General features: G+C 37.5%; 53 protein-coding genes and 1 pseudogene (1 of these 54 only partly in view). 41 read left to right on the top strand and 13 right to left on the bottom strand.

The genetic code is table 11. The features are described from left to right. Positions 1 to 203: 203 nt before the first annotated feature. Positions 204 to 707: a hypothetical protein gene (locus tag BUB71_RS11250; RefSeq protein ID WP_073154944.1), complete on the bottom strand. Its 504-nt coding sequence runs from the start codon at positions 705 to 707 to the stop codon at positions 204 to 206. A 1,351-nt stretch (positions 708 to 2,058) separates the two neighbouring features. Here BUB71_RS11250 and BUB71_RS11245 point away from each other — a divergent pair. The 16 genes from BUB71_RS11245 (at position 2,059) to BUB71_RS11175 (ending at position 19,048) form a co-directional block, all read left to right on the top strand. Beyond that, positions 2,059 to 2,622 (top strand): restriction endonuclease subunit S, encoded by a 564-nt coding sequence (locus tag BUB71_RS11245; protein ID WP_073154943.1) that lies wholly within the window; start codon positions 2,059 to 2,061, stop codon positions 2,620 to 2,622. Positions 2,623 to 2,640: 18 nt separating this feature from the next. Further along, positions 2,641 to 4,233: a type I restriction-modification system subunit M gene (locus BUB71_RS11240; protein WP_073154942.1), complete on the top strand. Its 1,593-nt coding sequence runs from the start codon at positions 2,641 to 2,643 to the stop codon at positions 4,231 to 4,233. Position 4,234: 1 nt separating this feature from the next. Beyond that, positions 4,235 to 5,425: a restriction endonuclease subunit S gene (locus BUB71_RS19850; protein WP_217653550.1), complete on the top strand. Its 1,191-nt coding sequence runs from the start codon at positions 4,235 to 4,237 to the stop codon at positions 5,423 to 5,425. 22 nt (positions 5,426 to 5,447) lie between these two features. Then, positions 5,448 to 8,612 carry a type I restriction endonuclease subunit R gene (locus BUB71_RS11230; protein WP_073154940.1) on the top strand — a complete coding sequence of 1,055 codons (3,165 nt, stop codon included), beginning with the start codon at positions 5,448 to 5,450 and terminating at the stop codon, positions 8,610 to 8,612. Positions 8,613 to 8,811: 199 nt separating this feature from the next. Further along, positions 8,812 to 8,949, top strand: a complete 138-nt coding sequence (locus BUB71_RS19590) for a hypothetical protein (RefSeq protein ID WP_175552353.1) — start codon at positions 8,812 to 8,814, stop codon at positions 8,947 to 8,949. A gap of 12 nt (positions 8,950 to 8,961) precedes the next feature. Further along, positions 8,962 to 9,336: a hypothetical protein gene (locus BUB71_RS11225; RefSeq protein WP_073154939.1), complete on the top strand. Its 375-nt coding sequence runs from the start codon at positions 8,962 to 8,964 to the stop codon at positions 9,334 to 9,336. 317 nt (positions 9,337 to 9,653) lie between these two features. Next, positions 9,654 to 10,778 carry a hypothetical protein gene (locus tag BUB71_RS11220; protein ID WP_139279070.1) on the top strand — a complete coding sequence of 375 codons (1,125 nt, stop codon included), beginning with the start codon at positions 9,654 to 9,656 and terminating at the stop codon, positions 10,776 to 10,778. A gap of 1,845 nt (positions 10,779 to 12,623) precedes the next feature. Further along, positions 12,624 to 13,016 (top strand): hypothetical protein, encoded by a 393-nt coding sequence (locus BUB71_RS11215; RefSeq protein WP_073154937.1) that lies wholly within the window; start codon positions 12,624 to 12,626, stop codon positions 13,014 to 13,016. 113 nt (positions 13,017 to 13,129) lie between these two features. Next, positions 13,130 to 14,107 (top strand): aldo/keto reductase, encoded by a 978-nt coding sequence (locus BUB71_RS11210; RefSeq protein ID WP_073154936.1) that lies wholly within the window; start codon positions 13,130 to 13,132, stop codon positions 14,105 to 14,107. Between the two features lie 34 nt (positions 14,108 to 14,141). Continuing rightward, on the top strand, positions 14,142 to 14,900 hold the full coding sequence (locus BUB71_RS11205) for an SDR family oxidoreductase (protein ID WP_073155019.1): 759 nt from the start codon (positions 14,142 to 14,144) through the stop codon (positions 14,898 to 14,900). Positions 14,901 to 15,265: 365 nt separating this feature from the next. Next, positions 15,266 to 15,892: a hypothetical protein gene (locus tag BUB71_RS11200; protein WP_073154935.1), complete on the top strand. Its 627-nt coding sequence runs from the start codon at positions 15,266 to 15,268 to the stop codon at positions 15,890 to 15,892. A 469-nt stretch (positions 15,893 to 16,361) separates the two neighbouring features. Beyond that, complete coding sequence (locus BUB71_RS11195; protein ID WP_073154934.1) at positions 16,362 to 16,682, top strand: PadR family transcriptional regulator; 321 nt, start codon at positions 16,362 to 16,364, stop codon at positions 16,680 to 16,682. Further along, positions 16,679 to 17,236: an HAAS signaling domain-containing protein gene (locus tag BUB71_RS11190; protein WP_073154933.1), complete on the top strand. Its 558-nt coding sequence runs from the start codon at positions 16,679 to 16,681 to the stop codon at positions 17,234 to 17,236. Before BUB71_RS11195 ends, BUB71_RS11190 begins: the two co-directional genes overlap by 4 nt. Beyond that, complete coding sequence (locus BUB71_RS11185) at positions 17,233 to 17,892, top strand: DUF4097 family beta strand repeat-containing protein (protein WP_073154932.1); 660 nt, start codon at positions 17,233 to 17,235, stop codon at positions 17,890 to 17,892. The genes BUB71_RS11190 and BUB71_RS11185 overlap by 4 nt, the downstream gene beginning before the upstream one ends. Before the next feature lie 23 nt (positions 17,893 to 17,915). Continuing rightward, complete coding sequence (locus BUB71_RS11180) at positions 17,916 to 18,428, top strand: hypothetical protein (protein ID WP_073154931.1); 513 nt, start codon at positions 17,916 to 17,918, stop codon at positions 18,426 to 18,428. A gap of 107 nt (positions 18,429 to 18,535) precedes the next feature. After that, positions 18,536 to 19,048: a hypothetical protein gene (locus BUB71_RS11175; RefSeq protein WP_073154930.1), complete on the top strand. Its 513-nt coding sequence runs from the start codon at positions 18,536 to 18,538 to the stop codon at positions 19,046 to 19,048. A 304-nt stretch (positions 19,049 to 19,352) separates the two neighbouring features. On the opposite strand, the gene BUB71_RS11170 is transcribed toward BUB71_RS11175, so the two are convergent. Both BUB71_RS11170 and BUB71_RS11165 read right to left on the bottom strand, forming a co-directional pair. After that, positions 19,353 to 19,787, bottom strand: coding sequence for an SMI1/KNR4 family protein (locus BUB71_RS11170; RefSeq protein WP_073154929.1), 435 nt, complete (start codon positions 19,785 to 19,787; stop codon positions 19,353 to 19,355). Positions 19,788 to 19,814: 27 nt separating this feature from the next. Beyond that, a complete protein-coding gene (locus BUB71_RS11165; protein WP_073154928.1) occupies positions 19,815 to 21,188 on the bottom strand; it encodes an HNH endonuclease in 1,374 nt (457 codons plus the stop codon). A gap of 290 nt (positions 21,189 to 21,478) precedes the next feature. Here BUB71_RS11165 and BUB71_RS11160 point away from each other — a divergent pair, with 290 nt between their 5' ends. Beyond that, positions 21,479 to 22,768 (top strand): MFS transporter, encoded by a 1,290-nt coding sequence (locus tag BUB71_RS11160; protein ID WP_175552352.1) that lies wholly within the window; start codon positions 21,479 to 21,481, stop codon positions 22,766 to 22,768. Positions 22,769 to 23,015: 247 nt separating this feature from the next. Here the strand turns inward: BUB71_RS11160 and BUB71_RS19110 are convergent. Continuing rightward, positions 23,016 to 23,090 (bottom strand): annotated as a pseudogene (locus BUB71_RS19110) (IS200/IS605 family transposase); the annotation flags it as partial. A 176-nt stretch (positions 23,091 to 23,266) separates the two neighbouring features. After that, positions 23,267 to 23,992 carry a FadR/GntR family transcriptional regulator gene (locus tag BUB71_RS11155; protein WP_073154926.1) on the bottom strand — a complete coding sequence of 242 codons (726 nt, stop codon included), beginning with the start codon at positions 23,990 to 23,992 and terminating at the stop codon, positions 23,267 to 23,269. Positions 23,993 to 24,364: 372 nt separating this feature from the next. On the opposite strand from BUB71_RS11155, the gene BUB71_RS11150 reads away from it, so the two are divergent. The 10 genes from BUB71_RS11150 to BUB71_RS11105 all read left to right on the top strand — a co-directional run bounded on the left by BUB71_RS11150 (position 24,365) and on the right by BUB71_RS11105 (position 34,392). Beyond that, on the top strand, positions 24,365 to 25,882 hold the full coding sequence (locus BUB71_RS11150; protein ID WP_073154925.1) for a sugar ABC transporter ATP-binding protein: 1,518 nt from the start codon (positions 24,365 to 24,367) through the stop codon (positions 25,880 to 25,882). Further along, the gene (locus tag BUB71_RS11145; protein WP_084731461.1) at positions 25,812 to 26,894 is read left to right on the top strand and encodes an ABC transporter permease; all 1,083 of its coding nucleotides are present in this window, start codon (positions 25,812 to 25,814) and stop codon (positions 26,892 to 26,894) included. The genes BUB71_RS11150 and BUB71_RS11145 overlap by 71 nt, the downstream gene beginning before the upstream one ends. After that, on the top strand, positions 26,894 to 27,865 hold the full coding sequence (locus BUB71_RS11140) for an ABC transporter permease (protein WP_073154923.1): 972 nt from the start codon (positions 26,894 to 26,896) through the stop codon (positions 27,863 to 27,865). Before BUB71_RS11145 ends, BUB71_RS11140 begins: the two co-directional genes overlap by 1 nt. A 31-nt stretch (positions 27,866 to 27,896) precedes the next feature. Next, a complete protein-coding gene (locus BUB71_RS11135; RefSeq protein ID WP_084731459.1) occupies positions 27,897 to 28,916 on the top strand; it encodes an autoinducer 2 ABC transporter substrate-binding protein in 1,020 nt (339 codons plus the stop codon). Positions 28,917 to 29,015: 99 nt separating this feature from the next. Beyond that, the gene (locus tag BUB71_RS11130; protein ID WP_073154922.1) at positions 29,016 to 30,167 is read left to right on the top strand and encodes a M24 family metallopeptidase; all 1,152 of its coding nucleotides are present in this window, start codon (positions 29,016 to 29,018) and stop codon (positions 30,165 to 30,167) included. Between the two features lie 24 nt (positions 30,168 to 30,191). Next, a complete protein-coding gene (locus BUB71_RS11125; protein WP_084731457.1) occupies positions 30,192 to 30,956 on the top strand; it encodes an HpcH/HpaI aldolase family protein in 765 nt (254 codons plus the stop codon). 35 nt (positions 30,957 to 30,991) lie between these two features. Then, positions 30,992 to 32,314: a four-carbon acid sugar kinase family protein gene (locus BUB71_RS11120; protein WP_073154920.1), complete on the top strand. Its 1,323-nt coding sequence runs from the start codon at positions 30,992 to 30,994 to the stop codon at positions 32,312 to 32,314. Between the two features lie 38 nt (positions 32,315 to 32,352). Then, the gene (locus tag BUB71_RS11115) at positions 32,353 to 33,162 is read left to right on the top strand and encodes an SDR family NAD(P)-dependent oxidoreductase (RefSeq protein ID WP_073154919.1); all 810 of its coding nucleotides are present in this window, start codon (positions 32,353 to 32,355) and stop codon (positions 33,160 to 33,162) included. Between the two features lie 34 nt (positions 33,163 to 33,196). After that, positions 33,197 to 33,667, top strand: coding sequence for a hypothetical protein (locus tag BUB71_RS11110; RefSeq protein ID WP_073154918.1), 471 nt, complete (start codon positions 33,197 to 33,199; stop codon positions 33,665 to 33,667). Continuing rightward, complete coding sequence (locus BUB71_RS11105) at positions 33,667 to 34,392, top strand: SDR family NAD(P)-dependent oxidoreductase (RefSeq protein WP_073154917.1); 726 nt, start codon at positions 33,667 to 33,669, stop codon at positions 34,390 to 34,392. Before BUB71_RS11110 ends, BUB71_RS11105 begins: the two co-directional genes overlap by 1 nt. A 106-nt stretch (positions 34,393 to 34,498) precedes the next feature. On the opposite strand, the gene BUB71_RS11100 is transcribed toward BUB71_RS11105, so the two are convergent. Beyond that, positions 34,499 to 35,167: a DUF981 family protein gene (locus tag BUB71_RS11100; protein ID WP_073154916.1), complete on the bottom strand. Its 669-nt coding sequence runs from the start codon at positions 35,165 to 35,167 to the stop codon at positions 34,499 to 34,501. A gap of 443 nt (positions 35,168 to 35,610) precedes the next feature. On the opposite strand from BUB71_RS11100, the gene BUB71_RS11095 reads away from it, so the two are divergent. Further along, entirely contained in the window at positions 35,611 to 36,003 is a 393-nt protein-coding gene (locus tag BUB71_RS11095; protein WP_073154915.1) for a hypothetical protein, read from the top strand. Positions 36,004 to 36,303: 300 nt separating this feature from the next. On the opposite strand, the gene BUB71_RS11090 is transcribed toward BUB71_RS11095, so the two are convergent. The 3 genes from BUB71_RS11090 to BUB71_RS11080 all read right to left on the bottom strand — a co-directional run bounded on the left by BUB71_RS11090 (position 36,304) and on the right by BUB71_RS11080 (position 38,892). Further along, positions 36,304 to 36,918, bottom strand: a complete 615-nt coding sequence (locus BUB71_RS11090; protein WP_073154914.1) for a hypothetical protein — start codon at positions 36,916 to 36,918, stop codon at positions 36,304 to 36,306. Positions 36,919 to 37,124: 206 nt separating this feature from the next. Then, on the bottom strand, positions 37,125 to 37,793 hold the full coding sequence (locus BUB71_RS11085; protein WP_073154913.1) for a DUF2306 domain-containing protein: 669 nt from the start codon (positions 37,791 to 37,793) through the stop codon (positions 37,125 to 37,127). 73 nt (positions 37,794 to 37,866) lie between these two features. Beyond that, positions 37,867 to 38,892 carry a DJ-1/PfpI family protein gene (locus BUB71_RS11080; RefSeq protein WP_073154912.1) on the bottom strand — a complete coding sequence of 342 codons (1,026 nt, stop codon included), beginning with the start codon at positions 38,890 to 38,892 and terminating at the stop codon, positions 37,867 to 37,869. A 245-nt stretch (positions 38,893 to 39,137) separates the two neighbouring features. Here BUB71_RS11080 and BUB71_RS11075 point away from each other — a divergent pair, with 245 nt between their 5' ends. The 4 genes from BUB71_RS11075 to BUB71_RS11060 all read left to right on the top strand — a co-directional run bounded on the left by BUB71_RS11075 (position 39,138) and on the right by BUB71_RS11060 (position 43,893). Next, positions 39,138 to 39,848, top strand: a complete 711-nt coding sequence (locus tag BUB71_RS11075) for a response regulator transcription factor (protein ID WP_073154911.1) — start codon at positions 39,138 to 39,140, stop codon at positions 39,846 to 39,848. Beyond that, a complete protein-coding gene (locus tag BUB71_RS11070; protein ID WP_073154910.1) occupies positions 39,826 to 41,148 on the top strand; it encodes a sensor histidine kinase in 1,323 nt (440 codons plus the stop codon). Before BUB71_RS11075 ends, BUB71_RS11070 begins: the two co-directional genes overlap by 23 nt. Positions 41,149 to 41,332: 184 nt before the next feature. Continuing rightward, the gene (locus tag BUB71_RS11065) at positions 41,333 to 42,316 is read left to right on the top strand and encodes a VOC family protein (protein WP_175552350.1); all 984 of its coding nucleotides are present in this window, start codon (positions 41,333 to 41,335) and stop codon (positions 42,314 to 42,316) included. 272 nt (positions 42,317 to 42,588) lie between these two features. Next, positions 42,589 to 43,893, top strand: a complete 1,305-nt coding sequence (locus BUB71_RS11060; protein WP_073154909.1) for a hypothetical protein — start codon at positions 42,589 to 42,591, stop codon at positions 43,891 to 43,893. Positions 43,894 to 44,418: 525 nt separating this feature from the next. Here BUB71_RS11060 and BUB71_RS19105 read toward each other — a convergent pair. Further along, complete coding sequence (locus BUB71_RS19105; RefSeq protein ID WP_139279069.1) at positions 44,419 to 45,087, bottom strand: hypothetical protein; 669 nt, start codon at positions 45,085 to 45,087, stop codon at positions 44,419 to 44,421. Between the two features lie 459 nt (positions 45,088 to 45,546). On the opposite strand from BUB71_RS19105, the gene BUB71_RS11050 reads away from it, so the two are divergent. Next, complete coding sequence (locus BUB71_RS11050; RefSeq protein WP_073154907.1) at positions 45,547 to 46,083, top strand: nitroreductase family protein; 537 nt, start codon at positions 45,547 to 45,549, stop codon at positions 46,081 to 46,083. Between the two features lie 144 nt (positions 46,084 to 46,227). Here BUB71_RS11050 and BUB71_RS11045 read toward each other — a convergent pair whose 3' ends face one another. Further along, positions 46,228 to 46,665 carry a GNAT family N-acetyltransferase gene (locus BUB71_RS11045; protein WP_073154906.1) on the bottom strand — a complete coding sequence of 146 codons (438 nt, stop codon included), beginning with the start codon at positions 46,663 to 46,665 and terminating at the stop codon, positions 46,228 to 46,230. A gap of 231 nt (positions 46,666 to 46,896) precedes the next feature. Here BUB71_RS11045 and BUB71_RS11040 point away from each other — a divergent pair, with 231 nt between their 5' ends. The 5 genes from BUB71_RS11040 to BUB71_RS11020 all read left to right on the top strand — a co-directional run bounded on the left by BUB71_RS11040 (position 46,897) and on the right by BUB71_RS11020 (position 52,406). Continuing rightward, positions 46,897 to 47,445, top strand: coding sequence for a dihydrofolate reductase family protein (locus tag BUB71_RS11040; RefSeq protein WP_073154905.1), 549 nt, complete (start codon positions 46,897 to 46,899; stop codon positions 47,443 to 47,445). Positions 47,446 to 47,790: 345 nt separating this feature from the next. Continuing rightward, the gene (locus BUB71_RS11035; protein ID WP_073154904.1) at positions 47,791 to 48,369 is read left to right on the top strand and encodes a dihydrofolate reductase family protein; all 579 of its coding nucleotides are present in this window, start codon (positions 47,791 to 47,793) and stop codon (positions 48,367 to 48,369) included. A gap of 439 nt (positions 48,370 to 48,808) precedes the next feature. After that, a complete protein-coding gene (locus BUB71_RS11030; protein ID WP_139279068.1) occupies positions 48,809 to 50,035 on the top strand; it encodes a macrolide family glycosyltransferase in 1,227 nt (408 codons plus the stop codon). A gap of 265 nt (positions 50,036 to 50,300) precedes the next feature. Continuing rightward, a complete protein-coding gene (locus BUB71_RS11025; protein ID WP_073154903.1) occupies positions 50,301 to 51,650 on the top strand; it encodes a hypothetical protein in 1,350 nt (449 codons plus the stop codon). 78 nt (positions 51,651 to 51,728) lie between these two features. Then, positions 51,729 to 52,406, top strand: a complete 678-nt coding sequence (locus BUB71_RS11020; RefSeq protein WP_073154902.1) for a lipase family protein — start codon at positions 51,729 to 51,731, stop codon at positions 52,404 to 52,406. A gap of 283 nt (positions 52,407 to 52,689) precedes the next feature. Here BUB71_RS11020 and BUB71_RS11015 read toward each other — a convergent pair whose 3' ends face one another. After that, on the bottom strand, positions 52,690 to 53,421 hold the full coding sequence (locus tag BUB71_RS11015; protein WP_073154901.1) for a thermonuclease family protein: 732 nt from the start codon (positions 53,419 to 53,421) through the stop codon (positions 52,690 to 52,692). A gap of 277 nt (positions 53,422 to 53,698) precedes the next feature. On the opposite strand from BUB71_RS11015, the gene BUB71_RS11010 reads away from it, so the two are divergent. Next, positions 53,699 to 54,433, top strand: coding sequence for a class I SAM-dependent methyltransferase (locus tag BUB71_RS11010; protein ID WP_073154900.1), 735 nt, complete (start codon positions 53,699 to 53,701; stop codon positions 54,431 to 54,433). A 188-nt stretch (positions 54,434 to 54,621) separates the two neighbouring features. On the opposite strand, the gene BUB71_RS11005 is transcribed toward BUB71_RS11010, so the two are convergent. After that, positions 54,622 to 55,041 carry a hypothetical protein gene (locus BUB71_RS11005; RefSeq protein WP_073154899.1) on the bottom strand — a complete coding sequence of 140 codons (420 nt, stop codon included), beginning with the start codon at positions 55,039 to 55,041 and terminating at the stop codon, positions 54,622 to 54,624. A gap of 339 nt (positions 55,042 to 55,380) precedes the next feature. Here BUB71_RS11005 and BUB71_RS11000 point away from each other — a divergent pair, with 339 nt between their 5' ends. After that, a complete protein-coding gene (locus tag BUB71_RS11000; protein WP_073154898.1) occupies positions 55,381 to 56,640 on the top strand; it encodes a hypothetical protein in 1,260 nt (419 codons plus the stop codon). Between the two features lie 97 nt (positions 56,641 to 56,737). After that, positions 56,738 to 57,671, top strand: the 5' portion of a protein-coding gene (locus tag BUB71_RS10995; RefSeq protein ID WP_073154897.1) for an LLM class flavin-dependent oxidoreductase. It continues 122 nt past the right edge of the window; 934 of the gene's 1,056 nt are visible here — the first part of the coding sequence; its start codon is at positions 56,738 to 56,740; the stop codon falls past the right edge of the window.

Raw genomic sequence — 57,671 nt, 5'->3', positions numbered from 1 at the left:
AGTCGGAAAGAAAGAACTTTGGAGAAAAAAGACAATGGAAGAATTGAATTCCCCATTGCTGTTTCTAAATAGAGACAATAAGCCTACATGGATAGTATCTGAGCGGACATCCATGTAGTCGAGAGGGTGGTTGCTGGTTTAGCAGCCGCTTTTTTGTGTTTATCAGAAAGCATCTGTTCAAAGAAGTATTATGAAAGACAAAACTACTTACTATTGTAGTTCTTCAGATAAATCAGAAGCGCACCAAGTGCAAAAAGAACAATTACACCAACAAAAGCACCAATAGATTGGATTGTCGGATCGATAAAAAATTTATACAAGGTAGGGGCGATTTGTAGATAAGCCACTGTGTATAATAAAATTTCAATCGTAGGTGTCCAGATTCTCTGTTTGATTTGTTGCTTGTTTGTTAGAATTTCTTTCCAATAATCTAGCTTGTTTTTGTATCTTTTTAGTTCATTCAAGATTTGGCTTGTTTCCAATAACCCCTTTAGAACCAATCGAAAACGATCAGGAAGGCTAGAGTCGTTAATGAACTGAATATCTTCCTCGATAATGTTTGCCTCAAATTTTAGTTTAATGATGTCTTCCATTGTTAAAGCTGTGTTCTTTAGATCGGTGATATGTTTGGGAAGTGTTTTTTCAATACAATTTATGTAGTGCCAATAGTGTTGAATTTCTATTTCTAGTGATACATACTCTTCCATATCATCATCATGTATTTGGTATAATTTGAGCTCATTTTTATTTTTAACCTCTTTCTAGAGTTGTGCGAGCAATCTTTACGAAGGAAGAGAAGAAGAGTTTACATTCATGACAAATGATCAATTGTATTTTAATTATTTTACGACTTATAAAATAGAATAAATTTATGCATTGACAGTCAAGGAGATAAAAATGAAAAACTTCCAATTAGAATAAACTTAAACATGGAGAGAAACGTGGATGGGATACGATTTGGTATCTTTTTTATTTAAGCATACAAACCTACTCTATTTTCCATTTACTAATCGTCATTGCAAGTAATTCTCGAGAATTACATAAAATTGTTGACTGAATATTCCCAGGATGATATGATGTAGTGGTAATTCAGATTGAGTAATTTCAAAGAATTACTTTTTTGAAGAGGTCGGGATATGAAACTGGAAGAGATAGTAACAGTGAAAATAGGTAGAAATCCTTCGAGAAAAACAAGAAAATCGATTTAACCGTTGTTACTTGTTTGTACCAGGATTACTTAGATAACTCATATCTAGTCTCAAATGACTTCTATTAGTCAAAATTGAAATTATGAAGCTGTGCTGGGAAGTTGTTTTCAGCTTAGTGTACATCAAATTCAGATTTTATTTCTAATATCCGAATTATTTGCCAAGGTCCTCTGCAATCGAAACGTCTAGAAAAATTAATAATAACTTAACGTTTAGATTTTTTAATCCAAATAAATTTAAATTGGGTATTTATTTGTAGATTAATTATAAATAGTTATTAATTTCCCTAAATACTTATAAAGAGTTGTAGAAAGGATGTGAGATGAAATCGCAAGAGAAACATTAAAAGTATGATTTTGAAATAATAGGCAATTTGTATTTACCATGAACCCATGATAAATACGAGAGCAATACAGAATTAACAAGGACTATATGTGAGGAGGTGATTTCATCATGGCTCGCCGAAAACAAAATAAAAAAAGAACCGCAACTGCAATTGCGATTCTTCCTCTTCTGATTTTGTCCTTGGACTTGATAAACCAGATAGTTTCTTTGATTAAGTAGTTTTCCTGAGTATATGACGGCTGCAACCGTTGTATACTTTTTTTGGTGATTCTTGTTACAGTTCTAAATGCATGTTTTAATTATTGTAGCTTTTGAAGCTGATAATAACAAGATATTTAGATGTGTTGAATGTTAAGTTGCAACTTATGAACAGGTGATCGTGGCATATTATGTGCATCTTCGTAGCTTAAATGAAAGGTTGATTGATTATTTTCTGAATGATATGATATAGTAGTAATCCGAATATAGTAATTTTAAAGAATTACTTTTTCGAAGAGGGCGGGATATGAAACTAGAAGAGATTGTAACAGTGAAAATAGGCAGGAATCTTTCTAGGAGAACTAAGAAAAATGATCTAACTTTCGTTTCTTATTCATACGAGGATTTAATGAATGACTTAAATGGCTTATATCTAGACTCACAAGTGAGTTCAATTAGTCGAAATCATAGAGATGAATATTTGAGCTGTGCTGGTGATGTTGTTTTCAGCTTTGTTAGTTCCAAGGCTGGGATAGTAAGTGATATAAACCAAGGGAAGATCATCAACCAAAATTTTGCGAAACTCATGATTGAACATGATCATTTGGATCATCGCTATTTATGTTATCTGTTAAATGAATCATCTTCAATGAAAAAGCAAATGGCAATTTCCATGCAAGGAAGTATTGTGCCTAAATTAACTCCAGCGATCTTAAAAGAATTGGAAATCAAGTTACCCAGCACCGAGAAGCAAAAGGCGATTGGAAAAGCCTATTTTCTTTTTAGAAAGCGTCAAGCATTGGCAAGGAAGCAGGCAGAGCTTGAAGAGTTGCTCTGGTTAGAAGTATTGAAGAATTTGGATCGATCATAGAGAAGTGAGGAACACAATATGGCTGACTTAAACAAAAGATTATTTAGTGCTGCCGATAACTTACGAAGCAAAATGGATGCATCAGAATACAAAAACTATTTATTAGGATTGATCTTTTACAAGTACTTATCCGATAAGCTATTAGAAAAAGTGGTTGAAGTAGCAGATGAATCGATAGACAAATACGACTCCCAAGCAATACAAACGCAATTGTATAGAAATATATTAGCAGATAAAGAGCACAGAGATGACCTAATGGATACGTTAAAAGATACATTGGGCTATCATATTGAACCTGATTATTTATTCAACGTGTTAACCGATCAAGCAAAACAAAACATCTTTCAGTTGAATGATCTGCACAAAGCTTTTATTGATTTGTCAACGGAATATGAACAATTTAATGGATTGTTTGATGATGTCGATTTGCAGTCAAAAAAATTGGGTTCCGATGATCAACAACGAAACATTACCATTACAGAAGTACTCAAGAAATTAAATGATGTCGATGTAATGGGACATAATGGCGATGTGATTGGCGATGCCTATGAATTTTTGATTGGTCAATTTGCCTCAGAAGCAGGGAAGAAGGCTGGAGAATTTTATACACCTCATGAAGTATCTGATATGATGGCTCAGATTGTTGCGTTGGGTCAAAAGAACAAAAAAATGTTTAGTGTTTATGATCCGACGATGGGCTCAGGCTCCTTGATGTTGAATGTTCGGAACTATCTTAACCATCCAGAGAGCGTCAAATATCATGGTCAGGAGCTTAATACAACTACCTATAATCTAGCAAAGATGAACTTAATCTTGCATGGAGTGGATAAAGAAGATATGCGTCTACGCAATGCGGATACATTGAACAAAGATTGGCCAACTGATGAACCGTATACCTTTGATTCGGTCTTAATGAATCCACCCTACTCGGCAAAATGGTCTTCAGATAAATCATTCGAAGATGATTCTCGTTTCAATCGTTATGGCAAGTTAGCACCTAAATCAAAAGCAGACTTTGCTTTTCTATTACATGGATTCTATCATTTGAAAGAGACGGGCGCGATGGCAATAGTTTTACCGCATGGAGTATTATTTCGTGGAGCGGCAGAAGGCGTGATTCGCAAGAAACTACTAGAAGATGGTAGTATTTACGCCGTAATAGGTATGCCTGCAAACTTGTTCTATGGAACCTCCATCCCTACTACTGTGATTATCTTAAAGAAAAATCGTACCACGCGTGACGTTTTATTTATTGATGCAAGTAAAGAGTTTATTAAAGGAAAAAACCAAAATAAACTTTCCAAAGAAAACATTGATAAAATTGTTGAGACGTATAAACAACGTGAAGATGTAGAGAAATATGCCCACCTCGCTACCTTTGATGAAATCAAAGAGAACGAGTTTAACTTAAATATTCCTCGATACGTAGATACCTTTGAAGAAGAACCACCTGTTGATATGGCTGCGATTGGTGCATCGATTAAAAAGATTCGCAAAGAAAAAGCAGAATTAGAATCGAGTCTTTATGAGATGATTTCTTCGCTTCAATATGATGAAGAAAATGCTGATTGGATCAAAGGCGCATTAGAGGTGTTTAGACATGGGAAATAAATTGGTACCAGAAGTTCGATTTGCTGGATTTAGTGGGGAATGGGAGGAGCTTAATGCCGATAAGATATTTTACTCTGTTTCAGATAAAAATCATTCGAATCTTCCAGTTCTTTCTGCTTCTCAAGAAAAAGGAATGGTTTATAGGGATGAAATAGGAATTGATATTAAATATGATGAAAAGTCTACAAAAAATTACAAGAGGGTACTTCCTGGGCAATTTGTAATCCATCTGCGCTCTTTTCAAGGTGGTTTTGCATTTTCTAATATCGAAGGTATAACTTCTCCTGCATATACAGTGTTGGATTTTAAAAATAAAGAAAAGTATTATTCATTATTTTGGAGATATGTTTTAGCTAGTTATACATTTATTAAAAGATTAGAAACAGTTACCTATGGTATCCGTGATGGAAGAAGTATTAGCTTTAGTGATTTTTCAACCCTTAAATTTCGAGTTCCTTCTTATGATGAACAAGCACAAATAGGTAACCTTTTCAAGAAACTCGACGACATGATCGCTTTTCATCAGCAAGAACTCACCACCCTCAAACAAACCAAACAAGGATTCTTACAAAAAATGTTTCCAAAAGAAGGGAAGTCCATCCCAGAAGTTCGTTTCTCAGGATATAGTGAGGAGTGGGAGGAACACAGTTGGATAAATGTTGTTGAAATGTCAACAAATATGGTTGATCCTAAAACTAGGGAATATGACGAAATCTACCATGTTGGTCCAGGGAATATCGAATCATTTTCGGGACGTATTTTAGATAATGTTCAAAAAGTAAAGGATGATAATCTGATTAGTGGAAAATTCTATTTTGATAAAGGGGATATTATCTATGGAAAGATCAATCCTCAGCTCGCTAAATATGCCGTTGCACCATTCGAAGGTCTTGCAAGTGCAGATACTTATGTGCTTAACAGTAAGAATGGGATAGAGCAAGGTTTCTTATACACGAGTTTACAAACAAGGGATTTTTATAAATATTCCGTATCGGTTTCAAGGCGCACTGGTATGCCTAAAATCAATCGTGATGAATTAAATAAGTATAAATTCTTAGCACCAAGAGAAGAAGAACAAATCAAAATCGGCAACTTCTTTAAACAACTCGATGACTTAATCAATCTTCATCAACGCGAGTTAGATGCCTTAAAAGAAACGAAAAAAGCGTTTCTACAAAAAATGTTTGTCTAATTGAATTAAAGTGAGGGAGAATATGACAACAAAGATACGACATCATGATGAAGCGGAAGTAGAACGTCGCTTAATTAAAGTGTTAGGGGAAGGGCGTAATCAGTGGAATTATCGCCCTGATTTAAAATCAGAAGCGGATCTTTGGAGGAACCTTCGGCAAAAGATTACGCAAAATAACTTAGCAGAGATCGGAGAGTGTCCGATTACGGATAAAGAGTTTGACAAGATAAAAACGGAATTACTATCTAACACAAAGACTCCATTTGAAGCAGCAAAATGGCTAAAAGGGGAGAATGGTGTCTGTCGGATTACGATTGAGCGTGAGGATGCGTCTCTGGGTTCGATGTCGTTGGTAGTGTACTCTAATCAAGATATTGGTGGAGGGATTTCTACATATGAAGTGGTTCATCAGATTGCAAAGCAAAAAGTAGATGTTGACGGTCGCGATCGTCGATTTGATGTGACACTTCTGATCAACGGGTTGCCGATTGTGCAAATTGAGTTAAAACAGGTAACTGCTAAAGACGGCGTATTCCAAGCTTTCCATCAAATTAAAAAATACACAGAAGAAAGGATGTTTCGCAATAACATCTTTTCGACGCTTCAGTTGTTTGTCATTTCCAATGAACAAACGACGCGTTATTTTGCCAATTCGTCAGCAAAAGAGATGCATAAAAAGGGTGTCTTTAGCTGGCGAACCAAAGAGAATCGGAAAGTAGAAAATCTCTACGAATTTGCCGAACATGTCTTAAATATTCCTGATGCGCATCGTTTGATTGCCAATTACACGATTGTAAGTGAAGACCAAGATTACAAGGTGTTAATGGTGTTAAAACCATATCAGATTCATGCAATCGAAGCTTTGTTTAGGTCCGCTATGAAACATGAATCTGGGTATGTTTGGCATGCAACGGGTTCAGGAAAGACTTTGACAAGTTTTGTTGCTACGAAGTTGTTAGCTCGCAAATCGGGAGTTGATCGTACGATTATGCTGGTTGACCGTATCGACTTGGATAATCAGACAACGACTGAATTTACCAAATTTGCCTCTGAGTTTAATACAGGTATTTCTTCTGGTAAGGCCAAGTGGAATAGCCTGATTGTCGGAACCGGAAATGCAAAGGAGTTGAGTGATACGCTACTCTCTGATGCAAGTTCCAATACAGTGATTATTACCACTCGTCAAAAGTTAGAAAAGGCCTTGCGCCGTGCTCAGAAACAGGAGGAAGAAAAGGGCTCACAACGCTTCCAAAAACTAATGGGGCAACATATCGTTTTTATTGTAGACGAATGCCATCGTGCGTTAAGTGCAGAAGGGATGCAAGCGATCAAGAAATTCTTTCCGAATTCTACTTGGTTTGGTTTTACGGGGACACCAATATTTGAGGAAAATAAGAAACAAGCAAAAGGAAAACTCGCTCGCACGACTCATGATCAATATGGTGAAGTTTTGCACACCTATACAATTAAGAATGCGTTAGATGATGGTGCGGTTTTAGGATTTCAAGTAGAGCATGAAGATACGATTGAACCCACCTCATTAGACAATATTATTTTTAATCAACTGTGTAAAAAGGAAAAATATGCTCATTTGAGTGATGAGGAAATAAATCATCTAATTGATCAAATGGATGGAGTAAAAAAGGAAAAGTATCTTCAATCATCTTTTTTTGAAAGTGATGAGCATATCCAAAAAGTGATTCATAAAATGTTTCGCCCTGATAACGCCTATACCAAATTTGACTTCCAACAGGGTCGACCGCAAAAGTCTGCGATTTTCACAACAAGTTCGATTGAGATGGCAAAACGCTACTATTATGCCATCAAGGAAATGACCAAAGACCCAGATTGGTTAACAAAAAAGTTTGCTGGACATCCGATTCGAACAGGACGTACCATTGAAGATCCAGATTTCCCACGAATTGCGATTACCTTTTCGATTGAAGAGAACAAAGAGAATTCCAAACAGATTCAAGATGAAATGAAGGAAATAATCAAGGATTATAATGATTACTATGGTACTGCTTGGTCGTTCGAAGATATAAAACGATATAATGGCGATATTAACAATCGTTTAGCGCGTAAGAAAGCAGAATTTAAGGAATTTGGGAAACAGATTGACTTAGTTATTGTTGTTGAACGGTTATTGACTGGTTTTGATGCACCAACGATCCAGACATTGTTTGTGGATCGCGAGTTAAGTTATGCCAATTTGATTCAAGCCTTTTCTCGAACCAATCGTACCGATCCAGGAAAGAAGAAGGGCTTGATCGTGACATTTAGAAAACCTGCAACAATGGAGCAAAAAGTAGAGAATGCTATAAAATTATATTCGAACAAATCAGAGGAATCAAATCTGGTTTATCCAACTTATGATGCATCAAAGAATCGCTTTGAAAAGGCGCACAAAGCCCTGACTACATTACTCTCAAATGGAACCGATCTGAACGAGCATTCGCCGCTTGGAGTCCGGATTGAATTTGTGAAAGCATTTCAAGAGCTAAATAATGCCTACGAAGCTTTGGTTACGTATGATGATTACAACGATGAAATGGAGCAGTCCAAAGTACTTCCAGAACAGGTAAAAAAATTAGAAGATTATATTGGCGTATACAACACAGTGAAGGGTTCACTAGTCGATGAAGATGGACGTCAGGATGGATCAGGATCAGATTTCTCAGAGATTGAGTTCTATGGAGAGAATACGATAAAGGTCTACGATATCGACTCCACCTATATTGACCGATTATTGAAAACGTATTCAGCCGATAATCAGAATATCCGTGACGAGATCGAACAAGCTCTCCAAAAATTGAATAAGTCAGATATTGTGAAAGAAGTTTATCGGGAAATTTTAAATGATATTGATACCAAAAAACTAGATGCTGAGGAAGATATTTTGAAAGTGAAACAGAACTTCTTTGAAAAAGCACGAAACAAGGCAATTAATCAATTTGCGAATGCTTGGTTTGTGGCAGAAGATGAGTTACATTCATCTGCAACTCAATATGTGATTGGTACGGAGACCATCCCAAATATTGGGAAAATCATGGACAGCATGCAATCTGAAAAATATAAAGCAGTACATCCAGATGTCAAGCCATTTAAATACAGACAAGAAATGAAACGCCAGTGGAAAAAGACATTAGATGATGTGGTTGTATCTTTAGATGATGAGTTGAGATGAATCAATTGGAATAAATAAACAAAAAAGTTATAGTGAGGAGGTATCTCGTTGTTCATTTCTCTCGAAATAGTAAAAGATCCTGCAATCAAACATTGTGGGATCTTCATTTTGAGAAGAATGAAGGCTTTGCCCAAAGGAATTTTTGTTGGACTATTTTGGATTGTCCTATTTTTAGGTAGCCTATTTAAGAAAGAGGTTAATGGACAAAGAAGAAAGTTTAAGTGAAACTTTGATCAAACAACAGAATGCATTACATCAACAAAATAAAATCGTTGGATATGAAGTATTAAATGGAAATTCCGAGATTAATGATATAATTATGAGAAGTTTAGATTAGGAGGTTGATAGTATGGAGGACAAGCAAAATCAGTATTTTCATGGAGATAATATACAAATTAACACAGCGAATGATCAAGGAACTGTAAATGCAAATATGAATGTCACTCAAAACTCTATGGAAATGAAAAAGTTACTGTCCTTGTTTGAAAAATTTATCAAAGATTTGGAACAGAGTGATCAAATCGATAATGAATCTAAAGAAGATATATTACGGGAGACTCAGCATGTAATAAGTGATGTGAAAGATCAAAAAATAAATAAAAAAGGTCTAACACGGTTTCACAACTTTTTGAAAGAATCAATGCCTGAAATGCAGCTGGCAGCAACAACGCTTGCATCAGCGAGCGCGCTTAATGATGGCCTCCAATTGATCACGAGATTGTAAATGGTGAGATCATGAATAATAATTGGATCAATATAAATGAATTCTCAGATTACCTTTTTTGCCCTGAGTATTGGTGGAAGAGACGCGAACATCATGCCGTGTATCCAGATATTACAGGGATCAAGGCAAGATTAAATAAACGTAGAGAAATGAATCAACAAGGCAAACAACAGAAGCCCAAAGTAGTTAAAAAGAAGGGGAGAAAAAAGAGGAAAAATAAACAATCATCCATTGGCCAAGGATTCTTGTTTATATCCTTGTTGTTAGTCGTGATGTATTTTATATCACCAACCTACTTTTATATGTTGTTAGGTCTCATGTTGTTATTAGGAGGATTAGTAGTATGGTTTAAAATAAAAGAGAGAGGGATATCTGTATTCAATTCTAGCAAAAACATACATGTATCCTCGTTTTTAAGACAAGAACAAAAAGTTAATCCAACGTTGAATTTAGTTGATCCAGAGTTCAATATTTTTGGGGAAGTTCCTGGTGTAAAGTTGAGAAATGGCAGTTTAGTAATTACATTAGATCGCTCAGATGAACAGTTGCCTAGTTATCTTCCACTTATTAAAAAGAAAGATCTGTTTATTCTTGCTTTGTATATGCGCTTGTTAAACATTAATTTTTTCACCAATCAAATTATAGGCGAGGTATACTACAAAAACTATACGAAACCCAAGGTGTTGAGATGGGAACATCAAAAAACCCGTCAAATTGTAAACAATGTAGTGACAGAAGTAAAAGTGCTCATAAAGAAAATTCGACCAGCCTCACAAAAGTACTTCCCTGCTTTATTTTTTCGCTGTGCTGAATGTGAATTTTTTCGAAATGGCTGTCAAAAAAGAACGCAACTAAAATTTCAGCGTGTAAAGCAAAATAGAGAAGAGGATATTGTAGAGTTGCATAGAAATTTTCTGCAGATTAAAAGCAAAATCGAGAAAACCTCATGGGAACATTGGAAGAATGACATTCAAGATTTTGCGCGGTTTATTTCTTCATCGCCCACAATGCAAAAAGTGATAAATAAGATCTATCGACATAAGCGAAATTATGATATCGAAGAAGCTATTGAGACATCTGCAATTCATGGTACAGGTTTATATAACGAATATATGATCACAAGAAGATCTAGGAAAGAAGAAATTACGTTTAGTTATCAGCTGCTTATGTATCTATCTATAAAGGCGAATAAAAAAACAATGGCAAAGTTTTTTGGTTCTGACGATGTTAGAGATCAAAAAGTGAGAGAGTTTTTTGACAAAGTTTTTCGGAATCTTTATTTTGAAATAAACAACTATCTGGTTAGTTTGATACCTGAAAATGTGGCTCAAAATAATTATATTACTTTTAATAACAGTATGATCAATTTAGCAAATGATGAGGGGCTCATTAACGCTTCAATGAACATTGGTGTAGAACAAGATGAAGAAGATGATGATTAGGATTTTTATCTTTTATTAAATCAATGTTGGTTCATATAAAAGAAAATGAACGTACTTATCCAGGGGGGTACCAGGTAGGATGACAGTTATCTATTTATTACTATAGGTATCTTCTACAGTTTGCTTTTAATTGAATATGTGAGAGCTAATTTGTATAGTTTTTTTATCATTCGCGTATAGAAAAATAATAACGTGTAAAAGAGATTACAGCTTATGGTATTTTTATCCGTTTGGAGAGTTCTTACTAAATAACAAGCAAAGGAGCGAAGATCAGAAGACATCATACTAATTTTTTAAAAGAGAAGAGAGTTGGATCACAAAACCAACTCTCTTTTTTTATGTGCAAACAAAAATGCAAATGTAAAGTATCGTTTAAGGTTTGCCCTCGTTAATTTCAAGTACATTAACGCCCGATTTATTGTGGATTATTCTTTGAACTTTCCCCATATTTCTCTTGTTCCCCTAACTCGAGTAGTAGGTAAATGTGATACATTCGTTTGGAACCTAAATGTGATCAAGTTTGTTTGATTTGTTTAGTTTTTTCGTTTTATAGTTGATGGAGTATCTATTATTAACATTCAATAGATTTAGAGTTAACTTCCAGTATACGAAACCTAATTTACAATTTGAGAACTAAGAGCTAGACTCACGATCCAGCTCTATTTTTGTACAATCAAATAAAAATGCAAACATAATGTGTTTTCTCATGTTGCTATCAGATTCCTATAATTTTGTGAACTTCAGAAATATTGTGGTTTAGTTATTTTTATTTGCCCCAACTTCCTTACTCCGCAGGACTTAAAATCCTTTGGGAGGTGTTTACTGAGTTACAGAGAACGAATCTAGATTTAATTGCAAATAAAATGGTGTTTTGTTGTGTTTCATCATCAATAAGTAGAGGATGTATATTATTGGGGAGATATTTAAAATTATTTATCAAATATGGATCTCTAAATCAATTATCTACACTTTGGTGATCTACCATTAGCTAAAACAGATTTGAAAGATAAACTTACACTATATGGACAGAGCATTTTCCAAGTGAGAGGATGATTGAATAAACTAAGAGGCAGGATTACTATAGAATCATGTTATCTATTAGATAATATAGTTCAGAAGCCAATGTATTTTCAAACCCTAATCCCAGCACCCTTATTCCACCAACACAAAGTTGCCTAAGATGGCAGCTTTTTTGTTGTCGTTTCCAATTATTGACATGAGTTTTCAAATACAGATGATGATTAGATTGTTTGTGAGATTATCTTTCAAAGTTAAGAGTTGTTTTTGGTTGTATGAAGGTAGACTGTTGTGCAAGGTCTCTTCTTTTAGATGATACAAAATTTCTTCTTACTGATGGCGGGTAGCGCTTGAGGCAATTCTTTTCTCCACCATGTTTGATTAAATCCATGTCTGTAATACGGGGTCGTAATGTGAGGTTTGCTGGTGTTTTTTTATGGGGGTCTAGACGATATTTTGTTAAATCTTCTTCCTGATATTACTATGATTATACTAAAAGATATATTCAAGTATTCAAAATATGGGCAGTAATTATGTGGTATATCCAAAGATTACATTTGCTTACCCGTTTTCAAAGGGCTAGCAGAAGTTAATATATGACCAATGCTTTTTGAGGTGGTACTTGATAGATGTATAAGCGAAATGACCCAATTCCACAGTTCGGAATAATCGGTAGTTCTGATTATGGGATTTATCACTGATTTATTATCATGACCTGAATATGAAAAGGAATGATATTCATATAAAATAATTTTCAGAGTAAACATGTGTTTCAATCATTGCGAGTGAGCATAGTCAATTTACTAAATGAGCAAAGGATGAACGCATATGGCGAAATTTCAGGATCAAACGATAACTTTCAAAATCAGTTGGATGTTTCTTCTTATTACCGGAGTGGGGATTTTAGGCTTTGGGATCCTTGTTTCCTTGTTTCCACAAATTGCAGGGGACTATGATAGAGGATTTTTACGAGCGCTTGGTGTTGCAACGACAGGAATGGGTTTTTTCGGAATCATGATCACTTTCAAATCGTACATCAAAAAAGAAAAATGGGCGTGGTTTACCCTCTGGTATTACCCCATCTTCTGGATATTGCATTTGATAGGTGGGTTGCCACCAGGAAATGATCATATACACCAAGTTGTTTTCATTGTGATATCGCTATTGGGATTAGTGTTTCCTTATAAACAATTCTTTTCACGGAAAATCATCAAATTGTAACGGAAAAGAGTATCATCACATGAATGGGAATATCCGTTGGCTATTCAACACAATGTATGTTTTAAATAATCGGTAAGTTCACCATCTCAATCAAGATAGAAAAGAGGATCATGATGAACTATGTGAAGCTGGGTCGAACGGGTTTAGATATTTCTCCTATTGCACTGGGATGCATGAGTTATGGAATTCCTGGACGTGGTAAACATCAATGGGTAATAGGAGAAACAGAGAGTCGCACTTTTATAAAAAAAGCGCTTGATTTAGGCATTAATTTCTTTGACACAGCCAACGTCTATTCGGATGGGACAAGCGAGGAAATTGTAGGAAGAGCACTTAAAGACTTCGCGAAGAGAGATGAAGTCGTCATCGCAACCAAAGTTTGTAATCCTGTACATTCTGGCCCCAATGGGCGCGGGTTATCCCGTAAGGCGATAATGAGTGAAATCGATAAGAGTTTAAAAAGGCTAGGTACAGACTACATTGATCTTTATCAGATACATCGATGGGATGATTCCACTCCGATAGAGGAAACCATGGAAGCTTTGCATGATGTGGTCAAAACTGGAAAAGCTAGATATATAGGAGCTTCCTCTATGTATGCTTGGCAGTTTCAAAAAGCGAACCATGTTGCTGAAATGAATGGCTGGACACGATTTGTATCCATGCAAAATTATATAAACTTGCTATATCGGGAAGAAGAACGTGAAATGCTGCCTCTGTGTGAAGAAGATGGAGTAGCTGTTATACCTTGGAGTCCACTTGCTAGAGGACGGCTGACTCGTAATTGGGACGAAGAAAGCAAACGCTCAAGGAACGATTTTCTGTTTCATCCACTAACAACCGCTGTGGAGCAGTCTGATCGAAAAGTGGTGGAAACAGTTTGTGAAATTGCTACCGAACGGAATGTTCCTCCGGCTCAGATCGCTCTCGCCTGGGTGATGCAAAAATCAACCGTTACTGCTCCAATCATTGGGGCAACCAAACTCGATCATCTTGACGATGCAGTTGCAGCATTGACATTCCATTTAACCCAAGAAGAAATCATACAGTTGGAAGCACCCTACCTACCTCATCCGGTACTTGTCATTTGAGCATTTCAAAAATCAAGGAAGGGTTGGATTTACCATGAAACTTCAAAATAAAGTAGCGATCGTCACAGGAGCAGGCTCAGGAATGGGTAAAGAAATCGCAACTCTTTATGCAAAAGAAGGAGCTAAAGTGATTGTCTCCGATATCAATGAAGCATCAGCGAATAAAACAGTTGAAGAAATCTCTGCAAACGGGGGAGATGCAACAACAGTAGTAGCTAACGTAGCAGTTGAAAACGATGTCCAGCGTTTGATTAGTGCAGCAACCAGTACATATGGTGGGTTAGATATATTAGTGAATAATGCTGGAATTATGGACAATTTTATGCCTGCTGCTGAGGTTACCGATGAGCTTTGGGATCGAGTGATTGCGATTAATGCCACAGGGCCCATGCGCACGATTAGACAAGCATTACCCCTATTTATTGAAAAAGGAGCAGGCGTTATTATCAATATCGCTTCTGTTGGTGGACTGCATGGGTCAAGAGCGGGCGCTGCGTATACCGCATCCAAACACGCAGTTGTGGGATTGACCAAAAATGTTGGCTTCCAATATGCGAATCAAGGTATTCGCTGTAATGCGATTGCTCCTGGCGGAGTGGAAACAAATATCGGCACAACCATGAACCAGCCTGACAAATTTGGAATGGAGCGTGCGATGATTGGTGCAAATTCTAATCCACGCTCAGGTCAACCAGAAGAAATCGCCAAAGTGGCGCTCTTCTTAGCCTCTGATGATGCTAGTTTTGTAAATGGGACTGTCATTACTGCCGATGCAGGTTGGACAGCTTATTAAGATATAGTGACATTATGAAAGAAGAAAAAATCATGTTATAGAGAAAGATTTCGAGTATCAGTGGAGGAATTGAGAAATAAGACTATCGGGATCTCCAAAAAACTCTTTCGTAGTTCGGATTGGAATGAAACCTTCATTTATGACGATATGACGATGGATTTCCATCAGTTTAAAAAGACTTTGTTTACACGCTGTGTCACTCTTTTTAGAGGAGTGACTTTTTATATGGGCTGTGATCATAATCGATCTATTAGAAGGGGAGGTATCTAAAAGTCCATTCTTCGATTATGGTTTTTCTTCATAATAAAATTTTATGATATAGTATAATAAAAACATGACAAACTAATGGAAAAGTGGTGAAGATTATGTCAGATGGGAAAGTAGATGTAACAAATGCTAGTAAAAATAAGGGTTTAGATCAATTAAAACTAGCACTCGATACTTTAGGTATTATTAGAGCAGGAGAATATGATCAGGTTACCAAAGAAGGTTTGGCAGCGGCTTCCCAATATGTTATAGATAAGTCTTTTTTAGAACGGAGTGCTTCTAGATCATCTGAGTTTGAAATAGCACGATTAAATGCCAATCGAATGTATGAAACGAATCATATTAATGCTGTAGCTGGAAAATATCGTGAGTGGAGAGCAAATGAAGGAGAGCCAGAAGAACCAACTGAAACAATGATCCCAGAAGAGCTCTTTCCAGATTATCAAAATCTATATGATTCATTACTAAGGTCCCAGGTTAGTATTAGAGATGTAGGTGACATATTGGGTCGAAAATATCATTTACGACATCCTGTTCTTTGGGATATAACAGGTAATGTAGAGACCGCTATTAAAGATTTTCATCGTAATAAAATAAATGAACAAACAACAACTCCCTCACATGGTTTGGCAAAATCAGTATTAGAAAAAGGGTTAGATTTTTCTCCCACTAAAGAACCGCCAATTGGACGAGAGAGCGCTGATAAAGGAAGAGAACAGGAATAATAGATTGGGGGAAAGTCGATATATTCGACTTTTTTGTTTATATAAATCAGAAGAGGTAATGCTAAAGCTATTTCATGCAGGTGATCAATTCCCTGATGACAAAGTCCATACCACGAATAGCCTGTTATATTTGCAGAAAATGCTAATTTGAAAGTAAACAGGAATATTTACAGAAAAAGTAATATGGTTGATTTTCATATAAAGGGTTCCCTTCTGAATAATCCTTATTCTGCTACTAATATATTAAAAAGTTTTTGTAAAGTAATTGACCTCCGATACGTCATGAAACGGTCGTTTTTTTTTATCCAATCCATTGATGACATGAAATCAGTTGGAGAGATGCTTTTTTATTGACAATAATAAATAATGGTTTGCATATAACGAAAATTTCTTATATAATCGATTCAAATAACTAGTGAATAATATTCAATAGTGAACATTGTTTAGTTTATAGGGGGACTGATAATTCTTGAATGTTCAGTTCAAAAAGGGCGTACTCGAGTTGTGTGTATTAATTGTAATTGCTGAGAAAGATTACTATGGGTATGAATTGGCTGAAATCATTTCTGAGCAAATTCAAATTGCAGATGGATCTCTCTATCCGCTATTAAGACGGCTAACCTTGCAGAATTACTTAACCACATATCATGCGGTTTCATCGAAAGGCCCATCAAGAAAATATTACAAAATGACAGAAGAAGGAAAGGATTACTTAGATAAATTATTAAATGAATGGAATCAATTTGCAGATACCATTGCTGGATTTGTAAAGAGGAGGAATGATAAGTGAACAAACAAGATTATCTAAATCAGTTGGAATCAGGCTTGCTTAAAATTCCCAAAAAAGCAAGGCAATCCATACTAGATGACTTTGAAGAACATTTTGAGGTCGGAAGAGAAAAAGGAATGAAAGAAGAAGAAGTTGCAAAAAAGCTGGGAGATCCAGCAGTCATATCTAAAGAAATGATCATGGAATATCAGGTTGCTGTAGCTTCACAAAAAAGATCTTTTTTTAGTGTGTTACATGCAGTTATTTTGTCAATCAGATCAGATTTGAATCCCACAGTAAAATTTCTACCCATTTTGGTCATGCTCATTGCCTATTTGTTGCTATGGATATTACCCATTATCTTTATATTTTCCCCAATCACTCTCTTGTCAACAATGCCATTAATCGATCGAACAGATGTTTTGTTTTATATTTTTGTTGCGCTCACCACGTTTAGTTTAGGTTCTTTAGCTGGAAGTGGTCTCTATTTACTAGGCAAAAGACTTATTCATAAGAGTATTCACTTTCTAAATCTCCATTTGAAAGTGAATAAGAAAGGGGTACAACTCCCTTGAAAAAAATAATTTGGGGATCACTCATACTCTTTTTTATTGGTGTGATGGGTATTTTCTTTACTTTACAAGAAACAGGGATCAATGAGTTGCATTTGTTGATGAACAAGCAGGTTCGTTTGAACCCGTCATTTCACACCTTAAACCTTGTTTCCTCTGAAACTGATGTAGTGGTAAAACCAACAAACCAAAAGTTCATTCAGGTTGATTTAAAAGCCAGTAAAGAGAGTCGGAAAAAGTTATTTAAAATAGACGTTGTGCAAAATGGCGGACAGTTAAATCTAATTATAAAGAGAAAAGAACCCTATAAATTTAATGTTGGTGTCTTTTTTTATCGTGAAGTTGTTGAAGTTTATGTTCCTTATGATCAATTTCAATCAATTAAAGTTGCCACTACAACTGCTGATATTCACTTAACTCATGTTATCGCTGGTAATCTGTCGATTAACACAAACTCGGGAGATGTAGCTGTCAAATACAATCAATTTCCTAAAGATTTAAATTTGAGTTTCCAAAGTAGCTCAGGTGAGGCTGATTTAGATTTTAAACGATTTCATCCTTATAAACAGGAAAGAAATCATATTCTTGCCCAATCGGGAACAGGTAAAAATCAACTAATGGTAAGAACTGTAACAGGAGGCTTTCATTTACTTCCATGACAATCAGTCTGTAGGGAAAGGAGATGATTCAAGTAGAGAAGGTAAAGTCTTTTTTAATAGCACCATTTGTCTTAATGAAATGGTCAGTTGTGTTTTACTTCACTCATTGGTTTATTCTCTGTTTGGGATTGATCCCATCATTTGTGCGAGGTTATCAAAAGTACACAGGTAGTCATGATTTTGAATGGATCGTATGGATTGGTAGATTATTATTTCTAATTTGGGTAATCAAAACGGGTATCAAGGAAAAAGAAAAAATAAATTGGGGAGAAATACACTGGCAAGATTTTGCTATAGGACTCCTACATGCTATTTGGTCATATATTTTTATCCAATACATCATTTTTAACTATGTAAATAGATTATTTAGCTTCATAATAACAGAGTCTTCTATGACAATGATTCTTAATACCATTGGTTTGGTAACGATCATTGATGCTTCAGGATTAACGGCAAGTATTTTGTTCTTTTTAAAAAATACAATTGTGATTCCACTCTATCTTATCGCTCTATTGCGGATCATCAAGGTAATATGAAAATCATTGGTGTAGATTGTGAGCAAAGGCTCACTTTTTTTATTTGTAAACTATTTTCGGACAATAAACGCTAGTTGAAATATAATAGAGAAGAGGGGGTTAGAAACATGAGATACTTATTGTTGATCCTGATTGGATTATTGCTGCTATGTGGCTGTGAAGATGAAGAAGAGCGCCTAAAAGCAGAGAGATTGAAAGCTATGCAACTGAAGACAGAGCAATCGATGTTGAAGAAGATGCAGCTAGAAAAAGAGAACAGTTTGCAGGCGCTCCCATGTATTCAATCTGTGAATGAGGAAGTCATTACTTTCTACAGAACAGCATCAAGTCAGATGAAATTACAGAGTGCATTTCCATACCAACAACTTGAGGTTCGGTTAAAACAATGTAAGAGTCCAACAAAGTTTGCTGTAGAAAACTATAAGCGAAAGACGTTGGCCATGTTGCGGTTGGAACCAAATCATGTTGCAATCATCAATGCGAAACAAAAATTCAACGGTCATTCTCCCAACGGTGAGACTGGACAGACATTGGCAAAAGAATTAAACGAACGATTCATTTATTGGGAAAAACATAGTGCTGATGGGAAACATTTACTGGCACAGTTAAAACAGAAATAGAGGATTTGGTGATTGAATGGGGAATCTAGTCCTGAAATGGTTGATCGTTATTAGAATCATCATGTCAATTAACACCACAATCATGCTCCATTCTATGCAGTGTGTAATCTCTTGATGCGTATTAACAATGCCCTTTCTAGATCATAAGAGTCGCACCTAATGATCTAATATTGCTCTTCATCATTCCTATGATACAAAGGAGGGGTTGAATGAGCGAAGTATATTGACATACTCCCCATATATTTTTGTTTGCATTTCAAATTTGTATAATAGCTATTGCTTTAAAAGAGTAAAATTTTGCACTTTAGGGTTGAAGTTTTTCTACCAATTGGGTGAATGAATCACTAACATGTTGGATCGCTTTGGGATCTATCAGTTCAAAATTTTGATCATAAAAGACTATCGATGGGTTATCTTGTTGAAAGTCAAAACAGAAATAGTTGCCAAATGAATCGATTGCAATCGGTACATAGTGACGAGGAAGCTCGTGGTGCTGTTGCAACATTTCCCAATGTATCAGCAAATAGTCATCATCAGACGGATGGAGACTCATTAATTTATCAAATCCCTCATTTTGAGTTCCCACTTGAATCGTTTGATTGATTGGACGTGCCCCATTGTTCTCCTTGATTATGGTCCGATAATCAGCAGGAAAGCGAATTTGCATTCGATGTTCCACTGTTTGGATCAACTCTTCTGTAATCTGAGGATGGTTACTCGATGTTTTATCCCAATTCATGGGTCCATTCCTTTCTAAATCAATTTATTATTTAAATTGTCCAGCACCCCAAATTGCAAAACCACCCGTATGTTTGTTAGAGCCATGGATGTTAGAGCCAACTAGTTGTAACACACCAGGTTCATAATGATGATCCCAGGTGAAATAAGATGGTTTTTGCCCTTTTAAGATTTCGGCTTCTACTTGTTTAAACCTTCTTTGATAATCATCTTTATATTCGGATTTGAGGTAATCCAGAATTTGCTTTCGCAGTCGTGGATCTTTGAGATATTGTGCTCTTAGTTGTTTGTTCATTTCTCCATTATGCGCAGGTCGGTCTTTCAAGTAATCGGCTGGTTGAATGCGACCTTTAAAAATCGGTTTGAATCGAGGGTATCCTCGTTCATCATAAGGAAAGTTTGTTTTTTCATTGGTACCATTTGCATATTTGCCATTAATCATTGTAATCGCTCTTCCACCCCAACTAGGAATGACATAAACCTGACCATCTTTTTTAATAAAGAGAGGCTTTTGCGGCTTCATCCCTTCTTGTAGTAATTGTTTTGCTTGTCTCACATTCTTAGGTGGTTGAAAGGTGGGAGGAAATGGCTGACTGATAATTTGTTCCCTGAAATTCCCCCAATCTTGTTGGAAGATTTGTGCTGCTTGCTGTTGTTCTTGCAAGATTTGTTGATACACTTGGTATATGGTACATTGACAGGTAGTTCGGATCTCGATCAACTGAGGACTAATTCTTGTTTGCGTTACGTTACAGTTACATTGCGGTGGGGGTGGGGTAATGGGAGTTGCAGTTGCCTGCTGTACACCTATCAACTGACAGAAGAAAGTGGACAGTTTAGGGAAATAGGCAGTCGGTTGTGTTGTAATTTTTAGATTTTTTGGGTCAACTGCTTTAATCAGATCATACCATTGGAAGTTCAGGCTGATCTCTTTCCCTATATAATTGGTAAATGAATTTAGGAACTGAGACACTTTGATTCGGTCTTCGATGGGAAGTTTTCTTGCTTCGGTCAGCAACTGTAGAGCTTCTCTCTGAATCTGCATCAATTGTCGCTGTTTCTCTGTAGTTAGAGTTTGCCAAAAGGTAGTTGGACGCTTTTGTAAGTCTTTAGAGAGCTCCATTGGCGTATAAGTAGTCGGAGACAGAATTCCCTTTTCAATTTTCTGCAACAAAGCTTGATCTGCTGGAGTTAACTTTGCCTGAAAATCAGCATCCAGTTGCTTCTTTTTGTATAGGATAGGGACAAATTTTACAAAAAAACTATGCAGATCTTTTCCTGAACGCGGTTCTAACCACTTTTCATTAGGATCATCAAAACAGCCAGTTAATGAACATGTGGCTAGGATGAGGCATAGAAAGAGAGAGAGTAATTTATATTTTCCAAAATATGGGCCTCCCATTCATCATCACCCTTTCGATACCAGATGCTTTTATTGTATCAAATTTTGAATATAAATAATAATTGATAAACATGTAAATAAAATAGAAAGTCATGCTACAATACACATAAATGTTCATTACCCGATACCTGATTGGGATTCGTAGCACTGCTATGAAGCCACCTAGAAGGTCAGACACAAAAGGCCAGAAGTGACCTCGAAGGGAGATAAACACAGAATCGTCGTAACATAATCAACGAAGGAAAGAGATGCAAATAAACAAATTCGTGCTTGGGGCAAAAAATGTTCCCTTGCGTATTCTCTCGGCATTAATGTTGAGAGGATATCCAAATCTCGTTAGGATCGTAGTCATCACCTCAGGGATGGTCATGACAAATATGTATGTCATGACTACTCCGATGACAACAATGTTCCATCTGAAAGGAATAGATGGAACCGGATGGATCGTAGCTGTGTTCTACATCGGCACCATTCCTGGGGCTTTTATGGCACCTGCTCACATCCATCGTCATGGCGGAAAAAGTGTGATGTTAGCATCATTGGCAACGATGGCGATCTGTTCGTTCATCTTGCCTTTCGCGAATATCTGGATCGCTCTAGCGTTTAGATGTCTTCACGGATACGCCTTTGGACTGGCAGTAACCGGTGGAGTCATTATCATCCGAGAAGCGCTCCGTGAAAGTGAGGCGAAACAGAACCTTGCGCTCGCCACACAAGGAACGATCAACTCGATCCTCGGAGGTGTAACAGGTCCCATCGCTTTCATGATTCTGAATGGGATCGCTTCTTCAGCAGGAGAGAATAACACCCACGTATATTTCATATGGGCACTGATGGGGCTCTTCCCAGTCGTTATCGGTATGCTTTTAGTTTGGAAAAAACAAAAGCATATCACGATCGAGAAGCCTGCTGTGACAACATCGCGATTCAGAGCCTGGCTTACACGGACAATGGATCTTCCGTCGTACACAATTGCACTTCTAGGAATTGGAGTGCAAATCACGTACTCCTCCATCACAATGTTTTTACCGACCTACACGTTTGAGCGTGGAGACGGTAACGTGGGTGCTCAAGCAATGATGCTGACAGCAATAATTGCTGCTATCACCGGACCCCTAATGGCGCAAGTCACGAATAACTGGGGGAAAATAGAGTTAGAAATTGTCATTGCTAGGTCGATGTTCGTGCTCGTGATACCTCTGATTGTTATCGGAGGATGGGGGTTATTAATCGCGGCATTCCTCATCCCGATCGGAATCAAGGCGAACCAACTCCCTACAGCACAGTTGGCAAGACAGTCTACGAAGAACAAAGTAGCAGCCACAGCAGCCACAGGAGTATCCATCAATCTAGGTAATTTCATAGGAAATTCCTTGGGCGGCACAATTGGTGAGGCAACAGACTATTCCACTGCTATGTGGTGGACGATGATGCCTTGTGCAGTCTTCTCGACTGTGGTAGCCGTCGTGTACTGGAAAACTTTAGCGATCAAGATCGCTCTTACAAAAGTGATTCTGATACTCTCCCTTTGGTTGGGGAGCCCAAGGCTGTTCTCACATCAAATAAACGAATATTGGTAGAAGGCCCTCTCGTTTTGCCTGTAACCAGGCGCGAGAGGTAGTGTTTATTATCAAAATATTATAAATACAACATCTATTATTATCTGCGTTTTACCAGCGATGGGAAGTAGCAAGTTTCCTTGAATACTCCCTCCACCTACGCTTACGCTAAGAGGTGGGGGATTCTTGGGTAAAGAAACCTCCTGGATTCTAATTTACCAAGAACTTAAACCGCCATTCCAGCGGCAATAAGCCTTATACCTTCTTTTCGTCGATATTTTATAACCAAAACTAAATGGTAACTCAAGCTGAATACTGAATGGTTATTACTATCTAATTTCATATGTATAACAACCTTCCAATTAATTAAGATTGAATATATTATATAAAAATGCAGATAAGTAGACATGTATGAATGAAAATAGTTGTAAATAAAATAAGGGAGGTATGCCTCCCTAGATCTTTCAAAATGATTCCTGGATGATCTGTCTGTTATATACAGGCGATGATCATGTGGCGTTATGCTTGATCTTTTTGGTTTTCTTTTAAAATAGTTTTTAGACGTTCTAATGCAGACTCCATATGTTTTTCCATCGCTTTTGTTGCCTTTTGGGCATCCCCTTCCTTAATTGCTTCAAAAATGGCTAAGTGTCGATCATATGAATATTGGGAATCGCCCGCCGCTGCAATCACTCTTTTAATCCAGAAGTCGAGCAATGATCGCATGCTTGATAAAATATCATGCAAAGCCGTGTTCTGTGAAGCTTTTGCAATTTTCATATGGAATTGAAGATCAGCTTCAGCAAATGTTTCAGTATCAAAACGAGCGTTTTTCATTGTTTCGAGTAATGCACTTAATTCTTCAATCGTTTGCTGGTCTCTTCTTTCAGCAGCCAATTTAACAATAGCAATCTCAATGTAGTGTCGGCATTCTGCAAGGTCTAAGACTCGTTTTTTCCCTAGTAGTAATCCCCATTCAATTGTGCGAGGAAGCAATTCTGATGAGATGCTTTGAAAGTATGTTCCATCTCCTTGTCGTATTTCAAGGATGCCAAGCAAACTAAGAGATTTTAAAGCGTCACGCACAACCGATCTTCCAACCCCTAGGTTTTGAGCTAGTTGCCGTTCGGAAGGGAGTCGATCTCCAGGGTTTACTTTTCCAGACTGTAGATATTCGATAATCTGATTGGTGATCTCCAAAGCGAGAGGTTCTCGTTTTTTTATGTTTAAATTTTCTAAATCCATTATTCTCCTCCTTCGTTTATATTCAAATCCAAAGGTATTTGTATGAATATCAAAACTCCTCACTCTCTAAGAAGTGAAGTGGTCATCTCGTTTGTATAAAAATATGACTTGCTGTTATTCTTCGTGGTTTTCAGTATGTTTATCTGTTTCGTGTTAAAAATGATAGTGTAACGCATGAGACAAGATCGAGCTCATTAGACGAACACAATCGTCATTCAAGGACGTTAATAATCGAGTGTACATCTTATTATACCAATTATACAAAAATAAATGGTCGATTGGTAGACCTTTTCTTTTAAAATTGGTTGACCGGTAAATGAATGTATGGTTTACTATAACTATCTTCCCATAAAAAGTGAGGTGAAGGGTAGATTGTCCATCGAAGAACAACCGATTTGTCGTTTGGATAAGTTGACAAAGACATTTGGTGGGATTCATGCTGTTGATCAAGTTGATTTGGAGGTGTATCGAGGTGAAGTTCATGCATTATTAGGGGAAAATGGTGCAGGAAAAAGTACGTTGATGAAATTGTTGCATGGTTTATATACGCCGGATGGTGGAGAGATTTTGTGGGATGGTCAACCTGTCGAGTTTCGCTCACCTCATGATGCGGAAAAGACAGGGATCGCAATGGTTCCACAAGAATTAGATTTATTCTCTGAGTTGACGATTGCTGAAAATCTGTTTCTGGGTCGCTTACGTCCGCGAACATGGTGGGGAGGATTTGACTGGAAATCATTAAATGAGCAAGCCAAAGAAATGTTTGAATCACTGGGTGTCTCATTTGATGTTTCGATGCAAGTCAAATATCTATCCATCGCAAATCAACAACTCGTACAAATTTGTCGAGCTCTTATGGGGAACGCGCAAGTTGTGATTATGGATGAACCAACCGCCTCTCTTTCAGAGAAAGAAACGGAAAAATTGTTTCAGATCATCGATGATTTGAAGAAACGAAAAGTAGGGGTTATTTATATCTCACATCGATTGGAAGAAATTTTTCAAATTGCAGATCGTGTAACGGTTCTCCGTGATGGAAAACAGGTGACAACGGGAGAAATAAAGGATTTTCATATGGAACAATTGGTTAGTTTGATGGTTGGTCGATCATATTCTCAATTATTTCAACGAAAATCTTCAAAAATAGGAAAAGTACTACTCACTTTAAAGGATTTTAGTTTAGGTACGTCGTTTCAAAAAGTGAATCTGGTTTTACGGGAAGGTGAAATTGTTGGACTTTCTGGATTGGTAGGCGCAGGACGTACAGAGTTAGCACAAGCGATTTTTGGATTGCGGAAATCAACAAATGGGGAAATGTTCATCAATGATTCTCCCATTCTGATTCGATCACCAGAAGAGGCTTTTCAACAGGGAATTGCTTATGTTCCAGAGGAAAGAAGATCACAAGGATTGATTCTACCTTTTACAATCAGCCAAAATATCAATTTATCGAGTTTGCGTAATCTAGCAAAATATGGCCTGAGGCAAACTGAAAAAGAAGAACAGATAGCAGAGAAATTTTCTCGTTTATTTTCAATTCGTGGTGCAACGATCCAAGAACCAGTGAGTCGATTATCAGGAGGGAATCAACAAAAAGTCGTATTTTCGAAAGCGCTTGCACGAGAGCCACAGATCATTTTACTCGATGAGCCAACTAGAGGTGTTGATATTGGCGGGAAATCAGAGATTTATCAATTGATGGATGAGCTTGCTGGTCAGGGAAAAGCAATCTTATTAATTTCCTCTGAACTTCCTGAGATCCTTTCGATGTCGGATCGGATAGTAGTGATGAGAGAAGGCAGAATCACTGGGGAATTTGATGCAAAACATGCGACTGCCGAAAAAATTACGGCTGCTGCTACAGGTGTCGTTTCTACCAGTCATGCTTAATGAAGGGAGTGATGATATGGAAGCGAATTCAAAATCGATCACTGGTAGTTCTACATTTGGTTATCGGAAACCTGTTATTCGTTTTTTACTTCGAGAAGATGTGCCGCCTCTAATCTTTGTATTGATTTTGATGGTAACGCTTTCTTTGTCTACTAATACGTTTTTAACTCTTGAAAATATACAGGCTATTTTTATCCAGATTTCGGTGCTAGGGATTGTAGCTCTCGCTGTGAATCATGTGATTTTAAGTGGCGAGATCGATATTTCTGTCGGTTCGGTCATTGCAATCTGTGCTTTCTTCTATGGTTATATCGCGACCAAGTTTGGAGGAGTATTGCTTCCCTTACTTGCTAGCTTATTGATCGGTGCATTGATCGGAGCTATCAATGGTCTGTTTGTTACAAAAGGTCGAGTCCCATCGTTTATCGTTACATTAGGGACAATGAATATTTTGCGAGGGATTGTTTTATTAACTGCTGGTGATTTAGTTATTAACCTGCCCGATGATTCAAGGATTCTTGGAACAAAAACATTTCTAGGTCTAAATGTTTCTATATTTATATTAATCGCTGCCTTTTTATTTATCGCCTTTTTAAACCGACATACGACATGGGGTCGAGATGTGATGGCAGTGGGCGGAAACAAAAAAGCAGCAGAAATGATTGGTTTACCTGTACATCGGGTCGTGATTGGAACCTTTGTGCTAACAGGTGTTTGTTGTGGACTCGCTGCCGTATTGTTTCTAAGCCAAATTGGTCAATTACAAGCAACAGCAGCGTCTGGATTTGAACTTCAAGTGATTGCCTCTGTGGTCATAGGAGGTACGAGTATCATGGGAGGAAAAGGATCTGTCTATGCACCTTTAATTGGTGCCATACTCATTGGAACCATCACGAATGCGATGACCATTCTGAAAGTGCCAGGAACTTATATTGATTTGGCACTAGGTGCTGTGATTTTAATGGCCATTACGACGGATTTTGTACGCCGAAGGATGGTGACGAATCTATAATGATCTCCCGTTTATCTCAGTTTACTAAAACAACCTTTTCATCCATTACATTTAGTCGGGAAATCGTGTTGCTTCTATTGTTGCTATTGGAGTGTACGATATTTTCCTTTATCTCTCCATATTTCCTATCACTCGGAAATATTTATGATTCGATTCGCTCATTTATCGAAATCGGGATTATTGCTTTAGCTATGACCATGATTATTATGACAGGAGGAATTGATCTTTCTGTAGGATCATTGCTTGCTTTGGTTTCTGTTGTCGTTGGATTCTCCTATTCATTTGGTCTTCCCTTTCCGTTATCTATGTTACTCGGTGTAGTGATTGGAACATTGGCAGGTCTCTTTAATGGGGTGTTTATCGTCTATTTTCGCCTTCATCCCATTGCTGTCACATTAGGGACATATGCCCTGTTTCGTGGCATTGGATATGCAATTTCAAATGCAAATGCTGTTTCTGTGTTTCCAGGATGGTTTGCCTTCATTGGTCAATCATATTTCTTTGGTATCCCAACCCAGATTTATATCTTTCTGTTGATTTCAATCGGCTTCTATCTCTATCTAGCGAAAACTCGCTTTGGAACCTACATTTCTGCGATTGGGATCAATGAAGAGGCCGCAAAATTCTCAGGTGTTCCCATAAACAATGTAAAACTCATCGTATATACTTTGGCTGGATTTTTAGTCTCATTGTCAAGCATTATCTACACGTCTCGATTTTCCACTGCTAGAGCAAATGCGGGAATCGAATTTGAACTAATCGCGATTGCTGCCGTTGTTTTAGGTGGAGCCAGTATTAAAGGAGGTAAGGGCTCCGTTCTTGGAACGATTCTTGGGCTGCTCATTCTTGCTTTTTTAAAAGCTGGTTTGATTTTGGTAGGTGTTCGAAACGACTGGGGGCTTGTTGCGAACGGAATCGTATTAATTATTGGTGTCTTTATCAACGAATATTTCCGAAACGATGAAGAATAACTTTGCAGAAAAAGGACAGGGGGCATAATCGATGAACAATTGGTTTAAAAGAATCGGATTCCTTTTCATTGTTGCTTGTTTTGTTTGGACAACAGCTGCTTGTAGTATGACTTCAGATACAACCAAAAAAGAACAAAAAGGTCCATATCAAATTGGCATGTTACCCAAATTCACAAGTGATCCATATTTTAAAGCAGTCAATGAAGGTGCGCAAACAGCAGCCAAAGAGCTTGGTGTAAATCTTGATTTTAATGGCCCTGTAAACGCGGACGTATCACAACAAGCAGATATTATCAATCGATGGACCCAAAAACAATATGATGCGATTACTGTCTCAGCAAATGATCAAGATGCTTTGATTCCTGCTCTGCAAGATGCTAAGAAAAAGGGAATTAAAACCTCCACTTTTGATGCCGATGTAAAGAAAGATGGTCGTGATGTCTTCCTTATGCCTGTCACTTTCGAAGATATGGGAAAAACCATGGTCGATATGATGGCCAAACAAACGGGAGGAAAAGGGAATTTTCTAGTCGTGACCGCTGTATTAACAGCGCCAAATCAAAATGCATGGATTGAAGAAATGAAAAAATATATGAAAGAAAAATACCCAGATATGAAAATTGCTGCTATTTTACCTGGCAATGAAGATTTAGCACAAAGCAGAAACGTCGCATTGAACTATTTACGTAGTCATCCAGATACAGCAGGCGTATTTTGTGTGACAGGTATTGCAACTCCTGGAGTGGCAGAGGCAGTTGAGCAACTCGGTCTAAAAGGAAAAGTCGTTGTTACAGGCTTAGGTGTTCCAAATCTAGTGAGGAAGTATATCAAAAGCGGAACCATTAAAGAAGTTTGTCTTTGGGACCCAAAAAATTTAGGGTATGCCACGATTCAATTAGTAAAAGCGCAATTAGATGGAAAGTTAGATTCTAAATCGGGATACTTCCAAGCTGGAAAACTAGGGAAACTAAAATTTGTTGATGATAGCATTCTCTTGTTAGGACCTCCGACTGTCTTTAATAAAGATAATATCGATCAGTTTAATTTCTAACGTTAATGATTGTATTCAACTACTACAACAGACAGCAATTATAAAGCTGTTTTGAATTGTAATTGCTGTCGACTTATTTTCATGGTGGGAGGAGAATGAATGAATATTCCATTTGATCAACAGAAGCTTGATCGATTAATGGACCAACAGAACATTGATCTCATTTTAGCAACTTCAAGACACAATGTTCGGTATTTGCTAGGAGGATATGAATTTTTCTTTTTTGCAAATGGGGATGCCATTGGGTTAGGAAATTATCTACCCGTTGTCGGATATCGGAAAGATCAATTGGAACAAGCCTTTTATATTGGTGCGTCAAATGAGTTTTGGCAGCAATACGTTACCCCTGTATGGATGACAAATGTATCTCATGTATCATGGTCGAGTCAAGATACTGTTCACGAAGTGGTCAATTATATTCGTAGATTTGGCTTGGATCGAGCGACAATAGCGATTGAATCAGCATTTTTACCCGCAGATGCTTGGCAGATCATGAACCGTGAACTACCTTCTGTCAAATGGTTGGATGCTACTTTACTATTAGAAGAATTACGAGCAGTTAAAAGTGAACAAGAGCTTGCTTATATACAAGCGGCATCGGAAGTCATTGTTCAGTCGTTTCTACACACATTCCAACAAGGTCGAAAAGAGATGACAGAGTTCGATCTAGTTGAACATGTTCGAAGATACCAAACCAATCAAGGGTTAAAGTTTGACTATTGCTTAATTACAACTGGAAATCGTTTAGAGAGAGCGCCGTCTGGTCGGTACTGGAGAAAAGGAGAAATGATTTCATTAGATTCTGCTGGTTATAAAAATGGATACCTGGGAGATATGGCGCGCATGGGTGTATATGGTGAGCCAAGTGCACAAATGAAAGAGTTGTTGGATGAAGTAGAGACTGTACAACAGGCAGCCAGGACACCAATCAGTGCGGGGAAAATCGGATCAGAGATCTATCAAGCTGCTGAAGATGCAATGAGAAAATGTCCAAGCTTTAATCAGATGCAATTTGTTGCCCATGGCATGGGGTTAATTCCACACGAAGCGCCTCGATTAACTAGCAGTGGACCGATTCCTTACCCTGGAACGCATCGAGACAGACCGCTTGAAGCGGGAATGGTGTTGTCCCTTGAAACTCATATTCATTCTGAGATTGGTTTTGTCAAATTGGAAGATACCATTGTTGTTACAGATAAAGGATGGGAAGCATATGCAGACTTTGGTCGAGGTTGGAATCAAGTTGAGTAGTTTGTTATACAACGGGGTGATGAAATGATGACTGGTAATGTTCGAGCACGGCTTGGCTTAGGGGAAACATTATATGGATTGCTTGTTAAAATGCCTTCTCAGGCAATCATCGAAATGTGTGCAAAAGCAGGATTTGATTTAACTGTCATTGACTGTGAACATGGGGCTGGAGAAACAAATGAATTAGAACATCACATTCGGGCCGCAGAGAGCTTTGGAATTCCAGCATTTGTACGCATCGGATCGCATTCTTCGATTGAAACATTGCGCGCTTTAGACGCAGGTGCATCAGGGATCATTGTTCCTCATGTGGTTTCGAAAGAAGATGCAGTCAAAGCTGTTCAATCGGTTTACTATCCTCCTGTTGGAAAGAGAGGTCTTGCGACAAGTACACGAGCTGGCGGACATACCTTAGTCGATATTCAGGAACACATAAAAGGTGCCGAACAAAACATCACAGTCATTCTGCAAATTGAAGATGGTGAAGCTATATCTGTTCTCAACGAGATTTCAAATGTGAACCATGTTCATATGCTTTTTATTGGGATCAATGATTTATCTCTATCTTTAGGTTATCCTGGTCAATCTGATCACCCTGTTGTGTTAAGCGCAGTAGAGAAAATTATTGCGACAATTAAGCAATCTGATCATTTGTTATTAGGTGCAATTGCACAAAATGAACAAGAAGCTAGATTTTGGAAAGAAAAGGGCGCAAAAATGATTTTATTTCCATCTACTTATTTGTTTGCGCAGAAACTACTACAACTAGTCGATGTATTAAAATCTTAGATTGTCTCACAATATCTGTTTAATGAGGGATATCGATGAATGTTCAATCTGAACTTGATCAGTTGATAGAAAGAGACCAACGTGTTGTTCTCATACTGGATGATGATCCAACAGGAAGCCAAACCGCCTCAGATGTAGAAATCATTTTAGATCCTTCTACTAAAAATCTTTCAGCTTTCTTTGCTTCAGATAAAAAAGCAGTGTACGTTTTAACGAATACCAGAGCGATTCCTGAAGAGCAAGCAGTCTCTCTCATTAAGAAAATAGTGAATCAAAGTGAAGAGATAGCAGCCAAATATGGAAAAAAAATTGCCTTTATTCAAAGGGGCGATTCTACACTGCGGGGACATGTATTTCCTGAATTGGATGCCATGAATAAACAAGAAGCGATCACATTATTTGTCCCTGCCTTTCCTGAAGGAGGGCGTGTGACTGTGGGTGGCATCCATTATATTGAGCAGGCTGGGAAACGGATTCCTGTCAACAGCACTGAGTTTGCCAGAGATCCTGTATTTCATTTTCGCAGTCGCGAATTGAAAGAGTGGGTAGATGAAGTTGGTAACAGAGAAGGAGTATTGATCTTACTCGATGAGTTAAGAAAGGCTGGACCTCAAGCCGTAATGAAAACCTTGTTGGAATCACCGACAGGAAGCGTGGTTATTCCAGATGCAGAGACAGTCGAGGATATCCAGGCGATTGTAGCCGGAACGTTATTAGCAGAGGAACAAGGGTTGCAAGTGAATATCCGATCGGCTGCCACTTTTGCTTCCATTCGCTGTGGATTAAAAGCGAAGAAGCTCTCACCATCCCCAGATCAAGCATTTCAAAAAGTACTTGTCGTATGTGGCTCTCACACAGAATTGAGCAGTGTACAATTAGCTAATTTAGAGAAAGAGATTCATTCTACCATTATTGTTAGTACAGAGGATGCCATTCGGGGATCAAGAGAAATCATTGATCGTTATGTAACGATGTGTCAGGATCGATTCCAACAAACGAAAGTGATTGCACTCGCAACTGAGCGAAAACGCCTGCCAAAATATCATGACCTTTCCTCCGCAGAGAAAATTATGGACACGATGATTTCTATTGTACGAGAACTAACTGATGAATTTGATGGATTGGTGGTAAAAGGTGGAATCACTTCAGCCGAAATGGCTAGAAAAAGTTTAGGTGTGGAAAGCGCTTATGTGTTAGGACAAATTGAAGCAGGTGTTTCATTATGGGAGTTATCACGGAAAGGGAGGCAGATCCCATATGTGGTGGTTCCGGGTAACATTGGAGATGCCTTTACATTAACTCGTGCCGTTTATTTTATAGGAAATCATAGTGTAAAAGCACCAACGGATACATTTTAGCATGGTTATTTTATCGAATTGAAGGGGGTTATGATCGAATGCCAGAATTTGATGAAGTTTTTTCAGGAGTGGATGGAAAGGGGATTTTCTCAAGATATTCGCTTGCTGGTAGAGTTTCCTTGGTGACTGGTGGAGGTCAGGGGATTGGTCGTGCATTTGCCCATGCTTTAGGAGAAGCAGGATCCAAAGTAGCGATTATTGATATGTCTAAAGAAAGAGCGGAGCACGTAGTCTCGGAATTGCATGAGAAAAAGATTGAAGCGATCCCGTTAACGGTCGATGTGCGTGATGAAGTGCAAATAAAAGAGATGATCGTAAAAATTATCGACCATTGGGGAAAATTGGACATTGCATTTAATAACGCGGGGATTAATAAGAATGCTGCGGCAGAGGAAACAAAACTGAAAGATTGGGATGCCACTTTTTCAGTAAATCTTCGCGGAATGTTTTTATGTTGTCAGGCAGAAGGAAGAGTGATGCTGCAAGCAGGTTATGGAAAAATCATCAATACCGCTTCAATGTCCAGTATCATCGTTCCACATCCTCAAAAACAGGCAGCATACAATACATCCAAAGCAGGAGTTGTCCAGCTCACCAAAAGTTTAGCTGCCGAGTGGGCGGATCGTGGAGTGCGCGTAAATTGTCTTTCTCCTGGTATCATCCATACAGACCTGCTAGAGACAGAAGAATTAAAACCTCTTACAGCTCAATGGATTCATGACATTCCCATGCATCGGCTTGGTGAAGTAACTGATTTGCAAGGGGCAGCCGTTTTTCTAGCTTCTTCAGTCTCGGATTATATGACAGGTCATAATCTAATCATCGATGGTGGGCAAACTCTCTGGTAAATGGTTACATCATGACTCGGAAGGGTGAGTGATTATGGTGCAGGATGACAGGTTGATTGATCTATTTGATAATAATATGGAATTTATACAAAAACTAAAAAACAATCCCCTTTTAGTCAAGAGTCATACCATATTGTGGAGATTGGAAAGTGGTATCTCGAAGCCTTTTGAAACTTATGTTCTAGATGGATCAACTAGAATCATTGCTTATTTAAAAGAAGTTTTTATGAACAAGGATCAATATCAGGGTGTTCTTACCACCATCGTTTGGGCTGATAAACCTAAGGATGTATGGGAACAAGCAGCTATGGAAGGATGTTGGGAAGCAGCGAGAGGAATTGTCCAAGCGATCACTATGGAATATGGAGCAGTAGATATTCGTTTAAATCTGATTCGTGTAGCGGAAGATGGCCATAAAGAACTTATCGAGACACTCGAATACTTACAGAGTGAACAGGCTGCTTTTGTAGCTGGATCTTCCATCGATCTAAAGGAGGATTTTTGATGAGAGCACTCGTTACAGGAGCTGGTGGCGCGATTGGAATGGGGATTGTACATTTACTTTTGAAACGTGGATATGATGTCATTGCCCAAGATGTCCGAACGAGTCAGCTTGAAGAAACATTTGCAACTGAGATCACAACGGTGCCGGGTGATCTGATGAAGGAAGAAGATCGAAAACGAATAGCCCAAACGATTGGATCTGATTCGCTTGATTGCGTGATTGCTGCGCATGGAATTGATGGTTCTGGTTCACTAAAAGAAGTAGATGCTGATTTTTTAAATCGCGTTCTCTCGATTAATGCTGTCACAATTCCCCTATTATTTGAACTCACACTGCCTGCATTGAAGAAATCGAAAGGTGTTTTTGTGGTTCTCGCTTCCCAAGCAGGATTAGTTGCAGAGCCAAATAATGTCGCTTATTGTGCTGCAAAGTTTGCAGTAGTTGGCTGGGTGAAATCCATGGCACAGTCGATGGCAAGGGAAGGAGTGGTTATCAGAGCCGCTTGTCCAGGCTGTACAAAAACCCCTCTGCTATATGCGGCTCAAGAGCGATTTGCCGCTGCTGAAGGTGTGCATGTAGAAGAATTTTTGAAAAAACGACTCTCGAAAATTCCTGTCGGCAAATTCGCAGAGATTGAACAGACCGCTTCTTCTGTTGTATTTTTGACAGAACGTGGTGCAAAACCAACGATATTTGCTGCGACAGGTGGAGAAGTTCTCTATTAATATTTGATTTTAAGAGGTTGTTCAGAAGCTGGACAACCTCTTTTGTATTTGGCGGGTATAGAAGATTAGAAAACAAGGATTGATTCTGTCTCTATGTATGAATAAACTACTTTACTCGGAAGTTAAAGTCCATAGCAATATGAGTATAGTAGACTACCACAGCTACAAGAAGCCAGCCAATTCCTGTAACAAACCAAGTACTACATGCTACCATCATTAATTTTTGTGATCTAACCCAAACTGCTGGTAAAGTGACTAGGCAACCAATCGCTGGTAAAGCGTACAAAGCACAAAGACTAAGATTAACGAGCGATTTTGGCCAAGTGCCTAAAATTGGCTCTTGAGATGGAGCAGTGGCAAATACTTCAAACTGGATGGCTCCAATGGTGATCGCGGTTAGTGCCAATCCAAGGGCAAACACAAACACTGATACAGGTTGAGCCACTGTAAATAGATGATCCAACGCTTGGTCTCCTTTTGCCAACACCGAATTTCCCCTCTTCCACAGATAAACAGCAGCCAGGATGAGTAATACCCCGAATGCACAGGTCATTTCACCAAACATGAAGTTTTTGAATTTTTCGGGGCTCTGAAGAGGCCAAAAAAGAGACATATGTCCACCACTGATTGTGAGGATCATACCTAATCCACCAAAGGTGAGCGCCCATACATCAAATGTTTGGATGCGATTTTTGTACAGTTGATATGCAAGCATAGGTAGTAAAATAAGAGCAACTCCTGCTGCTAATCCCATAATAGTCGTATAAGTGATCATGTAATGGGACACCTCCATAAGTAATGGTATACACTTTGATTGCGATCATAAGACATTTTAAGGTTTAATATTTCTATGAATTCCTAATTAAATTCTACTATTTCTTGCTGGTTTTTGCAAACGCTTTCAAATATTGATGTATAAAATGAATTATTGGGTTAATGATACTACACATTTACGCGTTTATTCTCTCTAAGTTCGTAAATTTTTAAATAGCGATCATATTAGATGTCTAGTTTTACAATTGATTTACGAATGATCAAAAAGGAATTGAGAAGATTTTTATATAGAAAATGAAAATATGATGTACACCATGTATAATTTTACTGGTTTTTTCCATTATTTATGATCTTTTAATTATAATTTTTATATTGATAAAATAATTGTTTTTATAATATATTGATTGTGTGTTATTGATTTAGCATAAAAGTGGGAGTGATAGAATGAAGAAATTCTATATGACAACCGTTACAGCAGTGTTAGCATTAATTTTTGTTTTTGCAGGACAAATCCAATCATATGCAGCCACGTATGGTTATACAGAAATCAAAGGAACAAATAATTATAGTTATACTGTGGCAGTAGAAGCTAATCGAACGGGACATTATGTCGCTTACAGTGTCTGGACTAAAAATGATATAAATGTCAAATGGTGGATTAAAGACCTTGACACTGGAGTTACTGTTAAGACTGGAAAAATTACCTCGACAGGTTTTAATGGGGGTAAAGTTACCGGACTATATGGTAAGAGATATCGGCTATATCTAAAGTGTGACGATTATTCTTGGAACAACAATAAGTGCAACTCCTATGGGATCATTTCTACTTATCAATAAGATGAAAAATGAACAATCAATGGAGTGAAGTGAGGGGATTATGCAGAAATCCCCCACTTTTTTTATTGCTAGAAGAGGCTGATGTTTGAACACCCCCTCCCTACCAACAAGAAGTTGCCTATCTTAGGCAACTTCTTGTAACGCTACATAAAATGACCCACTGATGCTTGTTGTATCGATTAGATATAGGTTTAGGACAGTTTCCTAGTTGCCTACTTGTTCCAGCGTATAGCATGGGGATCGTATCTGTTAGCTAGATGGACTTATTGTATTCTCAAAGCATGGTCTATATCAGTTCAATCATCTGCTCCCTCGTTCTCTTCCTAAGAGCTTATTCCAAAATGCGAAGGATTTTTTTTGTTCGTTTTTAGCGGATATGTCAATCTCATTGAGTGCTGTTTTTAAGGTAGATTTCCTGCTTGCATGGTTTAAAATGGGAAAGATATCTCCCATTTTCTTTTGAATATTTTTTAGTTTTTGCATGTCACCATAGCCAATATGAATGGAGAGGCCACGCCATTTTTTAAAAATTTTTGTCACATCGTTTTGTTGATGTTTTTCCCATAACCAGTTTATATTTTCTTCGACATCTTTTACATTAGAACCGAAAGTAATTCCACAATAATGAATTCCTACATCTTGTTTATATGGGTTTGGATCAATATAATGTTCTACAGCTTTCGGTGGAAAGCCCAAGATTTGCCCCAGCCACTGGTGCTGTTCACTTATGGTAGTGATTCTCTTCCATGCTGCTAATTGTTGGTCTCTTTCTTTTGGAGTTCGGAAAAATACGTATCCTTGAATCAGGTCTTGATGATCCATGATCAAATAAGGAAAGTTCTTTAATGATCTTTTTATTGTTTGGTCAAAAATCGCCGGCTTGATACCTCGTTTAAATGATTGAATTTCATTCATTTTTCACCCGTTATGATGATATTTAGAGTTTACATGATATATCAATATTCTAGTTGTAGATAAAGGTAGTGGTTCTGTTGATATTTAACACTTCGATGCAGGTTTCTATTCAGTCTAAACCAATATATCAATATTAATCCTATTGTTATTATATCAAAGGGAATGAAAATTACTGTTGTTAGAGTGAAATTATTGCCGCTATGAGATTAATTTGTCAAATTGGACGTAATTTCTTTTTTAATAGATTTGATTTGAGTAGGAACTCGAAAGACTTTACGAATGATCACTTCAGCGATGATAAAGTTCAAAAGTATCGTAACGTAGACAGCTATTGTATAGCTTATATCGTAATGGATGCCAAACCCATTATACAAAGCAAAGGTTATCACCTGAATAAACATATTGGTGTAACAGTACACATAACTTCGAACCATCCAGTTCCGATGTTGATTGATACGTTTTCTTTTAATTTGAACATAAGCTGTAATGGTAACGACTAACCAAATGATATTCATCATATTAAACCCAATGCTATTGATTCTACCTCCTGTTGCAAAAGGCGCCATATAACCAGATGTTAAACAAGCCACCGAAACAGAAAGTAAATAAAGGTAACCATTTATACGGTGAAGTTTTCGATTTTTTTGTAAGATTTTAGTAGAAAAGTTAATAGCCCCTGAAATCATTCCTAGACAAGCGGAAATGACATGGATGTAGAGTACAATTAACCACACAGAAACATTCATATGATAATTTAGATTCTTTTTATTACTTAAAAAGTGAGTAGCTTGGGGATCGATAATTAAATTTGTAGATATAACATAGACAATGTATATAACAGAGATCGCAATAGATAAGTACAGATATTTTTTCAATCGAAATCCTCATTTCTTGATGAAATCAGCTTGTTTATCTGACTCAAAACCTAGCAAAGATCATATTTTTTGTTTAGCGATATTCGTCAATACGTTCACCGATAAATTTTGAAGATGGTAGCATGCTAGCCTTGGCAATTCCGCTCAGCTGGTTTCCGTCCAATGTAGCCTCAAATTTGAGCTTCAATGCCATCGGTTTTTTAATATATTGTGACCAAGTTAATTGATTTCCCATGATAACAGGGTTTATAAAATCGTTTATCTCACCATCTTGTTCAGCTGATCCTTGTATTTTTCCATTCTTTGTTGTGATTCGGGCAATAACCAACTGTTTACCGATTGGTGTAGAAATCGTGAGTTTCCATTTACCATCAAATTTTGAATCTAAGGTTTTATGATTCGTTTTATCTGGAAAATGAGAAGTTGACTTCTCGTCTGAACTATGATGGAGATTTTCCTCGAATGGAACAAGACCTTTAGCATTCCAGACAGTTCCTCGACGTTCATATTCAAATAACTTTTCTACCTTATGGGCTATATGGGAACCCAACTGACTTTCTACCACGAATAATGCCACATCAAGACCCGAAGTTACACCACCACCTGTAATCAGATTTCCATCTTCTACAACTCGTGCAGCTATAGGAACAGCGCCTGTTGCAGCGAGAACATCCATACCAAGATGATGTGTCACAGCATGTCGACCGTTAAGTAAACCGTTCATTGCTAGTAGCAGAGAGCCGCCGCAAACTGTAGCTATGATAAGATCAGATTTGTTCATTCCAAGTCGAACGAGGTTACAGATTTCTGTTTTTGCTGCTCTCCCAAGAATGGAGGGAATTGAATCTGCTCCATCTCCGCTAACTTCTCCTGCTGCTCCAGGGATTAATAGGATATGGGCGCGCTCTGGATCAAGTTTGCCATTGGCACGTATTTCAAGCCCATCAATGCCGCTTGGTACTGATCTAGCCCCCTCAGCTGTTACCAATTCTACCTTCAATACACCATCTACAAGTTTACTAGCTGCATGAAATACTTCATAGGGTGCAATCGCATCGAGAAGATCAAATCCATCAAATAATACAATTTGAACGATCATAAATGATTCTCCTTCTAAATTATAGAATTTTAAAAATGAAACTCGAGGTTCAAATTTAAGCCTATAATCAGAGGTTAACAATTAAGGGTCTCAAACAAAGGTGCAAAAAGGTCACAAAATCATTAATAAACCATCTCAATAAATGGAAGCAAACTTGTTTCAGATTGGAGTCGTGATAAACTTGAAAGGATTTCATTAGGAAATATAATGAGAGGACGATTCATCGAACCAAAGGTGGGATTTTCTTGAGTGAGTCACAGACAATTCTAGTAGTAGATGATGATAAAAGTATCGTTGAGTTACTAAAGGATTTTTTGGAGAATGATGGGTTTGATGTGCAGATAGCTAATGATGCTGATCAAGCGTTGGCTGTTTTCCAACAAAGCACAATTGATTGTATGATCTTAGACATCATGATGCCAGGTCAAAACGGTTTTGACTTATGTCGACAGATCCGTATAAAAAGTAGTGTTCCTATCCTTTTCTTAAGTGCCCGTAGTGACGATGTGGATAAGATTAGAGGTCTAGTACTCGGTGGTGATGACTATATAGTGAAAACAGCTTCTCCAGGAGAAATTGTTGCTAGAGTGAGAGCTGTACTGCGTCGTTCTGGTTCTCAACGAGAACACAATCGAAAGATCTTAGATTACGGACGCCTTACATTGGATATAACCACGAGAGAAGTCTTTGTAGAAGGGAAAAAAATCTCGTTGACACCAAAGGAATATGAACTATTACGATTATTTGCTGAACATCCAAGGTATGTTTTCACATATGATCAGTTACTCGAAAAGTTTTGGGATGGATTTGGGGATAAACATATTATCCGTGTTCATCTCAGTAGACTCCGTGAAAAAATTGAAGAGAATCCAAATCAGCCACAATACTTGATTAACGAATGGGGTGTAGGATATCGCTTTGAAGGAGGAAAAAATGCGAACACTCCGCATTCGTAAATTCACATTGCTTAGTCTGTTTTTCATTCTCACGTTGCCGTGGCTGTTCTTGGTAGCAACTCACTTTATTGAAACAAAAACGCTTCGCTTTGAAATCAGTGAGGTTCAACAAAAAAATGTGGATCAAACTGTACAACTGATTGGAACAAATGAGGGAAAATGGAAGGATGTGGTTTGGCAAAAGCAATTACAAAGACATCTACAGAAAACAAAGATGAGTTTGGTCATATACTCCGCATCTAAGCAAGAGATTTTTCGATCTACAAATGATGATGCTTTTAGATCAATAGAAAAGTTTTCAGTGGTTCAGGATGGACATATATTGGGAATCATTGAGATCTACCTACCCTATTCGAATAGGTTTAAAATGATTGCGGCAGTTACCGGGTTATTGTTAGCTTTTTTTATTGTTGGCTATGAAATGCGAAGATTTATCATTAAGCCGCTTGAGAAGATGAGTTTGTCAGCTCAGCAAATAGCGAGAGGAGATTTGGATATCCAATTACCTGTATCACGGATCACAGAAATTGCTGAAGTGCGAGATGGATTTAAAGTTATGGTGAAGAGTCTTCAAGAGTCTTATCAGAGACAAATAAAATCGGAAGAAGAACGGCGATTCATAATTGGTGCTGTAGCACATGATTTGCGTACACCTTTATTTGCGTTACGAGGATATTTAGAAGGTCTAGAGCAAGGTATTGCGGATTCTCCAGAAAAAATGGCAAAGTATTTCGCAGTGTGTAAGGAAAAAACGGCACAATTAGATCGACTTGTGGAGGATCTTTTTGATTATACAAAGACGGAATACCTAGAGACGGAAGTTAATAGAAGAAATGTTGATCTTTTATGCGTTATACAGAAGTCAGTTGATAGTCTAAGTCTACTAGCCAAAGAGAAACAGATCTTGATCCATTTCGCTCCTTCTGAAGATCATTGTCTGGTTGAAGGAGATTCGCATTTATTAGAGCGTGCCTTGAGCAACATATTAGATAATGCCGTTAAACACACGCCAGTCCAAGGTGAAATTTTTGTTCGATGCTATAAGGATTCTACTAAAGTGATGTTTACGATTCTAGATACAGGACCAGGTTTCCCATCTCAAGAAATAAAGCGTGTATTTGAGCCTTTGTATCGTGGCGAAGTTTCCAGAAATCGTTTAACAGGAGGAACAGGTTTGGGCTTAACCATTGCTCAAAGAATAATCAGACAGCACAGGGGTGAGCTAGTAGCAGAAAACCATCTAGAAGGTGGTGCACTTGTGACAGGCTGGCTACCTGAGTCTCATAACTTCTCAGACTAAATTTGCTTAAATCTGGATTATAGAGGAGACAAAATAACAAGATTCTATCTTTGATATGAGTATTCTCCAATTAATATGAAGCAGTTTTATTTAAAATAATTATTTTTGATATATTATTTTAAAACGCAAACTATTATAATATGAAATATTAAATACAATTATGCAGCTTGAAAGGGTGAGCAAGTTGAAGAAAAGTTACATGTTTAGTAGCATTCCTCTTGTTTTAGCTCTATTTCTCAGTTTTATGACTTTTTTTAGCCCCAAAGCTATAGCCGCCTCTGACCCTCTGCTCGGTAACCCGATAGTACATCAGATCGGTTTTGTAGTAAAAGATATAGATAAAGCATCGACTGATTATGCGAAATTGTTTGGGATTAAGAAACCAGCTGCATATGACATGGGATCTTTGGTTACAAATTCGAAATTTCACGGTCAATCGGTAGGGTTTGACCATAAAGCTACTTTTATCGATACCTCTACCATTCAAATCGAGCTCTTGCAACCGGGTAACGAACCCAGTACGATTGGTGAGTTTTTAGCAAACTCGGGAGAAGGAGTTCATCATACTTCGATTGCCGTTAACGATATACAAGGGAAATCAGCGTTATTGGAAAGTATGGGAGCTCCTGTTGTACAAACAGGGGATATTATGAACGATGGAGGTTACTTTTCTTTCATAGATACCTCCTATATGTATAAAACTATGCTTGAATTGGTAGAGATTAAGACAACTCCTCCGTTCCCTCCGAATGAACCAGCAGGTGCTCCATTGTTAGGGACAAATAAAATAGCCCAATTGGGTTTTGTCGTGAATAATCTAGACCAGGCAGCCGGCGAATATGCCAAATTGTTAGGAGTAGATAAGCCATCTGTTGTAACGGATGATAGATTCAAAAGCATGATATTCCACACACCAACTGTTGACATTGAATTGATTGAGCCTGACCAGACAGGAAACATATGGAGAAAACATCTCAAATCAAAAGGAGAAGGTGTCTATCATCTGGCTTTTGAGGTGGATAATCTGAAAAAGAGCATAGATCTATTGCAAAAAATGGGTTATCCGATGATTCAAACAGGCGTTACGAAATCAGGGACTAAATACGCTTATATGGATACAACTTCATCATTCAAAGTTATCTTCAAATTAATGGAGAAAAAATCATGATTCATATTTTCATAACAAGAGTTAATCCTTATAGTTGAAAGGCTTTATCTAAGGAGAATCGGGGTATTGATTCTCCTTTTTAAACATGTAAAGAAACTTTCCTCAGAAACTATGAAGTTCAGTGGCTATTGCCAAACTTTCTCTAACGTTGCGAATGAAGATCTCTCGTTCTAAATTTAGTACTTATTGCCTATTTTTATGAATGGTTTATCATCGAATTATGATAAAATCCTTATATATTTGAATTCTACATTCTAGAAATAGGTGATCTCATGCAACTTGGATATTACATTTACAATGATCAACTCAGTCAACCTTTTATTTGGAACCCCATTTATCAACAAACAGTATCTCACCCGATTTTGGACAAAACCTTTACTTTTTACCATTCCAATGATATAGCAAGCAATCCTTTTCTAAAAAAAGCTTCTCGACGTTTAGATCGATTCTTTACTAGTCTTCAATCTGATTCACTGTCTAGTAATGGTTCCTGTTTTTTAGAAGAGATTCATGGGGGAAAACAACTAAATCGAACAGTTTATTCCCATATGAAAATTGATGAGCATGAATACTATGTATTTACTCAAGGCATTAAAGATTTACCTAGTTCAATCAATCAATTTTCGCGAATTCATATTTATAGCGGTATTTGCTTATTTGGTGCGCAAACGATATACGGAACAACAGCAAATAATCAAAAAGTTTCTGTATTAACTAAACGTTTAAATGATCTCACTTCACCGATTACAGATTTTTGGTTGGACGATAACCCCAGTTTTTATGAGATTGAAAGTATTGTTCGCTTATCCCATTGCATTTCCGATTTTGTGTCCACCCTTCCAGCATCTATTCCATATAGTATTACATTAGATGAGCCACGACTACAGTATGTTCTCTATTTACTTGATCTTTTAGAAAGACAACTGATCTCTTATCCGCTACTTGAACAGTGGATGAACTATGTGAATCGCCGACATCAAGCTGTTCTCACATCTTATAAAGAAGCGATCCTCGCACTTTTGAAAAAAAAGAACCTAAAACATGTTATCTCTATAAATGATGCAAATGGCTTGTCTCCGATTGATCAGCTTATAACTGAAGGAATTGTCTCACGAAAAATGCCCGATCTGGCTAAACTGATTGCTGAGCTTAGTAGCAATGATGAATGCTGGGCACTTTTATGTAACATTTCTCCTCCACAAACCTACCAAGAGTTATCTTATCTGAGCTATGTTCGAAATTTTTTACAACAATGCCTGAAACAAGCGGATGAACCCGCAGAACTGTTATTTCAAATCGATAATCCGATGGAACGTAAGATCTATCGCTATGCAAAGAATTATGTGAAGAAAATCAATCAAACTTCTGATCATCAGTATCAATGTCATGCAGCCGCACTTTTTCCACATGAGCAGATCTTCCTTGCAACTGGACCAGCTGAACTCTATTATCATCAATGGGATCAGCAAAGCGTGAGAAATGTGCAACAGGATTTTTCAATCTTGGAGAAACTCTATTCCTCAACTCATCAATCCTTGATCATGAAAAATTTCCAAGATGCTTCAGTCGTTTCATGATTGAAAGAGTAATTTCTTTGAAAAAAGGTTTAGTTTTTCGATAAAGCCGCATTTCATCTAGGTAACTAATAAAAGATCCTCTTACTATCTAGAAAATATGTTATTAAAACATGAAAGTTTTTAACGGTTAAAACTAAGGAGCCTGACTAGAATGAATAAGGTGTTTCTAGGTTTTATAGTCTTTGCATTAATTCTTGGGTTTGCTTATTTGGTAATATATATGTTGTGGGGATGGATTCGAAAAATGATAAAGCATTTCACACAATGAGGTGCTGATAAGCTATTTTACCAAGTGAAAATTAACATAATGAGCATCAGCAGGAGATAAACATGATCGAACTTCGCCACTACTGTTCATTTATGACCATTCATAAACAGTGTTCTCTAAATAAAAATAGCTAGCCAACAACAAATCAATGTTGATGGACTAGCTTTATATACAGTGCATGATTTTCAGTTTAGATACTGTTTAATGGTTTATTTAAGTGCTATGGTCTTTAGACAATGTTTCTTTATGTGTTTGATCTAGTAACTTCCTTCGATGTATCCAGGTTCATTACTATAGCTGTTTCCTGAACTGTTAGGATCAACTGAAACAATACGGCTGTCATTTGTGTTGTTATCTACATAATTGTATTCATTATTGCTAGAGTAACTATTGTTCGGGTAGTTATTGTTGGTTTGATTGTATCCATAACTGTTGGAATTAGGAATGGTATTATTTGTAGATGACTGGGTCTGTTTTTTATTGGATGTCGATTTTGAAGATGATATCGTTTTAGAGCTACTCTTGTTCGATGATTGTGAAAGTGCAGTGGTTTTCGATTGTTTTTGTTTGACAGGTTGGGTTGTTATTATTTTTGAGCTGGCTTTTGGTATCCCTTCGGTCTTTTTGTTTGTTATTTTCTGTGTTGGGTTTGAATTTGAAGGCATTGTAGGTTTATTGATCGCTACTCTTTTGTTATATGTAGAATGGGGTGTTTTATTTACTAGAGTCGTTTTTATTTGATTTGAAGAAGACGATTTCAACCCAGTTTTTTGGTCTTGGTTTGAATGGATCAAGACAAATGTTCCAAATACACTAATCAAAACCAGAGTACCAACTAGATATAAATGCGATAATGTAAATCTCCTTGGGTCTTTCAAAGGTAAAAATTGGCGAGAGCTGTTCTGACCAGTAAGTCTATGATTCATTGCAAAACCTCACTTTTGTAGAGTTAACATACTTAAACCGAATAATAACATATATATCGATCTTCAAAAATATTTAAATCAAAATAATTATCTATGATGATCTTGGCTGTAAAATGTAAGCTCGAAATCGTGTATATATGAGCTTTATATTCCAATTAATCAGAGTATCTTCGTAGATTCTTAGCTATCCTACTTTGGTTTTTTTATATCCTAAAAGTGTATTTATATCTTTTCGCCTATAAACGATATGATCCTCTGTTGGTAACCAGCATTTCGAAGCAAGATGGCTAATCATTGAGTTAGCGATTTTTGGTGGAAATTTCATTGGATAATAGAGAAAATACAAATAAGGGGAAAAATCATGGATCGAGATGTGTTCGATTCAAATAGAATTACAAGTAACTGAAAGAAAGTATGATGCTAAGCATCTCTCGATCCTGGAATAAAGGAAGTGTAAATATGGATGTGTTATCAGCGATTATGAAGCGTAGAGAAATTACAAAGTTTACTCAGGAGTCGATTCCAAATGAATTAATGAATCAATTGGTAAAGGCGGCATATTTATCGCCCAGTGGTAACAATTTACCTTCTAGAGAATTTATCGTTGTAACCGACCGTGGGAAATTGTCGCAGCTAACTTCTACCACACCTTATATGAAATGGCTAAAAGATGCTGCAGCAGCGGTAGTCATTGTGGGAAATCAACAAATGAGTAAGTATTGGCTGCAAGATGCTTCGATTGCTGGAGGATTCCTTTGGTTAGCAGCAGTTTCTAAAGGGCTGGGAGCAGCATGGGGAGCGGTCTATCATGCAGAAGATGAGCAGGAATCGGCAACACGTGAAAAATATGTCCGAGAATACTTGAATATTCCTGACCATCTGAGGGTGGTTGCAATCATCGGGCTAGGATATCCCGCTTTAGAAACTGATCCAAAAGAGATGTATGCGCTTGAAAGAGTCTTGCATCGAGAAAAATATGAAGAGAAAATGGAATAAATGACTTATCAACAAAGATATGTTCCAGCCTCGATGAATTGAGAATTTTTTAAAGGGAAGAGCTACCATAGAAGTCATTGGAAACAACTAAAACTACAAAATGAGGTTGGGTTCGTTTTGCAAAGTCGCGGGAAGTGGAAAAATCTACTCTAAATATTTATACATGACGATATGTGGAATACCATGAGCGTTTTCGAATACATTTCCCCATGCTCGAAATCCCATTTTTAAATAATATGGCTTTGATGCAACTCTTCCGTTACACCATATCAAATCGGCATTTCGATCAGCTAAGATAGCAATTCCTTTTCCTATTAACTTGCTGCCGATTCCTTGCCATCTATAGTCTACGGCAGTTGCCATTCCCCGTAATAGAAAGGCCTTTTGACTAGTTAATTGAGCATGTGATCGGTGATATAATGAAACAATACTGACCAATTTTCCTTCTATAAATGCCCCCATATGCAGCGTTTCAGCATGATGATCATCATCATAATAATTTTCCTCAATCGGAAGATGGGGACGCAATACTTTTTGTCTTAATGCATATGTGTCACTTGCTTTGATCTCTCTAAATTTCATTTGCTCACCTCTATTAAAATAAATCAGTTCACTTTGGTTTGTTCTATTAAAATTTTTATGACTGGTCTTATCGTTCATTATCGCATGAAATATAAACTCTTTTGAATTAAAAACAGCCCATTGAAAAACGAATTTAATTAATTAGGTATTCTAATGAATAACTATTGCATATATTGTATAATGAATAGGGATAATTCTATTAAAAGATAATAATCCGGAGGAGAATGTAGCATGAGAAAAGTCATCGTATCGGAATTTATTTCACTTGATGGTGTGATTGAGAATCCAGAATGGACCTTCCAATTTGGAAGTGATGAGCAACAACAATATAAATATGAAGAGCTGAAAGAGAGCGATGCATTACTGCTTGGTCGTGTTACATATGAAGGATTTGCTGCCAATTGGCCAAATATGATTGAGCAAACAGGCGAATATGGACAGTGGATGAATAACTATCCCAAGTATGTTATATCCAATACACTCGACAAAGCCGAATGGAATAATTCTAGCGTGGTGAAAGGTGACATTGCCAAAGAGTTGAAAGAATTAAAAGAGCAGCCAGGAAAAGACATTCTAGTATTTGGCAGTGGCGCTTTAATTCAAACTTTGGCTCAGTTAGACCTTGTGGATGAGTATCGGTTGATGACTTTTCCTATTGTGCTAGGCAAAGGCCAAAGGCTTTTTGGCGAGGGATTTAAAAATCAAGTGTTGAAATTAATAGACACCAAAACATTTGAAACTGGCGTTCAAGTACTTACTTATCAGGTGAATAGAGATTAATGATTCAAACTAAATTAATTTTATGTTCATTGTCATGATGTTGTTAGTTAGTTAAATACAATTGATCGACAATATTTATGATACACGAGTTAAATCAGCTTATTTGGTTGATTTAACTCTTTTTGTAATTCTATCTGAATAAATCAAGAAGATGATACATTTCTGCTGTGTATGAGATGAATGAATGGAATCTTATCGTAAATTTTAGTGGTTTTTTATTTGGGGAATGTAATCAATTTAAAATATTTTTTCATATATGAATAATTTTCTTAGCAATCTAAAAGAAATATGTATGGGATACTAAATATATATTTAAAATAACAAATTAAACAGAGGTGATCAGAAATGAGAAAAATTATCCTATACATGCATACATCACTTGATGGTTGTGTGGAAGGGTCTACCGACTGGGATTTGAATTGGATTCCTTACGATCATGCACTAGAAAAATATGCAAATGAAATTTTAAAAAAAGTAGACACTGTTTTATGGGGACGTTCTACCTTTCTAGGAATGCAAAACTTTTGGACATCAGTACCTGATAACCCAAAAAGTTCACAGCATGAAATCAATCATGCAAAATGGTTAGAAAATACAACTAAAATTGCTTTTTCACGAACACTTGATCAGGTGGATTGGAAAAACTCCCGATTGATAAAAGAAGATTTAGAAGCAGAGGTATTAAAACTAAAACAACAAGCTGGACAAGATATGGTTATTTTAGGCAGCCCTCGCTTTGCACAATCATTGATGAAATATGATTTGATTGATGAATATCGGTTGACGATTAGCCCAGTTGTTCTAGGTAATCAAAAGGTATTATTTAATGATCTTGAAGATCCATTGCCATTACAATTGACCGATTCAAGAGTTTTTGATTCTGGAGTAATTGCTGTTACCTATCAAAGAGTAAGAAATGACTAAATAAATAGGCACTGGAAAATTTGAGGCTATTGACAAGTTGGATTAAGATGAAATGTACGGATACGCAGGCCACTCCATCGATACAAATCGATGGGGTGGCTGATTAATTTAAGCTGATATATTTATGATGTATTTTTGAAAGTGTTCATACATGATCAAAGATAGTGAACAATTCGTCACCCGGCACCGCGCTACTTTGGCAGGTGCAATCTACCTGGTACCCTCCTGGATTGAATAGGTACAATCTTCCCAAGGTATAGGTTGATGGTTTATTTATACCTAGCTGGTGCTTGTAAAAGGAGAAAAGTTTTTGATTCGAATCGCAATCGAATGGAAGAATGTAATTGTTCGAATTGTGCATTTTCCTTCATAAACATATTGTGTATAATCCTCTAATTTCTCTTAGAATAAAGAGAAATTTGATAATGGGGTGTTGATTTTGGGAAATGTTTTATTTATCAATTACATGGGTGAAGGTCATATTAATCCAACCATTGGATTGGTTCAAGAACTGATTGCACGAGGGGAATCGATTACTTACTATACAAGTCAGATATATAAAGAAAAAATAGAAAAAACGGGTGCGACGGTTCGTGTTATTTCTGAAAAAGCGCAAAAAATCTTGTTTGAATTTGTAACGAAGCTGATGAGCCAAGGAAGAAATCTAGATCAATTTAACAAAAATCGATTTAAGCTGTTTGAAATTATGGAATGGATCACAGATGAGATACTGGATGAAATCCGCTTGGAATCATATGATTATGTGATCTATGATGCCATGAGTTTACCAGGAAAATGGATTGCTGAAATAAGACAACTGCCAACAGTATGCACATGGAGCACTTTTGCAAGTAATAAAGAGAGTGATTTGTTTAAAAAGAGATTAAAGAAGCAAGGATCAGCTATATTAAAAGCTTTAGATGGGCGAAAAGAGGAAATGGAAGCATTTAAAGCTCGTCTTGAACAAAAATATGGAATTTCCATTCAACCTTTTCCTCAGGCTGTGATGGACGAAGCTGATATCAATATTGTCTTTACATCTAAATATTTTCAATTAGAATCCGCCACATTTAAAGAAAACTTTTTGTTTGTTGGCCCTTCCATGATTGATCGCCAAGATCAAGGGGATTTTCCGCTTGATCGATTAAAGGACAGTGCGGTTGTATATATGGCTTTGGGAACCATCGCTAATAAAAGGCCTGATTTATATAAAGCATGCCTAGAGGGTTTGAATGACTTTGATGGAACGGTTGTTCTCGGCATTGGAAATCAGCTTTCAATATCTGAGTTAGGTTCGGTACCTGATCATTTCATTATACGAAACTATATCCCTCAGCTTGATGTGCTACGTTATAGTGATGCGTTTATTACACATTGTGGTATGAATAGCACAAGTGAAGCCTTATATTTTGGCACACCGTTAGTGATGTTACCACTGATGAATGATCAACCCATAGTAGCGAATCGAGTTAAGGAATTAGGGGCAGGTGTTATTTTGGATCATGAAACACTCAATGCTGAAAAACTCCGGGAAGCCGTGATAGAGGTGTTACAAAATCCAATTTATAAACAGAATAGCGAAAAAATTAGCCAATCCTTCCGGAAATCAGGTGGTTGTGCTCGCGCTGCTGATGAACTATTAAGTCGTATCAAGCAATTCGTGTAACAAAGATAGATTGATGGTATCCTCTATATAACCCCAAAGTAAAATGTCGTTCATTCACAATGGACGACGTTCTACTTTGGATTGTGAATGAACCACATCCAGTTTACCTTTTCGCTTATATAAAGTGGGAGTGCTTTGGTTTAGTTAGATAGAAATAAATAAAATTTGTTTTATGAATTGTCAATTGGCGGCTAGACTATATTTGACTATTATGATACGACAGAGTTAACAAATAAAATACTCATTTAACTAAAGGGTGGAGCAGATGAGTCAACCTAGTTTAAAAGGTTTTACTGTAGTATGTGGTCTGCCCGGATCAGGAAAAAGTAGTATTTTTGAAGCAATGGTAGATCAGAATGCACTGCCTTTATCCTATCCAAAAATGGATCGTATGGTCATCGACACAGCCATTCAGAGCGGACTAGATTTTATGACTGCGATGGAGATGTGTGGTGATGTCATTCAACATGAGCTATTTCGTAATATTGATGAGAATCGTCCCATATTGATGGAGACCGCTGTTGTACCAACGAAATACTTAAATCGGGCTGTTCAGCAAAGTGAAGAAATAAACCTTGTAGCTGTAACATGTGGCGATGATATAAGAGAAAACGAAACAAGAATGCGTTTTCGGGCGATTGCAGGAGGAATGGTTTTTGAAACTCAGGATTTAGAATCTAAGCAGCTCGAATATAGAGATGAGTTGAAGAAGTGGATGCCTCGTGTTTCTTATGCTTGTATCATTGATACAAGAGAAGAACCAAAAATAGTGATGGAGATGAACAAAGGTCAATTGATTTATCTTGATCCGCAAATGCCTTTGTGGGTTCAAGAATTAAGCAAGTCATTTGGATCTGTAGTACAAACTTCGGAAGAGAACCAATTTGCGGAGAGTTTGAAACAAGGATTGAATCAGATCAAACAAAAAACACCATATTTTGTTGGTGCGTTCATAGAAAGACCACATATTTACCGATATGTTATGAGGAAATTAAAGGAAGCTCAATTGAACGATTCTGAGGTAATCGATCAAATACCAAGTCTTTATCATTTACCACCGTATCAGTTTAACAATGCACAAATCACATTAGCGAATAAAATTCTAAAGAGTCGAATTGAAAATGGATTATCCACAGTTGTTACAGGTGAGTATATGTACGCTTTAACAGAAAATCATTTCAAAGCAGCAAAGGAAAAAGGATTTAATACAGAATTCTTGTTCGTTGCAGATGAAAGAGATCGATACACACATGATCCAGATAAACCCCAGTTTTTAAAACCATTACTACAGTCTGTTGACTATGGTAAGGTGGTTTTCGATGATATTCATAGACGTCATTTAGACGTGTTAGAAACATTTCAGGGTAGCGTAATGTACAGCTACGGTATTGATTCGCCTTGGTTGAGCCAAATAGCTAATCAATTACCAAGATCGGAAATTGATTTCTTAATGGATGATCCGTTCATTCAAAAGCTATGGGCTCCTTTGAAAATTTATTTAAATGAGTTTGAAACAGATAAAAACCGATTGCGTCCGAATGATGAGATTGATCGTGGCTTAACTCGATTGATTATGCAAAGATACTTAGGTCGTTTTGAGAGAGGCAATTTGTAATCTAAATATAATATGATATCGATCTGCTTCATTATTGAGTGGATAAAAAGATTGTTTAGTTTTGAGGTGTGATCAGAGATGGACCTTACACAGATAGTTCGTCTTGCTCTTTCTTATTTAGCAAATATCCAACAAGTGCGATGGATGGATCAGGGGTTAACGTTTCAATTTCTAGATTCATACCAATTAAAAATGAAATTCTTCTTATATAAACGTGTATTTGCAGTCTGTTTAGAGTCAGAAGAGGAACGATTGATTATATTTCGTGGAAGTCAGGCATGGTATGAATGGTTGAAAGACTTTCAAATTCGACAAGTGCCTTTTCATTTAATGGAAGGAGTGGCAGTGCATCAAGGGTTTTATGACTTTTACTTACAGCTACGAGAGTCAATTTTTCATATGCTGACTCATAAAAAAACTGACAAACCGATTACAGTTGTTGGGTATAGTTTAGGTGGGGCAATTGCGACCATGCTTTCAGTGGAGCTAGCTATCAAGTTGCCTCATATCGAGCCACCTCGTTTGATAACTTTTGCAGCTCCTAGGATAGGAAACAAGAAATATACAACATGTTTATATGAATTGATTCCCCAACGTATTCATTATGTACATCCAGGTGATCAAGTGCCCAAACAGCCAGCACTTCCAATGTACCAGCCCTTAGCCGCTACTTACCGTTTACCACGAGTATCAAATGCGGCTTTCACGATCCCCTCATGCTTTAGAAACTTACTATTTAAGCCTTGCTCAGTTTGATCCAGAATATGCTGAAACGATTTTACCTTTTATCTTTGGAAACCAAAAAATCTCTCGCTTCAAATTGACCTTGTAAACGAGAATTGGTTAAGATTTTTGATTCATATTTATTTGACTCAGTAGCTAATTCATCAGCACCTCTAGAGTAGACAATTGCGGTAGCCCTCCGTTGAAGGATTAGCTCCTACGGTGACCACGTACCCTGCCGTATTCATCTGTTAAATAGGAATATTAGGGATATATCATATGGGATATATTAAAACGCAGCAACTTGCTGCGTTTCTTACTTTTTCCAACAACTTATGATTTTGCTACGATGCTTACCTGCTTGAATGGCTTCTTGTTCAGTATGATAGTAGATTCGATTATCTGGTTTGATGGTATCGACGATCTCTTTACAGCTTGCTGGGTGATATACTTCACTATTTTTACTCGCTACGTAATCTTCTGTTGATCCAGAAGGAGACAGAGATAGATTTTTCATGACTTCAGGATGAAAACCATTAGCTTGAGCATAATGATCAACAGACCAAATCCCCGTTTTCTGTTGTTGCGTGTTTTTTTCGATACTGCGGTATTGCTTCTCGTATTTTACATTGGGCGGAAATACATAAGCGACACGTGCGAGTCCTTTCTGTAACAAGGATTCTTGAATGCTTTTATGATCAGCGTAAACATAGGCTAATAAGCGATGGTATTTGTCTCGATCTGTTTTATCTTTTTCGATTGTAACAAACTTTGAAGATTGAATGAATTGGGTAGTATAGTTTTTTGCTTCTTGACTATAAGGCTGCTGTGCGCCTGTCTTGCGATCATGGAGTTCAGGTGTATCAATTAATAGTAGACGAATAGTCTCCTGCTTATTTTTTAATTGAACTTTAATCGTATCTCCATCCACAACCGTTACTTTCGTTGATGGAATATCCATACTCTGCTGATCTTCATTATTTCCACAGGCAGTTAGCAGTGGAATGAATCCTAACAAAAAGAAAAGAGGGAAAAATATTTTTTTCAAAATTTATAGCTCCTTTGATTAAATATTCATATTTGGTTTCAGCTTGTAGACAAAGTAAAGGCTCCGTCAATATTTCACGCTTCGCCTCCATAGTCTGAGATATAAATAGTATTATATATTTTTCAAAGCAATGGATTGTAAAAGTTTCTTTAATAATGATATTAAAATTCTCGTGAATGCGCCCTCTTATTTTGATATTTCTATATAAAAGCAATAGAATGATTTATATATATTTTATATTGCTTAACTAAATTGGAGGTGGACGAAAATCAAACCCATGCAAAGGGATAAAGCTGATTACGGGCTAGACGCCCCAACTGTTGTTCGTAATCTTTTTCTTTGGGGAGTTGGTTTACTTTTACTTGGATGTGTCACTTATATCTTTTTTCAGCACCCGCAATGGCTTCAGATGGCCATTAGTATACTTTTTCTTTTTTCGGCAATTCTTTGCTTCGCTGAGGCATTTTATATGATTTGGGGAAGTCGGGTAGGAAAATATCGTGAACGGGAGAGATTGATTAATCTTGTCGGTTTGCAAGGTGATGAAAAAGTGCTTGATGTAGGATGTGGTAGAGGTCTGGTGTTAAATGCTGTTGCTGCTCGACTTACAACAGGTACAGCTGTGGGTATCGATATTTGGAATCGACACGATCAGAGTGGTAATGACCCTGAAGTAACAAGAAGAAATGCTGAGATAGAAGGTGTGACAGATCTTGTTGAAATCATAGATGGCGATGCACGAGTCATACCTTTTTCAGACAATCATTTTGATGTGGTTCTATCTAGCTTGGCGATACACAATATTCCTACTGAGCGGGAACGTGCTCAAGCGTTAGCTGAAATATTGCGCGTTGTAAAACCAAAAGGACGAATTGCGATTCTAGATTTCCAATATACGAAAGATTATGCTGCGTTTTTTGAGCAGTCAGGCGTCCGGAATGTACAAGTGATCGGTCCACATTGGCTACTTTTTCCTCCTGTTCGGATTGTAGTCGGGCAGAAAAAAGGGTGATATCCTCACTAGATATAAGTCATCATCTTCTATGAACGGACCCCCTCTTGTCAATGGTTATGATAGTAGAGGGGTCTTTTGTTCAAAAGGAGCGAACAGTAAATTCCGATGTTTCAGATAATAGATAACCCCTCCAATCCGCAGCATGGCGCGATGCGGACGGAAGGGCGGGATATAGAAGATCGGGATCAGGACAGCTTCTGCTCGGGGTCGTCGTTCGGCGGGATGAACTGGGTCGTGCCGTGCTGGATCGCCTCACGCACCAGGTTCATCATGTCCCAGCCGATCTTGAACCGATCGTCCTCGAAGTCGATCTGGTCGATGATCCAGCCGAGGAAGTTGCGAAGCGGGGTGGACTTCCTGTAGTCGATCTCGAAAGTGCCGTAGGGTCCCGTCTCGACCAGCTTCACGACCGTCGTCCGGGGACGATGCATGATCGTCACCTTCCGCTTGTAGCCCTCCACCTCGTTCCAGACCATCACGATTTGGATGATCTTGTTCGTCACCTTTCCCGGTGGGCCGCCGAGGTAGGTGCCGTCGTGGGCGATGGTACTGTCGGTTTCCTGATTGGGCGCACCTTTGAATTCTACGACGGACTCGTTGGTCATGCCCTCTCCTTTACGAACCTGAATCTAACTTTTGATCTTCCGTTTGTTGAACCCGTAAATCTGCTAGAATCAGCCTCCAAAATGGGTCTCTCCACTGGGTTGTGGATTCCCCGACAGGATAGAAGTGGACAAAGTCGACTAAGTTCTATTTTATGAAAACATAAAATCGTTATTGAAGTCAAATATATAGGTGGTTCATATTCATATGATTTGCAATGATGGGATCAGATTGAAGAAAAATTCACTTGATCGGCTCGTGATCGTGGCTCATGTCAGTAGAAATGTTATAATTTATAATAGCAATCTTACTTATTTCAAAATAAGTTAAAAGGGTTTGCTATGGATATGAGCTTTGGGTATTACGAAGTAGGTGATACAATCGAAGACTTTTTTGATCATTTTCATGCAAGTAATTGGAAGCGGCTCACGCAGGAGCAACGACTTCACTCTTTGCAATTGTTAGAAAACCATTATGCAAACTTGCAGCAACGTCAACCATGTCAGATTGTTTTGAAGGAGCTTCCTTTTATTGGTGGATTTTATCATAGATCAGTTGCACAAACAGGAAGCATTTCTCTTCACCCTAAAATTTTACAAGGCAAACCATATAAGCCTGTTTTTTTAGTTTTACATGAAGGGAAGCATGCTCAACAATCACAATTTGTACCAGATGATAAGCAAAGTGAACAATTGTTTCAGTTATGGCAATTAAATGCTCGCTATGGTATGAAGCGACCAAGAAAGTATTATCGCATGCAACCAGTAGAAATGGATGCAAATCAATATGCTAGTACTGAGATTAGACGAATATATAAACATCTTGGTAATAATTTTGGACGAAAGATTAGGAATTTGGCTAGTCTATCAATTATAGAGCGAAATATGATGGGTTGGATGCCAAGAATAGAAAAGAGTATGCAAAAAGTGATCGCTTGGATCAGACTCAAGCATCAACTTTTAATGGATTTAGAGGCAGAGTACCCAGTTTCAAAGAATAGAAGTTTGTTTGATTTGGTGGATCAGTCCGTTCAAAAATATGTGATGAAACGCTATCGAAAACATCCTTCAATCTCAGATTATATGCAATCCAATAGCTTTCGAAAAATAAAACCAGAGCTAGAACAAGAAAAACCGATCTTGCAGTTTATCCATTTATTTGGTCAAACATTTGGAACCAGACATCCTAAAGAGGTTGAAAAACTATGTATTGAGAAAGCGATTACAGGTACAACCTTCACAGAATTTATGAGCTGGCTCAAAACAAAGGATGGTCAAAAGGTAGCGCCATATTTAAAGCAAAGACAACAAGAGAAGGTTTTATTTATGCATGCTTTTGAGGAAACTTATCAGCTCAAACATCAATCATTTATGCACGAACGTACCTTGGCGGTTGTGGAAGAATATTTATATCAGTCATCTGGAAAAAGCCCAAGTATAAAAGGATTTGAATCATTTTTACTTTCGTTGCCGTCTGAAAAATCCTTATATGACTATTTAGATAAACATAAGCAACATTCCATCTTGACCCCACAAGGCTATTCTCAAGAAGTTACCAACCTCATTCAAGCTCAGAAGCCTCAGGAATTTACTCGACAATAAATATGGAGGGTTTCAGTTTTCTTCAGTCTGAGCATTTATGGTTTATCATCTATTTGTATAAAATAAAAGTATTTATATTTATAGGGAGGTTTATAATGTGGAGCTTGGGATTAGTACCTTTGTAGAAACGACACCTGATCCAGTGACAGGAGAGAAGATGCCTCACGATCAGCGGATTCGTGAAGTGATCAAAGAGATACGTTTAGCGGATCAAGTTGGACTTGATATATATGGAGTGGGTGAACATCACCGTGCAGATTATGCCGCTTCTGCTCCGGCAATGATTTTGGCTGGAGCTGCGACGCAGACGAAGCGTATTCGATTAACGAGTGCTGTTACTGTTCTTTCTTCAGATGACCCTGTTCGAGTCTTTCAAGATTTTGCTACTTTAGATGGCATTTCAAATGGTCGAGCTGAATTGATGGTTGGTAGAGGCTCATTTATCGAATCCTTTCCGCTTTTTGGTTATGATTTGAATGATTATGATCAGTTATTTGCGGAGAAATTAGAACTCCTTTTAGCGATAAATCGCTCCGAAACAGTAAACTGGTCAGGGAAGCATCGTCCTGCAATTGATCATTTGCCGATTTATCCACGACCTGTTCAAGATCAATTACCCATTTGGATCGCCAGTGGTGGCACACGATCTTCTGCAATTCGGGCTGGAGAATTAGGTCTCCCGCTTGTCTTAGCCATTATTGGAGGAAATCCTGAGCATTTTGCACCAATTGTAGAACAATATAAACGAGCAGCAGTGCAAGCAGGACATGATCTAATGAATTTACCAATTGCATCACATTCTCATGGTTTTGTATGGAATGACTCAGAAGAGGCTGCTGACTTATTCTTCCCATCTACACAAGCAAGTTTAAATATTATTGGAAAAGAGAGGGGATGGAGCTTTTATTCACGTGAGAGCTTTGATTCAGCTCGCCAGTTTAACGGAGCTTTGTATGTAGGTGATCCTCAAACGGTTGCTGAAAAGATCATTCATCTCCGTAAGACTGTAGGAATGACTAGATTCTTTTTAC

The sequence above is a fragment of the Seinonella peptonophila genome (genome assembly GCF_900129355.1).
Lineage (GTDB): Bacteria > Bacillota > Bacilli > Thermoactinomycetales > Thermoactinomycetaceae > Seinonella > Seinonella peptonophila.
This window is presented reverse-complemented; position numbering and strand designations above follow the sequence as displayed.

Bases quoted from the DNA above. Each gene is read 5' to 3' on its own strand.
- BUB71_RS11100 (WP_073154916.1), bottom strand. From the start codon at position 35,167: ATGATCACTTATACGACTATTATGGGATTAGCAGCAGGAGTTGCTCTT.
- BUB71_RS11245 (WP_073154943.1), top strand. From the start codon at position 2,059: ATGAAACTAGAAGAGATTGTAACAGTGAAAATAGGCAGGAATCTTTCT.
- BUB71_RS19590 (WP_175552353.1), top strand. From the start codon at position 8,812: ATGGACAAAGAAGAAAGTTTAAGTGAAACTTTGATCAAACAACAGAAT.
- BUB71_RS11230 (WP_073154940.1), top strand. From the start codon at position 5,448: ATGACAACAAAGATACGACATCATGATGAAGCGGAAGTAGAACGTCGC.
- BUB71_RS11035 (WP_073154904.1), top strand. From the start codon at position 47,791: ATGAGAAAAATTATCCTATACATGCATACATCACTTGATGGTTGTGTG.
- BUB71_RS11130 (WP_073154922.1), top strand. From the start codon at position 29,016: ATGAATATTCCATTTGATCAACAGAAGCTTGATCGATTAATGGACCAA.
- BUB71_RS11020 (WP_073154902.1), top strand. From the start codon at position 51,729: ATGGACCTTACACAGATAGTTCGTCTTGCTCTTTCTTATTTAGCAAAT.
- BUB71_RS11240 (WP_073154942.1), top strand. From the start codon at position 2,641: ATGGCTGACTTAAACAAAAGATTATTTAGTGCTGCCGATAACTTACGA.
- BUB71_RS11215 (WP_073154937.1), top strand. From the start codon at position 12,624: ATGGCGAAATTTCAGGATCAAACGATAACTTTCAAAATCAGTTGGATG.
- BUB71_RS11110 (WP_073154918.1), top strand. From the start codon at position 33,197: ATGGTGCAGGATGACAGGTTGATTGATCTATTTGATAATAATATGGAA.
- BUB71_RS11220 (WP_139279070.1), top strand. From the start codon at position 9,654: ATGTTGTTATTAGGAGGATTAGTAGTATGGTTTAAAATAAAAGAGAGA.
- BUB71_RS11225 (WP_073154939.1), top strand. From the start codon at position 8,962: ATGGAGGACAAGCAAAATCAGTATTTTCATGGAGATAATATACAAATT.
- BUB71_RS11250 (WP_073154944.1), bottom strand. From the start codon at position 707: ATGGAAGAGTATGTATCACTAGAAATAGAAATTCAACACTATTGGCAC.
- BUB71_RS11080 (WP_073154912.1), bottom strand. From the start codon at position 38,892: ATGATCGTTCAAATTGTATTATTTGATGGATTTGATCTTCTCGATGCG.
- BUB71_RS11115 (WP_073154919.1), top strand. From the start codon at position 32,353: ATGCCAGAATTTGATGAAGTTTTTTCAGGAGTGGATGGAAAGGGGATT.
- BUB71_RS11170 (WP_073154929.1), bottom strand. From the start codon at position 19,787: ATGAATTGGGATAAAACATCGAGTAACCATCCTCAGATTACAGAAGAG.
- BUB71_RS11050 (WP_073154907.1), top strand. From the start codon at position 45,547: ATGGATGTGTTATCAGCGATTATGAAGCGTAGAGAAATTACAAAGTTT.
- BUB71_RS11125 (WP_084731457.1), top strand. From the start codon at position 30,192: ATGATGACTGGTAATGTTCGAGCACGGCTTGGCTTAGGGGAAACATTA.
- BUB71_RS11070 (WP_073154910.1), top strand. From the start codon at position 39,826: ATGCGAACACTCCGCATTCGTAAATTCACATTGCTTAGTCTGTTTTTC.
- BUB71_RS11095 (WP_073154915.1), top strand. From the start codon at position 35,611: ATGAAGAAATTCTATATGACAACCGTTACAGCAGTGTTAGCATTAATT.
- BUB71_RS11205 (WP_073155019.1), top strand. From the start codon at position 14,142: ATGAAACTTCAAAATAAAGTAGCGATCGTCACAGGAGCAGGCTCAGGA.
- BUB71_RS11025 (WP_073154903.1), top strand. From the start codon at position 50,301: ATGAGTCAACCTAGTTTAAAAGGTTTTACTGTAGTATGTGGTCTGCCC.
- BUB71_RS11060 (WP_073154909.1), top strand. From the start codon at position 42,589: ATGCAACTTGGATATTACATTTACAATGATCAACTCAGTCAACCTTTT.
- BUB71_RS11145 (WP_084731461.1), top strand. From the start codon at position 25,812: ATGCAAAACATGCGACTGCCGAAAAAATTACGGCTGCTGCTACAGGTG.
- BUB71_RS11140 (WP_073154923.1), top strand. From the start codon at position 26,894: ATGATCTCCCGTTTATCTCAGTTTACTAAAACAACCTTTTCATCCATT.
- BUB71_RS11180 (WP_073154931.1), top strand. From the start codon at position 17,916: ATGATTCAAGTAGAGAAGGTAAAGTCTTTTTTAATAGCACCATTTGTC.
- BUB71_RS11045 (WP_073154906.1), bottom strand. From the start codon at position 46,665: ATGAAATTTAGAGAGATCAAAGCAAGTGACACATATGCATTAAGACAA.
- BUB71_RS11090 (WP_073154914.1), bottom strand. From the start codon at position 36,918: ATGAATGAAATTCAATCATTTAAACGAGGTATCAAGCCGGCGATTTTT.
- BUB71_RS11120 (WP_073154920.1), top strand. From the start codon at position 30,992: ATGAATGTTCAATCTGAACTTGATCAGTTGATAGAAAGAGACCAACGT.
- BUB71_RS11175 (WP_073154930.1), top strand. From the start codon at position 18,536: ATGAGATACTTATTGTTGATCCTGATTGGATTATTGCTGCTATGTGGC.
- BUB71_RS11210 (WP_073154936.1), top strand. From the start codon at position 13,130: ATGAACTATGTGAAGCTGGGTCGAACGGGTTTAGATATTTCTCCTATT.
- BUB71_RS11010 (WP_073154900.1), top strand. From the start codon at position 53,699: ATGCAAAGGGATAAAGCTGATTACGGGCTAGACGCCCCAACTGTTGTT.
- BUB71_RS11135 (WP_084731459.1), top strand. From the start codon at position 27,897: ATGAACAATTGGTTTAAAAGAATCGGATTCCTTTTCATTGTTGCTTGT.
- BUB71_RS11000 (WP_073154898.1), top strand. From the start codon at position 55,381: ATGGATATGAGCTTTGGGTATTACGAAGTAGGTGATACAATCGAAGAC.
- BUB71_RS11040 (WP_073154905.1), top strand. From the start codon at position 46,897: ATGAGAAAAGTCATCGTATCGGAATTTATTTCACTTGATGGTGTGATT.
- BUB71_RS19105 (WP_139279069.1), bottom strand. From the start codon at position 45,087: ATGAATCATAGACTTACTGGTCAGAACAGCTCTCGCCAATTTTTACCT.
- BUB71_RS11105 (WP_073154917.1), top strand. From the start codon at position 33,667: ATGAGAGCACTCGTTACAGGAGCTGGTGGCGCGATTGGAATGGGGATT.
- BUB71_RS11165 (WP_073154928.1), bottom strand. From the start codon at position 21,188: ATGGGAGGCCCATATTTTGGAAAATATAAATTACTCTCTCTCTTTCTA.
- BUB71_RS11155 (WP_073154926.1), bottom strand. From the start codon at position 23,992: ATGGATTTAGAAAATTTAAACATAAAAAAACGAGAACCTCTCGCTTTG.
- BUB71_RS11005 (WP_073154899.1), bottom strand. From the start codon at position 55,041: ATGACCAACGAGTCCGTCGTAGAATTCAAAGGTGCGCCCAATCAGGAA.
- BUB71_RS11200 (WP_073154935.1), top strand. From the start codon at position 15,266: ATGTCAGATGGGAAAGTAGATGTAACAAATGCTAGTAAAAATAAGGGT.